This is a genomic window from Spongiactinospora sp. 9N601, assembly GCF_044326295.1.
Lineage (GTDB): Bacteria > Actinomycetota > Actinomycetes > Streptosporangiales > Streptosporangiaceae > Spongiactinospora > Spongiactinospora gelatinilytica.
Map to the genome: position 1 here is coordinate 397435 of NZ_JBIRBB010000004.1, position 57671 is coordinate 455105.

Here is a 57671-nt window from a genome sequence, read left to right on the forward strand (position 1 = left end):
TCCCGCCGGGGGTCGTCGAGACCCGGTCGCCGGTGCGGAAGTACCGGACGGCGTCGCGCTCGACGAACCGCTCGGCGGTCGCCGCGGGCAGGCCGCGATAGCCCAGGGCCAGCGACGGGCCGCCGATCAGCAGCTCGCCGTCCTCCCCGATGTGCTGCCTGACGTGCGGCAACGGGTGCCCGATCGGCACCTTGCCCCGGCTGGGGGCGGTGAGGTCGGCGGCGTGGGTGATCAGTGTGGTCTCGGTACATCCATAGGTGTTGATCAGACGAATGGAGTCGGTGCGGAGTGTCCGCCAGTCCGACAGCCGGGCCGCGCTCACCGCCTCGCCGCCGATGACGACGAGCCGGACCAAGGGGGGCAGCGCGGCCCGCTCGTCCACCAGGTGGCGGACGAGTTCGTGCCAGAACGCGGAGGGGAGGTCGAGCACGGTGACCCGCGCGGCCTCGATCGCGCGCAGCATCCGGCGGAAGGACCCGGAGTGCGCGTCGTCGCAGAAGACCAGCGCCGCGCCCGTGGTGAGCGCGGGCAGGATCTCCTCCAGGCAGGTGTCCCAGTTCAGTGCGGCGAACTGGAGTACGCGGTCGTCCGGGGTGATGCCGAACAGCTCGCGCAGCGCGCCGGTCACCACGCCGATGGCCCGGCGCGGGGTGACCACCGGCTTGGGCGCCCCGGTGGAGCCGGAGGTGAACAGGATGTACGCGGGATCGTCGCCGGCGACGGCCGCGATTTCGCCGGGCTCGTCGGTGGCGTTGGGGAGGGCCACCTGACGCACGCCGTACGGAAGGGCCGGTCCGGTGCCGAGGGCGGCGGTGCAGCCGCTCGCGGTGATCAGTTCGTGCTGCCTGGCCGGAGGGTGCGAGGGGTCGATGGGCACGTAAGTGCCGCCCGCCGCCAGCACTCCGAGCAGCGCGGCCACGGTGGCCGGCGTGCGCGTGGCCGGCACCGCGACCGCCCCCGGGCGGGGCCCGAGCCGCCGGGCCGTCGCGCGGACCCACGCGTCCAGCTCGGCGTAGGTCAGGACGCCGTCACCGTGTTCCAACGCCGGCCGGTCCGGATGGCGGGCCACCGCCTCGGCGAAGGCCCTCATCACATCGTGCTGCGGATATGACAATGCTGCCTCTTTCCGGAAGGGACGCGGACTGTGGGAAAGGCGATCCGGCGCCGGCCGGAGGCGATTTCTCCCGCCGTGACCCTTCGTATGAACCGTCGAGAAGGTTTGAACTGTCGGATGCGGCCTCAGCGTGCCGGGATACGCTGCACTTCGGCCTGATCCGGTCAGGATTTCGGCTGGACTGCGACTTGTGCCCCTCCTATGACTGCCGGTAATCGCATTCGCAAGGAAGAAGGGAGCGACATGTCGGCACAAGCACAAGCACCAGGCCAGGGGCCGCGGCTGACGATCGGATTACTCGGTTCGGTGCGGGCCTGGGAGAAAGGCCAGGAGATCTCACTCGGCCCGCCCCGGCAACGGGCCGCCTTCGCGCTGCTCGCGCTGGACGCGGGCCGGGTCGTCGCGATGGAGCGGCTGATCGACGGACTGTGGGGGGAGCGGGCCCCGGCGGGCGCGCGCAGCCTCGTCCAGGGGTACGTCTCGCGGCTGCGGGTGGCCCTCGCCCGAGCCGGCGTCACGATCGCGTACTCCCCGCAGGGCTACCTGCTCAGCCTCCCCGCCGAGCAGGTCGATATCCACGAATTCCGAATTTCGGTCACGCGAGCACGGGCCGCCGAGACCGACGAGGCGCGGGCCGCCGGGCTGCGGCACGCGCTGGAGCTGTGGCGGGGCGAGCCGCTGACCGGGGTCTCCGGCGGGGAACTGCTGGACCGGCTGCGCGACTCCCTCGACGAGGAACGGCTGGCGGTCACCGAGGAGTGCCTGAACGCCGAGGTGCGCGCCGGGCACGACGCCACGCTGGTGCCCGAGCTGATCGCGCTGGTCGCCGAGCATCCGTTCCGGGAGCGGCTGGTCGGGCTGCTGATGCTGGCGCTCTGCCGTACCGGGCGGCGGGTGGACGCGCTGGAACGGTACGAGCGCACCCGCCGCAGGCTGGTGGACGAGCTGGGCCTGGACCCCGGACCAGAACTCCGGCAGTTGCGGCAGCGCATCCTGCGCGGGAACGTTCCCGCCGGCCGCTCCCCGACCCTGTACGCGGTGCCCGAGACCGGCCCCGAACCCACGGCGGTGCCCGCGCAGCTCCCGCCCGGCCCCGGCCAGTTCACCGGGCGGGCGCGCGAACTACGCCTGCTCGACTCGATCGCCGCAGGCGGGGAGGCGGCGTCGGTCGCGGTGGTGACCGGCGGCGGCGGGGTCGGCAAGACCGCGCTGGCCGTCCATTGGGGGCACCGGGTCCGCGCCCGCTTCCCGGACGGTCAGCTCTACGTTGACCTGCACGGATACTCGCCGGAACGGCCGCTGCACCCGCTGCGGGCCCTCGGCCGGCTGCTGCGCGCGCTCGGCGTACCGGCCGACCGGGTGCCCGACACCGTCGAGGAGGCCAGCGCGGCCTACCGCAGCCTGCTCGCCGACCGGCGGGTCCTGGTGATCCTGGACAACGCCGCCTCCGAGGAGCAGGTCCGCCCGCTGCTGCCCGGCGGCGGGCGCTGCGCCACAGTGATCACCAGCCGGGAGCGCCTGGCCGGGGTGGTCGCCCGCGACGGCGCGGTGCCCGTGCCGCTCGGCCTGCTGGCCCCCGACGAGGCGGGCGCGCTGTTCGGCAAGATCCTCGGCCACGAACGGCTGTCCGCCGACCGGGACGCCGCCACCGAACTCGCCAGGGCCTGCGGCTACCTGCCGCTGGCGCTGCGCATCGCGGCGGCGGGCATCCTGTCCCGGCCGGGCGCGGACCTGGGCGATCAGGTACGCCGGCTGACCGGTCCACGATTAGCCTCGCTCGCCCTGAACGGAGACCCGCGCGCCGCGGTGCGCGCCGCGTTCGACCTGTCCTATCAGCGGCTGGACCCGCCGTCCCGGCGGCTGTTCCGGCTGCTCGGCCTCGTCCCGCGTCCCGCCTTCGCCGCGGGCGAGGCCGCCGCCCTGACCGGTACCGCCCCCGCCGAGACCGAACGCCTGCTCTGCGGACTCGCCGCCGCCCACCTCATCGAGGAGTGCGCGCCCGGCCGCTACACCTTCCACGACCTGATGCGCGAGTACGCCCGCGAACGCGCCCGCGCCGAGGAGTCCGAGACCGCGCGCGCCCGCGCCCTGAACGCCCTGAGTGCCCTGGCCCGTTGAATGCCGGGGCGGTCTGTCATGGATGCGTATGATCGCCGTTGGGCGGGAGCGAGGAGGCGGACGTGGCCGAGCCGTTACGGCCGGGCGATCCGGATCAGGTCGGCGCGCATCGGCTGCTCGGGCGGCTCGGCGGCGGCGGTCAGGGGATCGTCTACCTGGGTGAGGGGCCCGCCGGGCGGGTGGCGGTGAAGGTCCTGCGCGGCGAGGGCGCCGACGGCCGGGCCCGCGAGCGGCTGGCCAGGGAGATCGCGGCGGCGCGCAGCGTCGCGCCGTTCTGCGTGGCGCGGATCGTGGACGCCGACCCCCAGGCCGACCCGCCGTACCTGGTCAGCGAGTACGTCGAAGGGCCGTCGCTGGCCCAGGCGGGCGTACGCGCCGGGGCCGATCTCCAGCGCCTCGCGGTGGCCACCGCCACGGCCCTGGCGGCCGTCCACCGGGCCGGGGTGGTCCACAGGGACTTCAAGCCGGGCAACGTACTGCTCGGCCCGGACGGGCCGCGCGTGATCGACTTCGGGATCGCCCGCGCGCTCACCGACCCGACGACCCAGACCAGCCAGATCCTCGGGACGCCCGGCTTCATGGCCCCGGAGCAGTTCGCGGGGCACAAGGCGGAGCCACCGGCCGACGTGTTCGCCTGGGGCTGTGTGATGTTGTACGCGGCCACCGGGCAGCCGCCGTTCGGCAGTGACACGATCCCGGCGGTGATGCACCGGATCCTCACCGCCGAGCCGGACGTCTCGGTACTTGAGGAGCCGCTGCGCTCCATCGTCCGCGCGGCCCTGGCCAAGGACCCGGCCGCCCGCCCCACCATGGTCGACATCTGCCTCCGCCTGATGGGCACCCCCGCCCCGGAGCCGCCTGCCGGGGCAGGTGCGGAGCGGGGGCGGATCGTGCAGCGGCTGGCGGTCGGCGGCGCGATGGTGGCCGTCGCGATCATGGTGACCGTCGCGCTCATCGTGCTTCCGCGCGGCGCGACCGCCGTACGCCCCACGACCACGACCACGCCGACTCCGACGCCCACGGTGGCCCCCACCCCGACCCCGACCCCCACCCCGACGCCCGCGCCGCGTGCCTTTCCCGCCGCCTTCAAGGGCAAGTGGCAGGGCCGCGTCCGCTATTACCCGGGCGCGAGCGACGAACTACGCCTCGACATCTCCGCCAAGCAGATCACCGAGCACTACGTCGAGTACCGCTGCGTCGCCACATCCCGCCTGGTCAAGGTGGTGGGCGACGTCGCCAGCCTGAAGCGGGTGGCGATGCGCGGCAACTGCCCGCGCAACGGCTCCATCACCCTGACCCTGGGCCAAGGCGACACCCTGGAGTTCAGCTACAGCGGCCACGGTGAGAACAAGATCACCCGAGACGTGAACTTCGTCATCGTCGGCACACTGAGCAGACCCGGCTGACCACGCCCAGGGGTCAGGTGCCGTCCACGCGGGCGGCGGCGGCGAGCGGGACCTCCCGGCTGGGGGAGTTCTCCAGTTTGGCCGTCAGATATTGGGCGCTGGTGTGGTAGGCGGCGCGGGGAAGGCCGCCGCGCCAGGCCACGTAAAGACCGTCGCCGGAGACCCTGGCCTCACCGGCGTTCAGGAAGTTCGAGGCGAATTCGTAGACCTCATCTTCCTTCGCCATTTCGGTGTTGAGCTTCTTCCAGGCGTCGATCTCGCCGGGGTGGTCGTGGCTGTACATCACGGTGGCGTTGGGCGCGATGGTGCTCAGCCATTCGGCGCAACTGTCGCTCTGCCGCCCGATGCGCGTGCTGCACGGCGCGAGTTCGACGTACACCCGGCTGATTCCCAGAATGCCCGAGCCCAGCAGCTCGAACGCCTGCTGGATGGCGCTGCGCTCGGCGTGCACCTTGCCCTCGGCCGCCTGCTCGCTCTGGCTCCAGCCCGCCGCGGCGGCCACCACGATTGCGCCGCCTTCGCGCTTGACCACCTCGACCACCGCGAAGCACGAGGCGTTGCCCCAGGTGGATTTGACGGCGGTACTCCTGGCACGTTCCATCTTCACCTGAGCCGCCCGGCCCTGCGCGCACCTGGCGGCCAGGTCGGCGATTCCGTGCCGGTTGACGAAGGCGAGCCAGGCGTCGAAGACCTCTTTGGCCGCCGGGTCACCCGGTGGCGGCGGAGGCATCGGATGAATTCCGCCGCCGAACCGGGACGCTAATCTGACCGTGCAGATTCCCATACGTGTTCGTGCCCCCACCTCAGAGCCGATTTCCCTTGCGAATCCGCACGATATTTCGCGATACCACGGCACGCAATGGGCGGATCACATACTGTCCACATCCGGACAGTGCTCCAATCACCGGTGGATCAGCGGCAGGCCGAGCGTGCGGAAGGCGTCCGTGCCCTGGTGGGAGACGATCCGGCTGATGCCCGCCGGGGTGAGGGTGAGGGTTTCGACGGAGTAGGCGCGGTACCGGCCGTCGGGGCCGGGTGCGTAGGTCGCGAACGCGGGCCGGCCGCCGTAGGTGGTGGGGACCATCCGGCAGGTACCGAACGCCGGGCACTCGTTCGCCAGGAACCGGCTGATGGCCTCCCGCCCGGTGAGCCTGGACGAGGTCAGTTCGCAGACCGCGTCCTCGGTGAGCAGGCGGGTCAGGGCGGGGGCGTCGGCGTTCTCGAAGGCGTTGACGTAGCGGTCGAGCAGGTCGCGGCGGCAGGCGTCGTCCGGCTCGGCGATCTCGTCGGGCTCAGGGGCCGCCTCCGACATGCGCGCTCTGGCGCGGAGGAGCGTGCTGTGGACGGCCGCGCTGGTGCTGCCGAGCGCCACGGCCACCTCGGCGGCGGGCCAGTTCAGCACGTCGCGCAGGATCAGTACGGCCCGCTGCTTCGGGGTCAGGTGCCGCCAGGTGGCCGTGACCGCCAGCCGTACCCCGGCCCGTGTCTCGCTCACCACGGCCGGGTCGGCGGGCACCGCCCCGAACACCACCCCGGTCGCCCACCCTGGCTCCGCCGTCTCGGCGGGGAGCGGGCGGCGACCCCGGCTCTCGATCGCGTTCAGGCAGGCGTTGGTGGCGATCCGATACAACCAACTCCGCACCGATGACCGTCCTTCGAAGCCGTCGTACGCTCGCCACGCACGCAGGTAGGTCTCCTGAACGAGGTCTTCCGCCTCCTGTGCCGAACCCAGAATGCGCCGGCAATGCACCAGCAACTCCTGCCGGTACTCGTCGATCAACCCCGCAAAGTCGGTACGGTCCTGTGGTGTCGTCATGGCTCGCGTCCTCCCCCTTGTGAAACTCGTCCTGGGTTAGGACCGGCCAGGCAGGGCGGATTCGTCGTACGTCGCGCGGCGATTTTCACCGGCTTCGGTGGTCTCCAGCAGTATGACTCGCACGCCCCCACTGCCCGCCGCCCGCCCGGCACGCCACCGATGGCCCGCGCTTGCCCTCCTGTGTGCAGCGTTCTTCATGGTCGCCCTGGACGGGCAGATCGTCATCCTTGCCCTCCCCTCCATCCAGACCGACCTCGGGCTCGACGCCTCGGCGCTGCAATGGGTGCTCAGCGCGTACCTGCTCGGCTTCGGCGGCCTGTTGCTGCTCGCCGGCCGGGTGGCCGACCTGCTCGGGCACCGCAGGCTGTTCCTCGCCGGGGTGGTGTTGTTCCTGCTCTCCTCGCTCGCCTGCGGCCTCGCCGGGAACGGCGGTGCGCTGATCGCCGCCCGCGTCGTGCAGGGCGTCTCGGCGGCCGTACTGTCGCCCACCGCGCTCGCCCTGGTGACGACCACGTTCGCGGAAGGCCCGGAACGCAACCGGGCGCTGGCGATCTGGACCGGCACCGGCGCGTTCGGCGCGACCGCCGCGTTGCTGGTCGGCGGGGTGCTCACCGACGTGCTCGGCTGGCAGTGGATCTTCTTCATCAACGTCCCGGTCGCGGTGGCCATGCTGGCCCTGCCCCCCGTACTGCTGCGCGAGAGCCGCGCCACCGGCCCCGGCGGGTTCGACGTCGGCGGCGCGGTGACCAGCACGACGGCGTTCGTACTGATCATCTTCGCCGTGGTCGAGGTGCCCACCTCCGGCTGGACCGGCCCGCGCACGATCATCGCTCTCGCCGCCGCCGTACTGCTGCTCGCCCTGTTCGTCCTCATCGAACGCCGCGCGAAGGCCCCCTTGGTGCCGCCCCGCCTGTTCGCCAACGGCCCCCTGGTCGGCGGCAACCTGCTGATGGTCCTGGTCGGCATGCTGCTGCTCGGGTTCAACGTGATCGTCTCGCTGTACGCCCAGCAGGTGCTCCACTTCACCCCGGTGATCTTCGGACTCGGCACCCTCGCCTACGCCCTGATGGACCTCCTGTCCGCCAACCTCACCGGCTCGTTCATCGCCAGGATCGGCCACCGGGCGGTGGCCGTGGGCGGCATGGCGCTGTTCGCGGTCGGCTCGCTGCTGATGACCGGGGTCTCGGCCGACGGCAGCTACTTCGGCGACCTCTTCTGGGGCCTGCTCGTCTTCGGCACCGCCGTCGGTACGACCTTCGTGGCGGCCACCGTCGCCGCCCTGACCGGAGTACGGGAGGAGGACGCGGGCCTGGCCTCGGGCATCAGCAACATGGCGTTCTGGATCGGCGGTGCCCTCGGCACCGCCGTGGTCTCCTCCGTCGCCGTCGCCTTCACCCACGGTCCCGGCCCGGCCGCGCTCACGACCGGCTTCCAGGCCGCCTTCTGGGCCTGCTTCGCCTGCGCGGCCCTCGGCGTCCTGGTCGCCCTGGCCCTACCGGGCCGGGGTCGTGGCTGAAAGGCTTCAGGCTTCAGGCCGCGCCCATGCGGGCCAGGATGCCGAGCTGTACGGTCAGCGCGGCCACCAGTTCGTACGGCCCCGGCCGGGCGAACTCGGGCAACACCCCGGCCGCCTTCTGCTCTCTGGTGGGCGGGGTGTGCTTGCTCGCCCACCACCATCCGTTCTGGACGTGGATGTGCCAGCCGGGGTAGGTGTTCTCGATCGCCGCCAGGTGGGTGCGCTCCCACGGGCTCAGTTGGTCCATTGCACCGCCTTTCGTGAAGGGCGCGGGCGGGCGGGTCCGGGGTGGGGCCTGCCGCCCGCCCGCGCGGGCACGGGGGCTACCAACTCCCCGTGCGGCACGGCAGAGCCCCGGGACGATCCGGCGGGGCCGCCGCGCGGTCTGTGCTGCCTGTGCGGCGCGGGCGGGAGGAGCGGCTTCCCCCCGCCCGCGCCGGGCGGGCCACCGACGGCCCGCCGTACGGTACGGCGACGCCCGCACCCTCACCACGCCGCCGTACCCGCTCATAGAACGATCTCCCAGGCGTCCCCCGCCACCGAGACCGTCACGCCGTTGCCCCGGTGCGCGGTGACCAGGGTCGTGCCGTACCGGTAGTCATAGATCGCCCCGCGCGTCGCGGGGGCGAGGCACGCGTACCGGACCCGTCCCCGCCCTGCCGGGTAGGTGTCCAGCTTGGCCAGCATGTACTTCTCGGCGGCGGCCTCGTCCTTGGTGACGCCGCCCGCGCCACGGTCGCCGGCGTCGACCTCCCAGACCACGAACAAGCGGTCATCGCCCAGAACCATCATGGCGGCACCCTTCGCGCACACGTACTAGACGTCTTATACGTATAGGACGTAGCGCATGACAGGCCCGTGCGGGACGTGCCATACGTTGCCGTCCGTGACCGTCGATCGTTTCGACCCGACGCCGATCTACCTGCAGATCGCGGGCGTGCTGCGCGAGCGAATCCAGAGCGGGCAGTACGCCCCGGGCCAGGTACTGCCCAGCGAGCAGCAACTCCAGCAGGAGTTCGAGGTCGCACGCGCCACGGCCCGGCGTGCGGTCGAGGTCCTTCGCGATGAGGGCCTGGTGGTCACGATGCCGCAGCGGGGGAGCTACGTCACACCGAAGTAGGCTCATGGTCACACTCTACGATCACGCAATGCGACGTGATCGAATCACAGCGTGACGAACTCTGCGTTCGCCGCTGGTCAACAGGGGATCGCGTGCCGCCCCGCGAGGCGCCGCACCTCCGCCGCCCACGACGGCCTGGCCCGGCGCACCAGCGACTGCACCGTCTCCCTGAGCATGGTCCGGTGGTCCAGCTCCTCGGGGCTCTCTCGCTCGATCCGCGTCAGGTGCAGCAGGCAGCCCGCGTCATCGCCGGTGTCCTCGCAGGCCCGCACGATGTGAGACAGGTGTGTGGTGCGCCGTTCCAGGCTCGGGGTCGTGCTGATGTCCACGTCCTCGGAGTATCGCAACACCTTTTCGGAATTGCCAGCGTCATACTCCAGTCCGCACACATGAATCGCCACATTGGTCGGCGAGAAGAACAAGGGGTCGTACACATTGCTGGCGTCCACGCGTTCGGCCAGGCGGCGGGCATCGGTGCGGAGCAGTTCCCGGCCGCGTCCGCGGTCACCGGCGAGGGCCACGCTGGTCGCCGCCATCAGGGTCAGCGAGCCGAGCGCGCGGATGTGCCGCTGGCCGCCGTCGCCGACGTGCGGCTCGAACTTCTTGATGCCGCCCAGCGCCGTCTCGTAGGCAAGCTGGGGCATGCCATCGGAGAGCAGTGCCTGGCCGAGATTGACATGGGCCAACGCGATCATCACTGGATCGGCCGACTCTTCGGCGTATCGCATCGACCGCTCCGCCGCCAGATGGACGAGGTCGAGCCGACCCAGCAGCCGGAACACGCTACGAGTGAGGGAGTAGGTGTCGGCCGCCACCCGGAAGGCCGCCCGCCGGCCATCACGTACGAGGCGTTCGGCGTCGGTGATCAGCCCGGGGAGTGCGCGAAGCGTTTCGGTGTAGCGGTGTGGCGAAGCGTTCCAGGCGGCGCGGGCGGCCGTGACCCGCTCGGCGAGCTGTTCCACTGTCGGTGGCTCGACGTCCTGGATCAAGGTCCGGTAGGTGAACAGTGCCCGTTCGACGTCCGCGATCTGCGGGCGTCCCGGTTCGTGTGTCTCTCGCGGAGCCTCGCCGACGAGTATGGAGGTCCGCACGCCGAGGACCTTGGCGATCTCGCGGAGCATCGGCAGGCTGGGGGTCCGCTTGCCGTTCTCGATGAGTTCGACGTGGCGCACTGTGCATCCGGCGCGAGTGGCCAGTGCGATGGTGCTCATGTTCCGCCGCTCCCGCTCGCGACGGATGGCGTCGCCCGTGTTCGCGTCATGCATTGCCCCTGACCCCCTCCTGGCGTCTTGACAGCATCAGGTTACGGTCCGTTGGCCGTGAAATACCAGGGGATCGAGAAAATGCCGAAAAGGCTTATATGGAAGGCCCTCGATCATGCCTTTAACGGCTGATGTCCAGAATGCTAGCCCTTCAGGCTGTAAAACCCGATCGGCGAATTCGGCCTGAAGCCGATGCGCGTGTAAACGGGTGCTCCGGCGGCGGTGGCGTGCAGGGTGGCGCGGGTCAGGCCGGTGGCCTGGCCTCCCTCGTACAGGGCCTTGCGGGTGACGGCCTCGGCGTAGCCCCTGCGCTGCCACTCGGGGTCGGTGGCGACGGCCACGACGAACAACCGGCCGTCCGCTTCCACCGTACCGGCGCAGGTCACCGGCACTCCGTCGCGCAAACCCAGGTAGGCCCGGATCTCACTCGTCCACAACTTGGAACCGGTGAACCCCGCCCGCCCCGCCTCCTCCGGGAACCCGTGGGCGCGCGCGTTGAGATCACCATAGGCTTCGACGTGCTCGCCGGTGCTCACGCGTACGAACGTGAGGTCGGGGTGGGCGGGCTCGGGGATGGGGAACAGGTCCCCGGCCATGCCGACGCCGGACGACGACAGCTCCAGGCCCGCCTGCCCGGCGATGATCGGCAGGGCGGTACGCGCGTCGCCGTCCAGAAGGTCCTCGAAGACCAGCAGGGACCCCGGGCGCTCCTTGGCACGCATGATCTCGGCGGCCTGGTTCAGCCGCCGCCGGGTCAGCTCGGGGTCCGCGCCGATATCTGTCAACGCGACGGTGTTCCAGAAAGGAAATGGGGAGTCGGCCCAGCGTACGGAGATGCCGGGAAGGTCGCGCACATCCGCGTCCGGATTACGGTCGAGCACAATGGGCAGCCAGCCGGAAGCGAGCTGCTCAACCGATTCGATCGAGTCCGCGAGAGCCGTCACTGGAAACCCCTAAGTATCGCGAGTTGACACCGGACCGTCATTGATCAGGTTACAACTTGAGAAGGCATTTGATCGGGTTCAGGCCGGTATCCAGTTGCCGTGGAAGCCCGCCGGGACACGGACCGGGACATGTACCTCGGCCAGCGGCGGCGCGGCCGGGTCGGCGGCGTTCAGGATGGCGAGGTAGCTGCGGTCGGTGGCCCGGTCGTGGACGAAGGTCATCAGGTAGCCGTCGTTCTCCGCGGTCGCCGTGTCCGCCGCCACGAACACCGCCTCACCGCAGGTGTGCCCGGCCGGAAAGCGGTGTACCGCCCGCACCCCGCCGTCGGCCAGGTCGTAGGCGTAGATCTCCGACCGCTCCGGCTCGGCCTCCAGCGCGAAACTGGCCGTGTAGCCGTATCGGTGCGGCAGCCCGATCGCGCCGTCGGCGACGCGCGGGAACTCGCTGGGCGCGTCGTCGATGGGGGCCTCCGCGACCGTGCCGGTGCGCGGGTCCAGGGTCCAGCGGTACAAGGTGGGCAGGCCGCCGCCGACATCCTCGGGACCGCCGCGCCACAGCGACGGCACCCGGGTGCCGGTGACCGTGATCGTGCCGGTGGCGGGGTCCTCGAAGGCGTTCATGGTGTGCCAGACGTAGCACGGCGCGATGTCGTACCAGCGTACGGGCGCGTCGTCGCCGGCCGTGCGCGGCAGCACTCCGAACCTGGCCTGGTGGGCGTCGTCCCACCGCCACGGCGGCCCACCGGCGGCGGCCTGGGCCGCGTCGAAGACGACCGGCAGGTCCAGGAAGATCACGTGATCGCGGGTGACGGCGAAGTCGTGCATCATCGTGGCCCGTGGCACGTCGATCACCCGCGTCTGCACCACCTTCCCGGCGGGGTCGGCGCGGTAGTACGTCAGGTACGGCGGGCGCAGCCGGTACCCGAAGAACAGCAGCTCACCGGTGATCGGGCAGGTCTTGGGGTGCGCGGTCATCGGCGTGCGCAGCGCCCCGTCAAAGGTGTACGCCCCGATGGTGGCCAGGTCGGGCGTCACCTCGTACGGGAAGCCGCCCTCCTCCAGCGCGAACAACCTGCCGGCGTGGGCGATGAGGTGCGTGTTGGCGGTGGTCACCCGGTAGTCGATCCGGCCCGTCTCGGGGTCGAACGCGAGCGCGAAGCGTGATACGCCGGGGTTCTCGTACAGCGGCGTGCGTACGTACCGGTTGCGGTACCACCGCGCCCGCCCGCCGTCCAGCGCGACCGTGTGGATCATGCCGTCCCCGGCGAAGGAGTGCGGCGACCAGCCGGTACGCGGGTTCGGCCCGTTCCGGAAGAACTGCCCCGACAACTCGGCGGGGATCTCACCCACCACCTTGGCGGGCTCCAGCGTCACCTCCTCCGCGACCGGCGCATTGTTGCCCGCGAGATGCAGCGGGACGTTCTCGGCCATGACGAAACTCCTGTCGACGTGTTTTGGGGAACGCCGACAACCATGCTGTGGAAAATCCCCGAACAACAGTCTTGTTTCCGCCGCCCGCATCAGCCGCCCGACATACGCCCAGCTCAGAGCCGTGCAAAAATTCTGCGGCAACCCTGCCATTTAACGTCTGACCTGTATCTATGCCGCATAAGCGAAGCGTTGGTCGCTCGCCGTCGCGGGCACGCCGCAAATCAAGATCTTTCCCGTTGTCGGCCTGGGGAGACTAGTGTGAGGTAGTGGATCGACGCATCTTCGGCCTGGAAAACGAGTACGGCGTCACATGCACCTTCCGGGGTCAGCGCAGGCTGTCACCCGACGAGGTCGCGCGCTACCTGTTCCGGCGGGTCGTGTCGTGGGGCCGGTCCAGCAACGTGTTCCTGCGCAACGGCGCCCGCCTGTACCTGGACGTGGGCAGCCATCCCGAGTACGCCACCCCCGAGTGTGACAACGTCGTGGACCTGGTCACCCACGACAAGGCCGGCGAGCGCATCCTGGAAGGGCTGCTCGTCGACGCCGAGAAGCGGCTGCGCGAAGAAGGCATCGCGGGCGACATCTACCTGTTCAAGAACAACACCGACTCGGCCGGCAACTCCTACGGCTGTCACGAGAACTACTGCGTGAGCCGGCAGGGGGAGTTCGGGCGGCTGGCCGACATACTGATCCCGTTCCTGGTGACCCGTCAGATCATCTGCGGCGCGGGCAAGGTGCTACAGACCCCGCGCGGAGCGGTCTACTGCGTCTCGCAGCGGGCCGAGCACATCTGGGAGGGCGTGTCGTCGGCGACGACCCGCTCCCGGCCCATCATCAACACCCGCGACGAGCCGCACGGCGACGCCGAGCGGTTCCGCCGCCTGCACGTCATCGTCGGCGACTCCAACATGAGCGAGACCACGATGCTGCTCAAGGTCGGTGCCACCGATCTGGTGCTGCGCATGGTGGAGGCCGGGATCGTGATGCGCGACCTGTCGCTGGAAAATCCGATCCGGGCGATCCGCGAGGTCTCGCATGACATGACCGGACGACGGCGGGTCCGGCTGGCCAACGGGCGCGAGGCGTCCTCGCTGGACATCCAGCGGGAGTACCTGGGCAAGGCCAAGGACTTCGTTGACCAGCGCGGCGGCGACGAGATCACCCACCGAGTGCTGGAACTATGGGAGCGCACCCTGCGCGCCGTCGACACCGGCGACCTGGACCTGGTGTCACGGGAGATCGACTGGGTGACCAAGTACCAGCTCATCGAGCGCTACCGCAACAAGTACGACCTCCCGCTGTCCTCCCCCCGGGTCGCCCAACTCGACCTCGCCTACCACGACGTCCACCGCAGGCGCGGCCTGTTCTACCTGCTCCAACGCCGCGGCTCGGTAGAACGCGTCACCTCCGACATCCGCACTTTCGAGGCCAAGTCCGTACCACCCCAGACCACCCGCGCCCGGCTACGCGGCGAGTTCATCCGCAAGGCCCAGGAAAAGCGCCGCGACTTCACCGTCGACTGGGTCCACCTCAAACTCAACGACCAGGCCCAGCGCACGGTGCTGTGCAAGGACCCCTTCCGCAGCGTCGACGAACGGGTGGACAAACTCATCGCCGGCATGTAACCAACCGAAGCCACGGCCTCCGCCTCCGAGGCCGGTCGGCGCAGCGACATGGGGCCACGTACCCATGCCCGGCATCGGTCGGCTCCCGGGGGGCCTTGCGCCGCTGGCGATCGCCGCGAAGCCCCGGCGATCAGAATCAAGGCCCCGCTCGCGATCACCCCAGGTCATCCCACCCCCAGGGCGGCGCGGCACTCCCATCGGGTTCCCTCCCGAACTTGAACCGTTCGCGACGATCAACGGCCTCCAAGAACTCCTCAAAGAGTCCTGCGCCAGGAAGCCGCCCGACCAGCGTGGTGACCTGCTCGTTGGCCCCGGCCTTCCGCAACTCGCCCAGCAACCCGGCCACCGCGTACCGGCCATCCAGGGCGACGTGCGTGGCGGCGCGTTCGGCGAGTGCGGCGAGTTGGTCGTCGGCCCCGGCCTTCCGCAATTCGCCCAGCAGTCTGGCCACCGCGTACGAGTCATCTAGAGCGACATGGGCGGTGGCGTGCTCGGCGAGTGCGGTGACCTGCTCGTCGGCTCCGGCCTCCCGGAATCTATTCAGCAGCTCGGCCATCGAGCCCGGGTCATTTAGGGCTGTGTGTGCGGCGGTGCGCTCGGCCAGTGCGGCGAGTTGGTCGTCGGCTCCGGCCTTCCGCAACCAATACAACAGCTCGATCACTACTCTCAGGTCGTCCAAGGCGACGTGCGTGGCGGCGCGTTTGGCCAGTGTGACGAGCTGGTCGTGGGCCTCCTCCTTTCGCAACTTGTCCAGCAGGTCGGTCACTACATTCAGGTTGTCCAGGGCGACGTGCGTGGCGGCGCGTTCGGCCAGGGCGGCGAGTTGGTCGTGGGCCTCGACCTCTCGCAACTTGTCCAACAGGTCGATCACGTCCTCCGGGTCGTCGAGGGTGATGTGTGTGGCGGGGTCACGGGCGAGCAGTGCGGTGACCTGGTCGTCGGCCCCGGCCTTCCGCAACTCGTCCAGCAACTCGGCCACCGCCCACGGGTCGTCGAGGGTGACGTGTGTGGCGGGGTCACGGGCGAGCAGTGCGGTGACCTGGTCGTCGGCCCCCACCTTCCGCAACCTGTCCAGCAACTCGGCCACCGCCCACGGGTCGTCGAGGGCGACGTGCGTGGTGGCGCGTTTCGCGAGTGCGGTGAGTTGGTCGTCGGCCCCGGCCTCTAGCAACTCGTCCAGCAGCTTGGCCACCGCCCATGGGTTGTCGAGGGTGACGTGTGTGGCGGGGTCACGGGCGAGCAGTGCGGTGACCTGGTCGTCGGCCCCCACCTTCCGCAACCTGTCCAGCAGCTCGGCCACCAAGCCCGGGTCATGTAGAGCTGTGTGTGCGGCGGCGCGTTTGGCCAGGGCGGCGAGCTTGTCGTCGGCTCTGGCTTCCCGCAACCAATACAGCAGCCCGGTCAGATCTAGGGCTGTGTGTGCGGCGGCGCGTTCGGCCAGGGCGGCGAGCTGCTCGTCGGCTCCGACCTCCCGCAGTTCGGCCAGCAGCCTGGTCACCCCGTCCGGCAGGCCGCCGAGGGTGACGTGTGTGGCGGGGTCACGGGCGAGCAGTGCGGCGAGTTGGTCGTCGGCGCCGATCTTCCGCAGTTCGGCCAGCAGTTCGGCCACCGCCCATGGGTTGTCGAGGGTGACGTGTGTGGCGGGGTCACGGGCGAGCAGTGCGGCGAGTTGGTCGTCGGCGCCGATCTTCCGCAGTTCGGCCAGCAGCCTGGTCACCGCGTATAGGTTATCTAGAGCGATATGGGCGGCGGCGTGCTCCGCCAGTGCGGTGACCTGGTCGTCGGCTCCGACCCTCCGCAATTCGCCCAGCAGTTTGGTCACCGCGTATGGGTCATCTAGAGCGACATGGGCGATGGCGCGTTCGGCCAGTGTAGCGAACTGCTCGTCGGCTCCGACCTCCCGCAGTTCGGCCAGCAGCCTGGTCACCGCGTATGGGTCATCTAGAGCGACATGGGCGATGGCGCGTTCGGCCAGTGCGGCGAGCTGGTCGTGGGCCCTGACCTCTCGCAACTTGTTCAACAGCTCGGTCACCGCCCACGTGCGGTTGTCGAGGGTGACGTGTGTGGCGGGGTCACGGGCAAGCAGTGCGGCAACCTGGTCGTCGGCGCCGACCTCCCGCAATTCGGCCAGCAGCCTGGTCACCGCGTACGGATCGGCCAGGGCGGCGTATGTGACGGCCCAGCGCGCAGGGCGGTGATCGCCGGGGTGCAGGGTGTGTAGGTGGTGGACAAGCACAGTGGCGGCGGTGGGGTCGCCGTTGGTAGTGGCGATCTTGAGCAGTTGGGCAGCGGTGCGGTACAGGCCACGGGTCCTGGCGGAATAGCCGAGTAGTGCCAGGCCATCAGGGTGGGCGTGAGCTATGGCCGCGTCCCAGAACTCGATTGGCGGGATCTGACCAGCGCGGTGGCGGCGGCCGTACTGGTCGAGATAGTCGGCCAGCCGGTACATCGGCCCGCTGGCCGCCCTCACCCGCTGATCGTGATGGATGCGTGGTCTGACAGGGGTCAGGATGCCGGGGATGCCGTTGCACGGGGTGGTGGCGTAGTCCAGCGCCTGTCGCAGCCAGTCCTCGTCCTCGCCGATGTGGCCCCACTCGGTGTCGGTGAGATAGCCCGGGGCGGCCTGGGCCAGCAGCGCCTGCGGCAGGTAGGGCCCGGCCCCCAGGCGGCGGGCGTCCATCGCGGCATGGATCAGTGCCTTGGTGGCGGGTGGGGCTTGTTCGTAGCGGTCGAGAAGGACCGGCACGCCGGCCAGGTACTGGGTGATCCGGCCGTCTTCGGCACGCTCGGCGGCCTCGGTCAGGCGGGGATCGGCGGCGGTCTGATCGGCCAACACGCTCAGGTCGGCGGCGATGAACGCGTCCGGCACCCTGATGTTGTGGCCGTCCAGCAGTTCCCGCGCCTGGGCATGGGAGTCCCGTCCACCGGCCGGGCGGGTCGTCAGGATGTCCCATTCGCCGGGCCACAAGGTGGCCAGTACCAGCACCGGACGCCTGCGTTCATCGCGCATCAGCTCCCGTAGTCCCGCGGCGACCTGCTCGCCGAGCTTGTCCGGTGCGAGGTAGAACTGGGCCTCGTTCAGCCACACCACCGTGTACGGCGCGATGTCGGCCAGCTCGGCGAGCGCGGCATCGGGGCGGGTCGGGTCGATCGGATGCCACAGCCGCCATGGTCGGTCCTGGCCTCGAAGTACCTCCAGGGCTTCCCAGCAGGCGCGGGTCTTACCGGTTGATGATCCGCCGACCAGTACCGCGATGCCGCTGACCCCCTCGGCTGCACGCCCGACGACCTCACTCAGGGCCTCGTCATGCGCCCGCCGGACGTACACCGGAAGCGGGGACGCGTCAGGTAACGGGGAGTCGATGGCGTGGTGTACTTCCAGGCCGAAGTGGAACGGGTCGCGCACCTCGGCCAGCGGCCAGCCCGGCACTGGCCGTATCGCTTCGGGTGTGAGGGCCGGGTCTTCCGGTCGCGCATCGGGCAGCGGCGGGGTACGGCGTAGCGTCATGATCGCCACCCACAACCCGGCCAGCGCGATCACCCCGCTCAGCACGCCGGACAACTGGTTCAGGTTGCTCAGCGTCGAATCATCGGGCTCGGGGGGATGGTTCACGAACCACACCAGCCCGCCCAGCCCCAACCCCGCGACCACGAGCCCGGCCAGCACGCGCAGCATCCGCCGACGTGCGCTCGGGCGGCGCGGTGAGGCCCGCTCGGTTTCCTGGCCAGGGATGGGCGGTGACGGCACCCTTCCAGCCTGCTACGCCACCGGCCGCTATGCCGCTTGTTCATCTCGGGCTGCAATGCACCCGTGATATCCGGCGCAGCCTCCGTCCCGGGCGCGTCGGTCAGGGCTTCGAGTGAAGCGCCCGGTGTTCTTCCCGTCCCGCTGCCTGTGGCGAGGACCGCCCAGCCCGCCGCCGCCGTGGCGATCACGAGTACGGCCAGGGCGATCAAGATCTGGCCGTCGTGTGGAGCAGGGCTGGCCGCGTAGTGCCCGCCAGGTGACCAGGGCGATCAGCCCCGCGAACAAAAGCGGGCGGTGCAGGCGGCGGCGGGCCACCGAAGGGGGTGTTTCCAGGACTGCGGATATCGGCGCGTCTTTCAGACCGGAAGCCGGGTGCAGGACAGTCCCAAGGTAGGAATCCGTTCGATTCCACCACCCCAGCCTGCCGTCCCCCGAACCACAGACCGGCCAGCTCTACCGCATTCCGCAGGGCCGGCCGTACCTAGAAGGAAACGCCCATCAAGGGGTGATCTGGGGGATGACGCAGTTGTTCTTCGGGGGGCCGCCCTCGGGCCAGGCGATGCCCTTGAGGGCCAGTTTTTCCGAGGCCGGGTCGAGATGGACGACCGCGAGGGCCTTGTTGTACGGGTTGCCCGCGCTGGTCAGGCAGATCCAGCCGCTCGCCCCCTGAATGCGGAAGCTCGAATTCAGCGTGGACATGACCTCTTTGACATGCTCCACTGCCGGGACTTCCGACTTGCTGAGCGCCACGGCCTTGGTGAGCGCGTTCCTGGCGGTCAGGATCACATCATGGGTGATGATGGTCCGGCCGTCATCAAGGGCCACCGGGCCGATTCCTGCGGCGGCGATGTCCGCCCGCAGTTTCTTCAGGGCCTCCCGGGGCTCGGTGAGGTGGCGGGGCGGCGGCTCTTTGGTTCCGGGGTTTCGCCGCGACCATTCGGCCACTTCACGCTCCCAGGAATCGGGGTGGGCCGGGGAGGCGTACTCGATGTGGACCGCAGGCTTACCGCTTCCCGGATCGCCGCGCAGTAACCGGCGTTCCCGGTCGCTCAGGCGGCTGTCGAGCGTCGTGGCGTCCGACCCCGTGACCACGGTGTAGGACTTCTTTCTGGCGCAGTAGGTGTCGGCGAGCTGGGTGACGAACAGCTTCAGGTGAAGCGCCCGCCCGGCGAAATAGACGTACCGCGCGTTGGATTCGCACAGATTCAGCGCCAGGTGCTCGAATCGGTTCGGGACCGTGCCGACCGCCTCGATTCCGTCAGACTTGAACGTCATGTCCTGCACGCCGGTGCCCGGCCTGTTGTCGCGCGCCGAGGTGAACGCCTCGCGCAGCGACTCGTTGTAGTCGTCACCCGGACGTACGTCCGCGACCAGCGCGGTCTCCGCGCCCGCCAGTTCGGGATCGAAGGTGAGCAGCGCGTCGGCCTGTTCTCTGGCGGCCGACACCACACGCGCCAGGCCGGGGAACGGATGGCCGGTCGTATCCTGCGTCTCCGGATTGGCGAGGTCGTCGGAGGTGACCAGGCCGGCGACGACCGGAAGACCGGCCACATTGGTGATGTGCTTCATCGCGGCCTTCGTAGGGCCCAGGCTGAGGTTGAACCCGGCCACGACCCGCAGATTCGGCTGCCCGAGGACGTCGTCCACGATTCTTTCCCAGTGCGCATAGCCATGGCCGGGATTGGCGAGGGCGAGGCGGATGGCGGGTTTCGCGCCGTCCTCGCGGTTGGCCTGGAGTTGCGCGATATGGGCTCCCTGTACTTCGCTGAGGATCTGCCGCTGCACGGCGGGGTTGGTGGATTCCAGCGGGATCATCAGGGCGACCGTCGCATGGCTCATGGACGAGATCCGGGTGTTCTCCTTCTCGATGGCCGCGAAGATCTTCTGCATGCCGTCGAATTCGGGCATGAAAACGCCGCTGCCGTCGGAGACCCCGATGCATTCGCCGCCCTCTTTGTGCAGGCCCTCCCCGCAGCTCAGCAGGATTCTCCTGGCGAAGACCACCCCGCCGGTGGCGAGCGCGAGGACGATCAGGACCGTCACGATCACGGTGACCGGCCCCGGCCCGTGCAGGCGTGGCGGCGAATCAGCGGAGGGGGCAGGGGCGGGGGCGGGGCGTACCGGGAGCAGGCGGCTGCGCAGCGGCTCTTCCCCGCCGTGTTTGCGCTGCTCTCCGGCCTGCTCGCGGTCCGCGAAGAGTTTCGGGATCTCGGTGGCCAGCCGCGCGGAGTCCACCGGCCGGTTGGCGCCCTTGCCCGCCGGGGCCGCGTCCGGGGCGGAGGTGCAGATGACGACGGGATGGACGCGGAGGCCGCGCGCCCTGCCGTCGAAGGCGGCGAGCAGGGCGTCCCTGATCGCCCGCCGCGCCGGGACGAGATCGACGTCCTGGAGCAGGATGATCGGGCGGCGCACCCGGTTGAGGTGGCGGAAGATCCCGTAATGCGCGTCGATGTCCGCCAGCAGGGCATCGACCAACATCATGTTCTTCTCATCCACCTCCGCTGCCGCTTGCCGCGCCCGGGCCCGCAACCGCCGCAACTCGCCGATCAGCGCCTGCGTGGTACGCGGCGACTGCGGAAACCCCTTCTTCCGGAACCAGCGCAGCGGCCACGACGCCGGAAGCCGGCAGATGCTGATCACGGCGATGACCAGGCCGACCAGGCCGCCCTGCTGCATTCGCACGTTCGGATCGTCGATCAACTGCCCGATCCGCCTGCGCAGCTCGGGCAGCCTGGTCCGCCGCGCGTCCCTGACCGCCTTGTTGACCTCCGTCACCAGCCCCGGGTCCCGCCGGGCCTGATGCCCGCCGCCGTCCTTCCACGCGACGAGCATCGTGTACGCGGCGGCGAACCGGGGGAACACGATCGGAAGCCGGTACGGCGGACGCCCCCCGACCCCGCACCCGTGCGCGATGTTCAGCAGCTCCTCCGCGACCTCCGCATCCAGATCGGGCGGATCACGCATTTCCTCCGTGGCCGCCTCGGGCTCATTGATCGGCACGATGCCGTGGTAGGTCTTATAAAACGTCGCGAGCCACCTCCGGGTACGTTCGCCATCGGCTTCCACCTGGAGCACCAGCGGGCCGCCCTTACGGGTATATCGGATCTTCCCCCTGCGCAGCCTGTTCCTGATCACCAACTCGGCGAGTACCGCGTCCAGATGTCGATCCACAGCCCGCTCCCGTCCCAGAGCGCCGACGCACGTAGAATCCCCCGTTGATAATGGGGACTTTAACCGTGGAACACTGGAGCGGTCTCCCCGTTCAGCAAATGTGGGATCGGCCCCTCCGCCGACTGGGACACCTTCTCGTCCACCTCGCCGCCCCCGGCACGGGTTCGCACCCGCCTTCTGGCTCGGGACCGGAGACGCTCGCCCTCACGCGCGGCGAGCGGTCGGAGGCGTTCGAGGCGGGCCGCATGCACCCTGAGATCCCTGGCGACGAACTCGCTGATGTCCTGGCATGATTCACCGCGACGCGGTCCTCCTCACCTGGATGCAGATCTTCCGGCCACGGCCGCACCGCAAGGAGCCGCTCCGGCGACGCAGGAAGGACACTCAGGGGCCGGTGGAACCCGCCCATCCGGCGCACCGCCGGGCCACCAGGCTGACCACAACCACGGAATCGACTCTGGGCCGAGCCGCAGCAAGCCACCTGGAACATATGAAAGGCGGAGGTCAACTGTCGCTACCGCCGCAGAACTCCTCAACCCCGTATTTCCTTCGAAAGTAGAATGGTCCGCCCTGAACCCATGTTTAGGAGAATCCGAAAAAGATCGAATGACTATGTGTGTACTGCTCGTTTGCAAACCGTGCCGGAAAGCCGCTTGCACTTCCGGTGCCTTGACAGGTGAAAATCGGATCCTTATAGTCAAACGGCGACAACATGATCGCCCCTTTTCAAGCTATAGGCCTACACTTTGTGACCAACGGTATCAATAGTGAGCCGTTACCATGGAGCTGTGTCCGGCCCGGTCCAAGCGGCCGGCTGCGAAGTCAAGGATCTACAAGGCGCTCTTGGCTACCAACCACCGGGGAATTATGAAATTCCGTGTATTGGGGGAGCTGGCCATCGAAACCGCCGGGGACTCTGTTACGTTGAGAAACGGTAAGACCGCTCTCTTCATGTCGGCCCTACTCTTGCGTGCCGGCCGGCCGGTCAACCTGGACTTTCTGATCGATTACTTGTGGGATAGGCCGCCTGAATCAGCCCGCCAGAACCTGCGAAGCTACGCCTATCATATTCGACAGCTAATGGCCCGATTGCAGGGCCGAGGCGGCTGCACCATCGAAACGGTGCCGGGGAGCTACTTGTTAGACCTGAATGCAAGCCAACTAGACCTCCTTAAATTCGAGGAGCTGATCGGCCTGGCAGACCGCCTTCTGGCCGATCGTGACCTGCACGGGGCACAACAGGAGCTCGACCGGGCATTGAGTCTGTGGCACGGGCGTCCACTTGAGGGAATCGATGCAGGCCGGCTCGTGGACGCGGACATCGCCTGGCTGAACGAACGCTACCTCAGCGCCGTGCAACGTCGTATGGACATCCTGGTTTCATTGGGTCGGTACAGCGAAGCCATCAGCGAGCTTCGGCTGATGACCGCCCGGTATCCCCTGAACGAGGAGCTCTGGGCCAAGCTGATGCTCGCTTTGCACCTGGCCGGTCGGCGAGCTGAGGCACTCGGGGCATACAGCCTGGCACGCAACTCCTTGATCGATATCGCTGGAATCGAGCCCGGCAGGGCACTGCGAGATGTCCAGCAACGGATCCTAACGGCAGATGACGCCGGATCCTCCATATCGAACGGCCCTATATCTTAATTTATATGGAGCCTTATATGGCCTCCCATTATCTTCTTCCGGAGAGGGCGATGTGCTCAGGCGGGAGTGGTCATAATTGTCTTACTACATCGAGATCTCCTGTGCGCTGACCGTGGGTCTCGTGTTCCTTGCCGCAGCGCTGGGGAAGTCGAGCCGTAAGTCATCCTATCGAGCATTCGTTGAGTCGGTGAAGCTCATCCGCTTCGTGCCTGCCGGTACGGTAAAGCTCACCGCCACGACGACGATCGTACTGGAGTTCGCGGTCGGGCTGTTGCCCATCCTTACCTTTGCCCGATCGGATGGTTCAGCTGTGATCCGGGCCGCGCTGTTCGGCCTTACGCTTCTTCTCGCTGGCGCCTTTATGGTCGTTATTCTGGTCAGCATCCGGACCAAAGTGTCCGTTCCGTGCAGGTGTTTTGGTGGAGATGCCGACAATCTGGGAATCCGGCATGTGGTCCGGAACGCGCTGTTGTTCTTGACCGCCGCCGCAGGCGCCACCTTCGCCATGGTGGTGCCATCTTATGACGTCGAACTCCCAGGTGTGATCCTCGCAGGTGGCGCGGGCACAATTTCCGCCGTCCTGCTGATCAACTACGACGCTATTGTCGATCTCTTCGCCCTGCAAAGCCGATAGAGTTCTAGAACACATTTGAATGGGGAGAGCGCGATGGTCTCGACCTATGCCGTGCTGATCATCCTGGGCATGATCTGCCTGATCAATCTCACTTTCACCCTCGGGCTCTTACGAAGACTACGCGAGCACACCCGGATCCTCAACGAACGCCTTGTGGCCGCCCCGCCCATCAGGGAAACCATGGTGCCGAACGGTACCGAGCCCCAGAGCTTCACCGCTGACACGCTTGATGGCAGGGTGGTCAGCCGCGAATCCATGAAGCTGCCCGCACTGGTGGCCTTCATGGCCCCCTCCTGTAAACCCTGTGCAGAAGCGCTGCCGGGGTTTTTGGTGCGAGCGCAGGAGTTTCCGGGTGGCCGGGATCACGTTATCGCCGTGGTCGCCAGCAGTAAGAGCGACGACAACGAGGTGGCGCGGCTCAACGAAGTCGCCCAAGTCGTCCTGACACGCCCGGACGGGCCCGTCATCGAGGCGTTCTCCGTAAACGGATTTCCGGCTTTCGGAATCATCGGCCCGGACGGAACCATCACGATGTCATCCGGCCGCCTGGACGACCTTCTGTTGACAGTGCAGAAGTGACCACCAGATGCCTTCTGCGAACCACCGGACCACACTGTCCGCGATAAAAATAGTAGTCCGGCGAGCTCCTTGGTCTACGACGATCCAGGTGCTTTCCACCCTTGTGGTAGGCGTCGCGCCGGTGGCCTCGGCCTGGCTGCTCAAGCTTATCATCGACGAAATAGGGTCGGATGGCGCATATCTGCCAGAGCTGCTCCCGTTGCTGCTGTCTCTGGTAGCAGCAGCGGTGATAAGCGCGGTCGTGCCACAGGTGATCCTGTATTCCGGCAAGGAAATGAATAGAAAGGTCCGGCTGGAGGTAAACGATCAACTGTTCGGTAGTGTGTCAAAGTTTGTCGGGCTCGGGCGCCTGGAGGACCCGGCCTTCCACAACAAGCTGTCGATTGCCCAAAGGAGTGGTCGAGAGAGCCCAGGGCAGATCGTTTTGGGGCTCCTCGGAGCCTTTCAGGGAGCGATTACACTCTCTGGTTTCTCCATTACGCTGATCACGCTGAGCCCGGTACTGGCGGGCATCATCGCTGCGGCGGCGCTACCTACCCTCGTGGCCGAGTTCAAGCTGAGCCGCCGGCGAGCGAACCTCGCCTGGTCGATCGGACCCGCGGAGCGGCGCGAACTGTTCTATGCGAACGTGCTCCGTGACCTTCAGGCGGCGAAGGAGATCCGGATCTTCGATCTCGGTGGCTTCTTCAAAGGGAGAATGCTGACCGAGCTGCGGCAGATCAACAAGGTCAACGCGTCATTGGACCTGAAGGTGCTACGCACTCAGGGAGGGCTGGCCCTGGCCACGGCATTGGCCAATGGGGCCGGGATCGCCTGGGCCGCGACGGCCGCGATCGACGGGCGTATAACGATCGGCGACATCGCCATGTTGTCGGCGGCGATGGTCGGAGCTCAGGGGTCCATCCGAAGCATGGTGCAGAGCACGGCCCGTATCCACGAGGCGCTGTTGGTGCTCGACCATTACTTCGAGATCATCAGAATGCCGTCAGACCTACCCGTGCGCGATTCGCCGACAAGCGTCCCTGTGCTGATGCATGGGATAGAGTTTCGTGACGTCTGGTTTCGCTACGGCAGTGATCAGCCGTGGATCTTGAGAGGCGTTGATCTTTTCATTCCGCGCGGCGAATCGGTCGCGCTGGTAGGGCATAACGGCGCTGGCAAGTCGACCCTGATCAAACTGCTGTGCAGATTCTACGATCCGGTGCGCGGCCAGATTCTGTGGGATGGCGTTGATATCCGGGAGTTCGATCCGGAGGTCTTCCGGGCGAAGATCGGCGCCGTCTTCCAGGATTATATGTGCTATGACCTGAGCGCTGCCGAGAACATCGCGCTGGGAGACCTCGCCGCTCTGGGGCGCGAAGATCGCCTGACGGCCGCCGCTCGCCTTGCCGGTGTTCACGAGCACCTGGAGCAGCTGTCGAACGGATATCACACCCTGCTGAGCCGCATCTATCTTGCCGACGACCAGGAACAGAGCACCGGGGTCTATCTCTCGGGTGGACAGTGGCAGCGGCTCGCGCTGGCAAGGAGTTTTGTGCGCGACAAGGCAGAGCTTCTCATTCTCGATGAGCCCAGCTCGGGATTGGACGCCGAAGCCGAGGATGAGATCCATCGAGCGCTACGAGAATATCGTGGCACGCAGACCAGCCTGCTGATTTCACACCGGCTGGGGGCGCTGCGTGGCGCACACTGCACGGCGGTCCTGGCCGATGGAAGGGTGGCCGAAGTGGGCACGCACGACGAGCTGGTGGAGCGAGAGGGGATGTACGCGCGCCTATTCGCCATACAGTCCCGCGGATACCAGAAGGATGTGGAACCCACTGTCGGTGATCATGAACCGTCGGGCACGTCCAATGCGATAGACATGGTGTGACCCACATGGCGCGGGACAAAGGGAGGGCCCGTCCTTGCTCGGACGAGGAGCGCATCGATGTCGATCTCCTCGCATCGGTGGCTTCTGGTCACATGGATGCGTTGCGGCTTCTGCAACGACGCCATGCTGCCTGGCTTCGAGCGCGCCTGGCTCGCCGGTGTTCTGACTCCGACCTTGTCGATGATGCGTTGCAGGACACGTTCGTGGCGCTGTGGCAACGTGCGGGGGAGTATGACGCCGAAAAGGGGCACGCGGCGGCCTGGTTGTGGTCGATCGCCATCCGCCGCCTCATTTCTCGCTTACGCGCCGTTGACGGCCGCTGGATCAGTGCCGGATGGGAGCCGGACGCGAACGACGCGCTTACGCTTTCGGCGGAGGACGCCCTCTTGGTGGGGGTGGAACATGGCGATGTCGGCGGAGCGCTTCGCCGGCTGGCTCCCGAACTTCGCGCGGTCATCCAAGCCACCGTTGTGGACGGGCTGACGGTGCTGGAGGCGGCGCACATCCTCGGCATCCCGCCCGGCACGGTAAAATCGCGTGCGAGAAGGGCGCGACTCCTGCTCAGGGAGTACCTCTCATGACAACGCAGTGGCATATCCCGCAAGGATTGCTGGACGACTATCTTGCAGATCAGCTGGACCAGTCGCTGGCTGCATCGGTGGACGCCCATCTCGCGGAGTGTTCGCATTGCAGGAGCCTCGTACCGGCGAATGAGGCATGGCTCGACGATATCTGGGAGCAGGTCGCCGAGGTCATCGTCAGTCCAGACCGGACGCTTTTCGAGCGCGTGGTCATCAGATGTGGACTGCCCGACCACCAGGCGCGTCTGGTCGCAGCCACTCCAGGACTCGCCTGGATATGGCTGCTGGGAGTCCTGCTGAGCCTGGGGTTCGCATTCGGGGCGGCGGCGGTCTGGTCGTCCGAAATCCTCCCGTTCCTGGTGCTGGCGCCGTTGTTCCCGTTGTCGGGGATCGCCCTGGCGTACGGCTACAGCGTCGATCCGGCCCACGAGATCACCGCCGCGACGCCATCGGCCGGACTGCGACTCCTGTTACTACGGGCTCCGGTGACCTTGATTCCAGCCATTGTGCTGACCAGCGTCCTGGCACCGTTTCTCGGGCAGCCGCCTGGTATCAGCGCGGCATGGCTTCTCCCTGCGTTGATGTTGACCTTGGCGGTTCTCGCCCTGGGGACCAGGTCTTCCCTTCAGGTGGCAGCGGCTGTCGTCGGCGGGGTCTGGCTGGCCACGGTGGCACTTGTCGTCATCAGCTCGGGTGAATGGCTGCCGCTGTTCCAGCCAGTCGCCCAGTCGCTGTACGCGGTCGCGGCCTTCGCCTTCGCCATGTTCGTTTATGTCAAGCGGGACATCTACAGCTATAGGGAATCGACGTGAGCGTGACGGTCAGTGTTCAGAATTTGAGTAAGCGTTTCGGTGGAAAAACCGTGCTCGACGGGCTTGGTCTTGAACTGAGGAGAGGGGTCACCGGACTGCTCGGACCCAACGGAGCCGGCAAGACCACCTTGCTGCGCTGCCTGGTCACGACCCTGGCGCCTGATGAGGGAAGCATCCGGGCCCTCGGTTTCGACCCCGCGGAGCCTGGGCAGCGTACCGAACTGCGCTGTCGGCTTGGTTATCTGCCGCAGGACCCGGGCTTCTACCCGCATTTCACCGCTTATGAACTCGTGGATTACATCGCGATATTGAAGGAGATCACAGATCGGGGACGGCGACGCAAAGAGGTATGGCGTGTTCTTGCTGATGTCGGACTGACCGATCGCGCCAAAACGAAGACTAGAAAGCTCTCCGGTGGGATGCGCCAGCGTCTCGCCCTGGCGCAGGCCCTGCTCGGGGAACCTCAACTCCTGGTACTCGACGAGCCCACGGTGGGACTCGATCCTGAGCAGCGCATGCAGTTTCGCGCTCTGATCTCCAGACTGGGGGAGAGCCGTACCGTCCTGATCTCCACGCACCAAACCGAGGACGTGGCCGCGATGTGTGAAAGAGTCGTCGTCATCAACAATGGCCGGGCTCTCTTCACAGGTTCACCGCTTGAGCTGGCCGCCCATGCCGCGGGCCAGGTGTGGCTGGGAGAATCAGCCCCTCCAGCGGAGCGGTTGTTCTGGCGAACGGCGAATGGAAAATACCGCTTCTTGGGGGCGCATGTCCCGGGTGCGGAGCCTGCTGAACCGAGCGTCGAGGACGGCTATCTCCTGCTGCTCGGTCAGGTCGAGCAGGTGTCGGCATGAATGGCAGCTTGACGTTATTCGAGGTGAAGCGCCTACTGCGCAACCCGTTCCTTCTGGGGAGCGGCGCCGTGGCTCTGGGCTGGCTCACCGTGCAGACGTGGGCGATCGTGCCTGACTGGTCATTGGTGACCATCGGGGCGGCCACCGGCGGCCTGATCGTCGGCGCCACGGCGCTGGTGGTAGCGCATGTGATCTCCACCAGGGAGCGTCGAGGGGGGATGCCGGAGCTACTGGCGACACTCCCCGCCCAAGGCGCTGCACGGGCGCGTGCGGCGATGTGGAGTGTGGGCCTTGTGACCACCTTCTACGCCGGGGTCGTGATGGTGCTTCACCTGGTGAGCCTGTTGCCCGGGATTCCAGCCGGAAGACTGGACGTGTTCGAAGTACTGAGCGGTCTTGCCGCGGTCCTGCTGGCATCGGTCGGCGGCGTGGCGCTGGGACGCTGGCTTCCATCTCCCGTGGCGGGTCCTGTCGCGGTTTTTGTCGTACTCTTGACCACGCAGCTCGTCGACACTCGACGGTATGGATCATCGCTGGCCTGGCTGCTCCCCGTTCCGGGCGCTCATGTTCAGCCGGTGGGCCTCTTGCCTCGTTCCTCAGCGGAGCATGCGGTATATCTTCTCGCCCTGGCCGCTCTGGTCGCCTCTATCGCGATGCTACGCGATGGCGCTCACTGGCGCAGAATGGGCGGTGTGCTCGCGGGAGTCGGGGTCGCGATACCGATAGCGGTCGTATCGATACCGCCAGACTATTCCCCGCGTACGTACGAGAAGTACGCCGCCTCGGCGGCACGTAGCTGCCGGACCTTGGCCTCCGTCAAATACTGTGCGCTCAGTTCGTATGAGCCATGGATTCCATTATGGGCGGATGCCATCACTCCTATCGTGAACGCAATGCCGCCCGACGCCAGAGGTGATCTGCCAGAAATTCGGCAGCAGCTTGCGCCACCGTCCGTCGGAGGAATTGACACGTTCCGGTCCCCTCCCGAATGGCCGCGAGTGACCGGCCCGGAGCTCCGATGGGGTCGAAATGGAGCTGAGTCGGCGTTCAGAGGACGCCTTGCCGGCCTGGCCGTGGCGGCTGCCTTCAGGTTTCCGGCACCGCTGGTCCCGTTCTCCGAAAGTGAGAGACTGAATAGCGTACTTCTCAAGGCGTCACTTACGGGATCCGACGGTAGGGTGTGCGACGCCCGGGGACAGGGCCGGACCATCGTGGCCTTATGGCTCGTCATGCAGGTCTCCGAACCGGGGACGGCGACACTCGGGGGCGCCTACTACGGCCGCCAGGAGCTCGACTACGCCCGGCGGTTGGACCAGGCGCCGCGCGCCCGTGAACGCGTGCACCGGCATTGGAACACTCTGCTCCTGCCGGAAACGACGGTTGAGCAGGCCGCTTCCCTGCTCGGGCTCCCCGAGGCGTCGGATCCCCCCATGCGTTCAGCGCGGCCATGCGGTTGAGCCGGGTGTTCCTCTCGCTGGCGATACCCACTATTCGAGCGATCAACTGGGTGCCGCTGGCCGGCGCCATCGTTGCCCTGAGCCTGGTGGGCGCGTCGGTGTATGGATTCATTGATGGCCTGCGTCCCAGTGACGCACTGACGCTGCAAAGGGGTAGCGCGTTGGTGCTCGGTGCGACGGCGCCCTTTTGCCTCGTCGACCGGATGGCGCCCAGCGTCTCTGCTCTCCCCGTTCCCCGCTGGGTCCGGCAGTGGCTGCGGTTGACACTGTCGGTCTTGATCGTGGCCGTAGTATGGGGAACGCTTCTTTTGTGGGGACGCATCCGCCTTGGAAGTAGCGCCGTCCTTCCGGCATCAGGGCTTGGCGTCGAAGCTCTGGCCATTGTGCTCGTCGGCTTCCTGGGCACCGCGCTCGCCCTCCGAACGAACAGTGCCTTCCAAGCGGGTATCGCGGGTATCGCTTCGGAGCTTTTCCTTATCGGAGCAACAGCGTTTCTTCGCGGCGGCTGGCATCCATGGCCTGTTCCGGGCAGTGAGTATTGGAATCAAGTTCACATCGGCTGGCTTGCCATGGCCTGCGCGCTGCTGTTCGCATTAGTGTTCCTCAATCGGGATATACGGTGAAGTGGTCTCATGCGCAGGTATCGAGCACTCGCTGTCGGCGTCGTTCTTCTTGCTATGGGCGGCGGGCTTCTGCGCCGGCTGAGAAAGCACTATCTCCTGGTGACTGTGCAGGGCTCCAGCATGGCGCCCGGGCTCAGTCACGGTGATCGGCTGCTCGTGCGCCGGCGACCGTTTCATCAGGTCCGGCGCGGCCAGATCGTGCTCATACGGAACTCGCGGGAACCACACGGTCGGCTGCGGCCCGGTGAGACGGTGAACCTGGATCAGGTCGTCCCCTTGCTGATCAAGCGAGTGCTGGCGGTATCAGGCGATCCCATGCCCGGTGAGGAAGTGCAGGCGCTGAGCTTGGAGCCGGGACCGACCGTGCCCTTCGGGAAACTGATAGTGCTCGGCGACAATCCTGAAGATAGCTATGATTCCCGGCAGCATGGCTATTTCTCTGGCGGGGACGTCGTTGGAGTAGCTGTATTCCCTGCTGTATCACTCCCTATATGCCGCCGAACTATCTTGGGTGATAACCGGGCCAAGAAAGGAGAAAGATGAGCATCATCAGCACTATCGGCGACAAGATGGTGGGCCTTGCCCTTCCCAGCGTTGACGCTAGCGCGACAACGTCGGCCGCCTGTACCTATGTGGGCACCGAGTGCCGGAACTGTGGGCAGTTATGGTTCGACGAGTACGTCGACTACTACATGTGCAACGGAAAGCTTGAAGGGTACGGTCGCGGTTGCCACACGTGTGGTGACTAGGAACTCGGCTTGACCTTATCCGGTGGGCCGGTCGAATCCGGTGGGTTCGATCGGCCCACGCGTTCGTCAGACGGGGATGGCGTGGCGTTCGGCGAGTCGGCGGACCTCTGTTGCCCAGGATGGCTTGGCGCGGCGTAGCAGGGACTGCACGGACTCTCGGAGCAGGATGCGGTGGTCGAGGTCTTCGGGGCTTTCGTGTTCGATGCGCATAAGGTGGAGCAGGCAGCCTGCGTCGTCGCCGGTGTCCTCGCAGGCCCGGACGATCTCGCTCAGGTGGGTGGCGCGGCGCTCCAGGCTCGGTGTCGCGCGAATGTCCACATCTTCGGAGTAGCGCAGCACGTTACGTGGGTTACGTACGTCGGACTCCAGGGAGCATACGTGGATCGCCACGTTGGTGGCTGAGAAGAAGATGGGGTCGTACACCTCGCTGCCGTCCACTCGCTGGGCCAGTCGGCGGGCGTCGGTGCGGAGCATCTCCCTGCCGCGTTCGACCTCTCCGGTACGGGCGAGGCCGACGGCCGCGAGCTGGAACATCCCGCCCAAGGCGCGGATGTGCCGTTGGTCGCCGTCGCCGACATGCGGCGCGAAGTCTTCGATGCCACGCAATACGGTCTCACAGGCGAGCTGTGGCATGTCATACCAGAGCAGCGCCGCCGCGAGGCCCCGACGAGTCAACCCGATCATCAGTGGGTCGCCCGACTCCTCCGCGTATCGCACTCCTCGGTCCGCCGCCAGATAGGCGAGGTCCACCCGGCTCAATTGGTAGAACAGGCCACGGGTCAGATCGTAGGCGTCGGCCGCGACCCGGAACGCCGCTCGGTCTCCGTCGCGCACCAGGCGCTCGGTGTCGACGATCAGGTCGGGCAACACACGTAGTGTGTCGGTGTAGCGGTGCGGTGAGCTGTACAGACTGGCGCGGGTGGCGGCGACCCTCTGCGCGAGCTGTTCCACGGTGGGCGGCTCGACGTCCTGGATCATTGTCCGGTACGCGAACAGTGCCCGCTCCACATCGCCGATCTGTGGCTGCCCCGGTTGGTGGGTCTCCCTCGGTGGCTCGCCGACGAGAATGGCGGTCCGGACGCCGAGCACTTTGGCGATCTCTCGGAGCATCGGCAGGCTCGGCGTGCGTTGACCGTTTTCGACCAGCTCGATATGGCGCACCGTGCAGCCGACCCGAGTGGCCAGTGCGGTGGTGCTCATTCTCCGGCGTTCCCGCTCGCGGCGGATGGCGCCGCCCGTGTTGGCGTCGTTCATTCGGCCTGGCCCCATTCCCTGGCGTCTTGACAGCATCAGGTTACGGCGTGGCTCCTTTGCCTGCCAGGGGATCGCAAAAATGCGGAAGGTCGCTTATCCGCATGGGCGGATGCGGTATTGATCCAGATTAATCCGGTCAAGAAGTAATGCCGGTTAAGTTATCCGATCTCATCGTTTTGCGGGGAGAATATCCCGGCGCGGGCCGCCGCGATGGCCGCCTTGGCGGCGCGGTCGGCGGTCGTCTCGTCGAGGGGGTCGCCGCTGGCCAGCAGGCGGTAGTACAGCGGCGCGGAAACCGCGCGGATCACCTCTCGCGGGTCGGTGTCCTCGGGGACCTCGCCCCGGGCGGTGGCCTCCCGCACACAGGGCGCCCATTCGGTGATGCGCGCGTCGTAGAAGCGGCGCAGGGCCGCGGCCGTGCGCTCGTCGTAGGTCGCGGCGGCGATCACGGCCTTGAACAGCGGGCCCTGGCGCGGGTCGGTCAGCGTCGTGTAGACGAGCCGGGCGTGGGCGCCGAGGTCGCCGAGCAGCGATCCGGTGTGGGTGCGGGGCAGCGAGCTTTCGATCATCTCGGTGAGCAGGTCCGTCACCAGCGCGGTCACGGTGCCCCAGCGCCGGTAGACGGTGGTCTTGCCCACGCCCGCGCGTTGCGCGATGTCGGCGAGGTCCATGTGCGCGAAGCCGTGTTCGGCGAGTACGTCACCAGCGGCTCTGAGCACGGCCGCACGCACGCGCGCGGTACGCCCGCCGGGTCGCAGGGTCCCCGGTTCGGCCTCGTCGGTGGTCATAACGGGTCTCCAGTTCCGTTAGTCATGCACTGATGCTATGGTTCTAACGGTACTGGAGAACCGTTAAGGAGTGGGTTGGTATGGAGTACCGGCGACTCGGCGCGTCCGGCCTCAAGGTGCCCGCGCTGAGCTTCGGCGCGGGCACGTTCGGCGGCAGTGGGCCGATGTTCGGCGCCTGGGGGACGGTGGACGCCACGGAGGCCCGCCGCATGGTCGATATCTGCCTGGACGCGGGCGTCACCATGTTCGACACCGCCGACGTCTACTCCGACGGCGCTTCGGAGGACGTACTGGGCCAGGCCATCAAGGGCCGCCGGGACAAGGTGCTCATCTCCACGAAGGCCGGCCTGCCGATGGGCGACGGGCCGCACGAGGCCGGTACGTCACGCTCCCGCCTGCTCACATCGGTGGACGACGCGCTGCGCCGCCTCGGCACCGACCACATCGATCTGTTCCAGTTGCACGCCTATGACGCGGGCACCCCGATCGAGGAGGTCTTGTCCACGCTCGCCGGGCTCGTCCAGGCGGGCAAGATCCGCTACACCGGCGTGTCCAACTTCTCCGGCTGGCACCTGATGAAGTCCCTCGCCACGGCGGACCGGTACGGCTATCCCCGTTATGCCGCCCACCAGGTCTATTACTCGCTGGTCGGCCGCGACTACGAGTGGGAGCTGATGCCGCTCGGGCGCGAAGAAGGGGTCGGGGCCCTGGTCTGGAGCCCGCTCGGCTGGGGACGGCTGACCGGCAAGATCCGCCGCGGCCGGCCCCTTCCCGCCCAGAGCCGCCTGCACCAGACCGCCGACTCCGGCCCGCCCGTCTCCGACGATCACCTCTACGACGTCGTGGACGCCCTCGACGAGATCGCCGCCGAGACCGGCAAGAGCGTCCCCCAGATCGCCCTCAACTGGCTGCTCCAGCGCCCGACCGTCGCCTCCGTGATCATCGGAGCCCGCGACGAACACCAGCTCGGCCAGAACCTCGGCGCGGTCGGCTGGTCCCTTACCGCCGACCAGACGGCCCGCCTGGACAAGGCCAGCGAGATCACCCCGCCCTACCCTTACTACCCGTATCACCGCCCAGGGGGCTTCGCCCAGCTCAACCCCCCGATTCCGATGAGCGGCGGAGCAGGTAGGTGTCCATGATCCAGCCGTTTTCGGCGCGGGCCGACGCGCGGGCTTGGCGGATTTGTTCGGTTACCTCGGGGACGGGGCCGGATATCAGGATTTCTTGGGGAGTGCCCAGGTATGCGCCCCAGTAGAGGTGAAAGTCGGAAAGCCCGGCGAAGGAGCAGTGGGCGTCCAGCATGACCACCATGTCGTCGGCCGTCGGGCCGGATTCGGACAGGCGGCGGCCGGTGGTGAGGTGGAGGGGGCGGGCGACCTGGGTGAGCGGGATGCGGTGGCGGGCGGTGAGGGCGGCGATGCTGCTGATGCCCGGGATGACCTCGTAGTCGAACCCCACCCGACCCCGTTTGAGGATTTCTTCGATGATGGCGAGGGTGCTGTCGTACACGCCAGGATCGCCCCACACCAGGATCGCGCCGGTCTCGTCCTCGCCCAGGTGGTCGGCGATCAGGGACTCAAGGGCCTGGGAGCGGCGGGAGCGCCAGTCTTCGACGGCCTCGGTGTAGGCGGGGGTGGTGCGGTCGCGTTCGGGGTCGCGGGTCTCGGCGATCCGGTACGGCTCGCGGCCGTGCTCGGCGATCATGTCCAGCCGCAGCCGGATCAGGTCGTGTTTGACCTCGCCCTTGTCCACGATGAAGAACACGTCCGTCGCGGCGATGGCCTTGACCGCCTGGAGGGTGAGATGGTCGGGGTCGCCCGCCCCGATGCCGATCACGAGTAGCCGCTTCACCCGACAGAGTCTGCCAGAAGGCCATTTACCACCACATATACGATGAGCGCCGTGGACCTGGTCACGATGGGCGATGAGTTCGCCGAGTTCTGGCAGGAGCGGCACCTTTGCACGCTCTCCACCGTCCGTCCGGACGGCGGGCCGCCGCATGTGGTGCCGGTGGGGGTGACCCTCGATCTGCCCACCGGGATCGCCCGCGTGATCACCTCGGGGGCCTCGCGCAAGGCGCGGCTGATCGGGTCCGAAGGCGCGTCGGTCGCGCTGTGCCAGGTGGACGGCCGGCGCTGGTCCACCCTGGAGGGCCGGGCCGTGGTGCGGACCGAGCCGGACGAGATCGCCGACGCCGTACGCCGCTACGCCGAGCGCTACCGCCAGCCTCGGGAGAACCCGGCGCGGGTCGTGATCGAGATCCAGGTGACCCGCGTACTGGGCAACGTGTGATCACTGTCGTCGGCATCGGTGCGGACGGCTGGGACGGGCTGCCCGCCGCCTCCCGCCGCGCGGTGGAGGCCGCCGACGTGCTGATGGGCGGCCCCCGGCATCTGGAACTCGTTCCCGCCAAGGCCGAGCGGGTGGCGTGGCCGTCGCCGCTGCTGCCCGCGTTGCCCGGTCTTCTCCACCAATACGCAGGTCGCGCGATATGTGTGCTGGCCAGTGGTGATCCGATGTTCTACGGCATCGGCACGACGCTGGCGAGGCTGCTCGGCGCGGAGAACGTGAAAGTACTGCCGCAGGTGTCGTCGCTGTCGCTGGCCTGCGCCCGGCTCGGCTGGCCGGTCGAACGGGTGCGGGTGGTGAGCCTGGTCGGCCGCCCGCCCGAGGCCTTGCACGCCGCCGCCGGGCCCGGCCGCCGCCTCGTCGTGCTCGGCGCGGACGCCGGTTCCCCGTCCATGGTCGCCGGCCTGCTGACCCAGGCGGGGTACGGGCCGAGCGAGATGACCGTACTGTCCGATCTGGGAGCGGCCACCGAGGACGTACGGCAGGCCACCGCCGACGCCTGGACCGGGCAGGCCGCCTCCCCGCTGAACGTGATCGCCGTCGAGTGCGCCGCCGCGCCGGGCATCGAGCCGCTGCCCGCGTCCCCCGGCCTGCCCGACACCGCCTTCGAGCATGACGGGCAGCTCACCAAGCGGGAGGTCCGCGCGGTCACCTTGTCCAGGCTCGCCCCGCAGCACGGCGAACTCCTGTGGGACGTCGGCGCGGGCGCGGGCAGCATCGCCATCGAGTGGCTGCGGGTCCACCCGTCGTGCGCCGCCGTGGCGGTGGAGAGCCGGGCCGACCGGGCCGCAGCCGTGCGGCGCAACGCCGACCGGCTCGGCGTTCCGTCCCTGCGGATCGTGACCGGCCGCGCCCCGGACGCCCTGACCGGCCTGCCCACGCCCGACGCGGTGTTCGTCGGCGGCGGCGCGACCGCGCCCGGCCTGCTGGAACGCTGCTGGTCGGCGCTGCGCCCCGGCGGGCGGCTGGTCGCGAACGCGGTCACGCTGGAGACGGAGGCCGTCGTGGCGGCGTGGTACGGCAGGCTCGGCGGCGACCTGGTGCGGCTGGCCGTGCAGCGGGCCGCGCCGGTGGGCGGGTTCACCGGCTGGCGCGCTGCCATGCCGGTCACCATCTGGTCGGTGACCAAGGGGGACGCGGAATGACCGTCTACTTCATCGGGGCCGGTCCGGGCGCGGCCGACCTGATCACGCTGCGCGGGCTGCGCCGCCTGGAAGGCTGCCCGGTGTGCCTGTACGCGGGCTCGCTGGTCCCGGTCGAACTGTTGGACGCCTGCCCGCCCGGAGCCAAGCTGGTGGACACCGCCAACCTGACGCTCGACGAGATCGTGGCCGAGTTCGTCGCCGCCCACCGCGACGGCCTGGACGTGGCCCGGCTGCACTCCGGCGACCCGTCGGTGTTCAGCGCGGTGGCCGAGCAGATGCGCAGGCTGGAGGCGTACGGCGTGCCGTACGAGGTGGTGCCGGGCGTACCGGCGTTCGCGGCGGCGGCAGCGGCCTTGGGCAGGGAGCTGACCGTGCCCGGCGTCGGGCAGACGGTCATCCTGACCCGTACCGCCGCCCGCGCGACCCCGATGCCCGACGGCGAGGACCTGCCCACGCTCGCCGCCAGCCGGTCCACGATGGTGCTGCACCTGGCCGTGCAGCGGATCGACGCCGTGGTCGCCGACCTGCTGCCCGGCTACGGCCCCGACTGCCCGGTGGCGGTGGTGGCCCGCGCGAGCAGGGACGACGAGGAGATCGTGCGCGGCACGCTGGCCGACATCGCGGCCAAGGTCCGGGACGCCGGGATCAGGCGGACCGCGGTGATCATCGTCGGCCGGGTGCTGGGGGCGGCGGAGTTCCCCGACAGCCACCTCTACAGCGCGGCCAGGGACCGGGCGTGCGGCGGGTCCTGATCCTGGGCGGTACGGCGGAGGCCCGCGCGCTCGCCGCCGAACTCCACCCCCGGCTTTGCGTGGTGACCTCGCTGGCCGGGCGGGTGACCAACCCGAGGTTGCCGGTGGGGGAGGTACGCGAGGGCGGGTTCGGCGGGCCGGACGGGCTGGCCGCCTGGCTGGCGGCCGAGCGGATCGACCTGCTGGTGGACGCCACCCACCCGTTCGCGGCACGGATGACCGCCTCGGCGGTCGCGGCCTCGGCCGCCACCGGGGTCCCGCTGCTGATCCTGCGCCGCCCCGGCTGGACCGAAGGGCCTGGTGACACCTGGTCGCGGGCCGGGTCCCTGGAGGAGGCCGCCGCGCTGGTCCGTGAGAGGGCGCGGGTGTTCCTCACCACGGGACGGCGCAGCCTGCCGGTGTTCGCCGCGCTGCCCGGCCGGTGGTTCCTGGCCAGATCCGTCGATCCGCCCGAGCCGCCGGTGCCCGCTAACGTCCGCGTACTGCTGGACCGCGGGCCGTACACCGTGGCGGGCGAGACCGCGCTGATCCGCGAACACCGGCTGGACGTGCTGGTCACCAAGGACAGCGGCGGCCCGATGACCACCGCCAAACTGGTCGCGGCCCGGGAGACCGGGCTGCCGGTGATCATGGTGAACCGGCCGCCGGTGCCGCAAGGCGTGCTGCTGGCCGAGTCGGTGGCGGAGGCCGTGGCCTGGGTTCAGGGGTAGCGGCGGGGGGTGTAGACCACGCCGTCCCCGGTGACCCGGGTCGTGGAGGAGCCGATGATCAGCAGGCAGCGCATGTCCACCACGGCCGGGTCCAGGTCGCCGAGCGTGGTGACGGTGACGCTCTCCTGCGGGCCGCCGACGTCCCGGCCGATCACCACGGGCGTTTCCGGCGCGCGGTGTTCCAGCAGCAGGTCACGGGCGGCGGCGACCTGCCAGGTACGGCTGCGCGAGGCCGGGTTGTAGATCGCCAGCACCAGATCGGCCGCGGCGGCGGCGGTGATCCGGCGGGCCACCACCTCCCACGGCTTGAGCAGGTCCGACAGCGACAGTACGCAGAAGTCGTGCCCGAGCGGCGCGCCCGCCCGGCTGGCCACGGCCTGGGCGGCGGTCAGGCCGGGCACCACCCTGACCGGTACGCCGGGGAAGTCCCCCGCCGCCTCCAGCACCGCGCTGGCCATGGCGAACACGCCGGGATCGCCCGACGAGACCACCGCCACCCGGGCACCGTCGCGGGCCAGTTCCAGGGCGTGCCGGGCGCGTTCGGCCTCCACGCGGTTGTCGGTACGGTGGCGGCGCTGGCGCGGGTTCGGGGCCACCCGGTCCACATAAGGCCCATATCCCACGATGTCGGTGGCCGCCGCCAGAGCCTCCTGCGCCTCGGGCGTGAGCCAGTCCCGCCCGGCCGGGCCGAGCCCGACCACGGCCACCTCGCCGGGGCCTTCGTTTTGCGGGGTTTCGGGCACGAGCGTGCGCGCTGCGGCGGGACTCGGCAGCAGCGCCAGCGCGAAGTACGGCACGCCGTCCGGATCGACGTCCTTGAGCGGCGCGACCCGCTGGCCGCCCATGGTGGCCCGCTCGACGTACCAGGCGTCGTCCAGCCGGCCGGTCGCCGCCAGGGCGTCCCTGACCTTGGTGAACGTCCTGCCCAGCTTGAGCACGGCGGCCGGGTCGGGGCCGCCGAGCCGTTCGGCCAGGGTCTCGGCGGGCAGCGTGCCGGGCAGCACGGTCAGCACCTCGTCGCGCTCCACCAACGGACGCCCGAGCACGGCGGACGCCGCGCTGACCGACGTGACGCCGGGCACGACCTCGGTCGGGTAGCGGTGGGCGAGCCGTTTGTGCAGGTGCATGTAGGAGCCGTAGAACATCGGGTCGCCCTCGGCCAGCACCACCACCGTACGGCCCGCGTCCAGGTGGGCGGCCAGGCGATGCGCGCAGTCGGCGTAGAAGTCGTCCAGCGCGCCCTGGTACCCGCCGGGGTGGTCGGTGGTCTCCGTGGTCAGCGGGTAGAGCAGCAGCTCCTCGACCTGCCCTTCGCGCAGGTACGGCAGCGCGATCGAGCGGGCGATGCTGCGGCCGTGCCGGGCCGCGTGGTACGCGATCACGTCGGCCTCGCCGATCAGCCTGGCCGCTCTGATGGTGATCAGCTCGGGGTCCCCGGGACCGAGCCCGACCCCGTACAGACGTCCGGTCAACCCGCTCACTCCTTCTCGCAGGCGATGGCGTTGATCGCCGCCGCGGTCATCGCGCTGCCGCCGCGGCGGCCGTGTACCACCAGGTGGTCCAGGTCGCTCTCGGCGAGCGCGCGCTTGGACTCGGCCGCGCCGATGAAGCCGACCGGGATGCCGAGCACGGCGGCGGGCCTGCCCGCGCCCTCGGTGACGAGTTCGAGCAGCCGGAACAGGGCGGTCGGCGCGTTGCCGATGGCCACCACCGAACCGGGCAGGCGGTCCCGCCACAGTTCGAGGGCGGCGGCGCTGCGGGTGGTGCCCAGCTTGTCGGCGAGCGCGGGCACGGCGGGGTCGGCGAGGGTGCAGACCACGTCGTTGGCGGCGGGGAGCCTGCTCCTGGTCACGCCGGAGGCGACCATCCGCGCGTCGCACAGCACGGGCGCGCCCTGCTGTAGTGCCTTGCGGGCCTTCGTCACCACGTGGGGGGACCAGGCCAGGTCGGTGACCAGGTCGGTCATCCCGCAGGCGTGGATCATCCGTACCGCCACCTGGGCGATCTCGGGCGGGACGCCGGTGAGGTCGGTCTCGGCGCGGATGGTCGCGAACGAACGCCGGTAGATCTCGGCTCCGTCGCGCAGGTAGTCGGTCACGGGGTCCTCTCGTGGTAGCCGGCCGGGGTGGCGGTCATCTGGACGACCCGGCCGCGGGGGAGTCCGCACCGGCGTTCACAGCCGGACCAGTGGACGGGGGCAGGGGCGGGGGCGGCCAGCGTACCGACCCAGCGGCGGGCGTCCTCCCGCACGTCGGCCAGCGCCTTCGCGCACCCGGGCCTGCCGGTGCAGGCGCTCACGCCGTTCCACGGTGAGGCGGGGTCGGTGACCAGGCCGGCCCGGTTGAGTTCTTGTTCGACCTGGCCGGCCTCGGCGGGGTCCAGGTCGAGCAGCACAATGGTCCGCCAGGGCGTGAGGCGTACCGTACCGGTGATCACCCGCGCCTGGGCGGCCGTCAGCCGTCCCAGCGGTACGACCGCCGACAGCGCCACCCGTCCGTCACGTTGGATGATCCGTCCGGCCCGGAGTTCCCGGCCCTCCGGTGCGGCCGGCGAGTCCCCCGCCGTGCCGCCGAGGTGGCGGGCGATGCGGGCCGGGCCGTCGGGGAGTTCGGCGATGCGCCAGGAGTCGGTGCGTTCGGCCAGGAACGCGCGGGCGGCGGCGATCATGAGGCCGGGCGCTTCCTCCATGGTGGCGGTGAGCCCCGCGTCCATGCCCGCCAGCAGCAACCGCCCGTTCCAGGCGATGTCCGCGCCGAGGTTCAGGACGTCTCCGGTGCCGTCGTCCACCGCGAACAGGAAGCGGCCCGGCAGGGACGCCAGTTCCGGCACCGCGCACAGCTCCCGATCAAGGGCCGCCACCACGGGCTGGGTGTCCAGCCCGGTCCGACGGCCGCCGAGCGGGGAGGCCACGATGTTGCGCACCCGTTCGTGGGCCGCCGACGGCAGCAGGCCGGCGGCGGCGATCTTTTCGGCGAAGGCGGCGGGGGAGCGCAGCCCGCGTACCTGGACGTTGGCCCGGGAGGTCAGCTCGATCACCCCCGCGCCCAGCTCCGCCGCGCCGTCCGCCAGCTCGCTGAGCTGGGCGGACGTGATGGCACCGCCGGGCAGGCGCACCCGGGCGAGCGGCCCGTCGGCCGCCTCGTGCACCTGGAGCGCCCCCGGACACGCATCCGGCCGCATGCGGCCAGAAAAGTCGGCTTTGGACACGATCTGGATGGTAACGCCACTTCTGTCGTAGGCTTCCGGTAGGCGATGGCAATGGGAGGAAGCCGGTGTGAAACCGGCGCGGTCCCGCCACTGTGACCGGGGAGCGACCCCCAACCGCAAGGCCACTGCCCGGCGACGGGTGGGAAGGCCGGGGTGAGCGCTGATCCGGGAGCCAGGAGACTCCTGCCGTCGCGACACCCGCTACCGGGGCGAGGACCCCGAGGGAGGACCGTGCTGTGCCTGGCGACAGCCGTACCGTTCTGCTGCTCTCGACCTCTGACACCGACCTGCTCAGCGCCCGCGCCGGTGGCGCGGCCTACCGGCTGGGCAACCCGGCCAGGCTGACCCCGGACGACCTGCCCGCGCTGCTGGAGGGCACCGACCTCGTCGTGGTCCGCCTGCTCGGCGGGCGGCGGGCCTGGGAGGAAGGGCTGGATGCCCTGCTCGCCGGGCCGCGCCCGGTCGTCGTACTCGGCGGCGAGCAGGCCCCCGACGCCGAACTCATGGAACTCTCCACCGTCAGCGGCGGCGTCTGCGCCGAGGCGCACGCCTACCTGGCCCACGGCGGCCCGGCCAACCTGGCCGAACTGCACGCCTTCCTGTCTGACACCGTGCTGCTGACCGGCCACGGATTCGCCCCGCCCGCCCCCGCTCCCACCTGGGGCCTTTTGGAGCGCGTTGCCCGGTCCAAGAGCGGCCCCGTGATCGGCGTCCTGTACTACCGCGCCCACCACATGGCCGGGAACACCGGATTCGTCGAGGCCCTGGCCACCGCCATCGAGGACGCCGGCGGCCAGGCCATGCCGATCTTCTGCTCCTCGCTGCGCACCGCCGAGCCCGAACTGATCGACACCTTGCGCGCCGCCGACGCGCTCGTGGTCACCGTCCTGGCGGCGGGCGGCTCCCGCCCGGCCACGGCGGGCGCGGGCGGCGACGACGAGGCATGGGACGTCGGTGCGCTGGCCGCCCTGGACGTACCGATCCTGCAAGGGCTCTGCCTGACCTCCACCCGCCGGGCCTGGGAGGACAACGACGACGGCCTGTCCCCGCTGGACGCGGCCTCGCAGGTGGCGATCCCGGAGTTCGACGGCCGGATCATCACCGTGCCCTTCTCGTTCAAGGAGATCGACCGGGACGGCCTGACCGTCTACGTCGCCGACCCCGAGCGGGCCGCGCGGGTGGCGGGCATCGCCGTACGGCACGGCCTGCTCCGGCACACCCCGCCCGCCGGGCGGCGGATCGTGGTGATGCTGTCCGCCTACCCCACCAAGCACTCCCGGATCGGCAACGCGGTCGGCCTGGACACCCCCAGGAGCACCGTGCGGCTGCTCGCCAGGATGGCCGAAGCGGGCTACGACCTGGGCGAAGGCTTCCCCGGCGTGGCCGAGCAGGACGGCGACGCGCTGATCCACGCGCTGATCGCGGCCGGTGGCCAGGACCCCGACTGGCTCACCGAGGAACACCTGGCGGGCAACCCGGTCCGCATCCCCGCCGCCGTCTACGAGACCTGGTACCGCACCCTGCCCGGCGACCTGCGGGAGGCCATCGAGCGGCACTGGGGACCGCCGCCCGGCGAGCTGTTCGTCCACGAAGGGGACATCGTGCTCGCCGCGCTGCGCGCCGGGAACGTGGTGGTGATGGTCCAGCCGCCGCGCGGGTTCGGGGAGAACCCGATCGCCATCTACCACGACCCCGACCTGCCGCCCAGCCACCACTACCTGGCCGCGTACCGGTGGCTGTCGGCGGAGTTCGGCGCGCACGCGATGGTGCATGTGGGCAAGCACGGCAACCTGGAGTGGCTGCCGGGCAAGGCCGCCGGCATGTCGGCCGCCTGCGGCACCGACGCCGCGATCGGCGATCTGCCGCTGGTCTACCCGTTCCTGGTGAACGACCCGGGGGAGGGCACCCAGGCCAAGCGGCGGGCGCACGCCGTACTGGTGGACCACCTGGTGCCGCCGATGGCCCGCGCCGACACCTACGGCGACATCGCCCGGCTGGAGCAACTGCTGGACGAGCACGCCACGATCGCCGCGATGGACCCCGCCAAACTGCCCGCCATCCGCGCGCAGATCTGGACGCTGATCCAGGCCGCCCGGCTCGACCACGACCTCGGGCTGGACGACCGGCCGCACGACAGCGAGTTCGACGACTTCATCCTGCACGTGGACGGCTGGCTGTGCGAGGTCAAGGACGCGCAGATCCGTGACGGCCTGCACGTGCTCGGCGAGGCCCCGGCCGGGGAGCAGCGGATCGATCTGGTGCTGGCCATGCTGCGGGCCCGGCAGATGTGGTCCGGCCGGGAGAGCCTGCCCGGCCTGCGCGAGGCGCTGGGCCTGGCCGAGGACGGTACGGCCGGGCTGGCCGCCGTGGACGACGCCGAGGCGACCGCGCGCGCCCTGGTCAGCGGCATGGACGAACGCGGCTGGCGGCCGGAGGCGGCGGCCGAGGTCGCCGCCGGACTTCCCGCCGAGGTGATGCGCGTGCTGGCCTTCGCCGCGACCGAGGTCGTACCCCGCCTGGCCCGCACCACCGACGAGATCGGCAACCTGCTGCACGCGCTCGACGGTGGTTACGTCCCGGCCGGGCCGAGCGGTTCGCCGCTGCGCGGCCTGGTCAACGTGCTGCCGACCGGCCGCAACTTCTACTCCGTCGATCCCCGCGCGGTGCCCAGCCGGCTGGCCTGGGAGACCGGGCAGGCCATGGCGGACTCGCTGCTCGCCCGCTACCGCGCCGACACCGGCGAGTGGCCGCGTTCGGTGGGCCTTTCGGTGTGGGGGACCAGCGCGATGCGCACGGCGGGCGACGATGTGGCGGAGGTGCTGGCGCTGCTCGGCGTACGCCCGGAATGGGATGAGGCGTCCCGCCGGGTGACCGGGCTCGCGCCGATCCCGCTCGCCGAGCTGGGCCGTCCTCGTATCGATGTGACGGTACGGATCAGCGGGTTCTTCCGGGACGCGTTTCCGCATGTGGTGGCCATGCTGGACGACGCGGTACGGCTGGTCGCTTCTCTGGAAGAAACGGATGGGGAGAATTTCGTGCGGGCGCATGTCCGGGCGAGTGGCGGGGACGAGCGCCAGGCGACCATGCGGATCTTCGGGTCCGCCCCGGGGGCGTACGGGGCCGGGCTGCTGCCGCTGATCGACAGCCGCAACTGGCGGGACGACGCCGACCTCGCGGAGGTGTACGCGGTGTGGGGCGGTTACGCGTACGGGCGTGACCTGGAGGGCGTCGCGGCCCGGCCGCAGATGGAGGACGCCTACCGCAGGATCGCAGTGGCCGCCAAGAACGTGGACACGCGTGAGCACGACATCGCCGACTCCGACGACTACTTCCAGTACCACGGCGGGATGGTCGCCACGGTACGGGCGCTGACCGGTAAGTCGCCGGCCGCGTACGTCGGTGACAGCACCCGCCCCGATGCGGTTCGCACCCGCACTCTTTCCGAGGAGACCTCCCGGATCTTCCGGGCACGGGTCGTCAATCCCCGCTGGGTGGCCGCGATGCGCAGGCACGGCTACAAGGGCGCGTTCGAGCTGGCCGCGACCGTGGACTACCTGTTCGGCTACGACGCCACCACGGGTGTCGTGGCCGACTGGATGTACGACAAGCTGACCGAGACCTACGTGCTGGACCCGGAGAACCAGGAGTTCATGAGCAGGTCCAACCCGTGGGCGCTGCACGGCATCGCCGAGCGCCTGCTGGAGGCCGCCGACCGGGGCATGTGGCAGCATCCCGACCCGGAGATCCTGCGCGGGCTCCAGGAGGTCTACCTCAAGGCCGAAGGGGACCTGGAGGACGACACCAGCCGGTGAGCGAAGGCGGGCGCGCCCGCCCAGTGAACGTGCAGGTAGGAGGCGGTCACGCGGGGGTCGCCATAGCCGTCCGCGCCGCCGTCCCAGCGGTACAGGGGGTCGGCGGCGAGGCGTACGGCGGTGCGGTGGAACTCGTGGCCGCGTACCCGCTCGCCGGCTCTGGTCAGTGGCGAGTCGTGCAGCGCGACGGCGTCGCGGTAGCCGAGTGTCAGCGTGTCGGTCATGCGGGCCTGGCCGGGGATGCGGGCGCACATGGTTCGGCCGTCCAGGTCTTCGCACAGGTAGAGCAGGCCGGCGCACTCGGCGGCGATGGGGCCGGGGAAGGCGGCGACCTGGGCGCGCAGCGGCTCGTTGGCGGCCAGCTCGGCCGCGTACAGCTCGGGGAAGCCGCCGCCGATGACCAGGGCGGCGGTGCCGTCGGGCAGTTTCTCGTCGTGTAGCGGGTCGAAGGGGGCGACGTCCGCGCCGGCGGCGCTCAGGAGCTCGGCGTGTTCGGTGTAGCCGAAGGTGAACGCGGCTCCGCCTGCCACGGCGATTATGGGCTTTTGCTGGGATTCGTGGTGCGGTGGCTCCCAGGGGGTGGCCGTCAGCGGGGGTGCCGAGTGGGCCAGTGCGAGCAGCGCGGCCAGGTCGCAGGAGCGGTCGATGAGCGCGGCCAGTTCGTCCACGGCCGCCAGCGCGTCGGCGCGGCGTTCGGCGGCGGGCACCAGCCCGAGGTGCCTTGAGGGCGTGGCCACGTCGTCGGCGCGGCGGATCGCGCCGAGTACCGGCACCCCGGCCGCGGCCATCGCCTCCCGGCACACCTCCTCGTGCCGGTCGGACCCGATCCGGTTCAGCACCACCCCGCCGAGCCGGATTCGCGGGTCGAAGGTGGCGAAGCCGTGTACCAGGGCCGCGACCGATGCGCTCTGCCGGGCCGCGTCCACGACCAGCACCACCGGGGCGGCCAGCAGGCGCGCGACGTGCGCGGTGGAGGCGAAATCGGTCGAACCCCGGCCGTCGAACAGGCCCATCACGCCTTCGACGACCGCTATGTCGCAGTCCGCGGCTCCGTGCAGGAAGAGGGGAGTGATCAGGTCCTCGCCGACCAGCCACGGGTCCAGGTTGCGGCCGGGACGGCCGGCGGCCAGCGTGTGGTAGCCCGGGTCGATGTAGTCGGGGCCGACCTTGTGCGGGGAGACGGTGAGGCCGCGCTTTCGCAGCGCGGCCATCAGGCCGGTGGCCACCGTGGTCTTGCCGCTGCCCGAGGCCGGGGCGGCGATGACCAGGCGGGGTGTGGTCAGGGCTACCACTCGATGCCTTTCTGGCCCTTCTGTCCGGAGTCCATGGGGTGGCGGATCTTGCCCATTTCGGTGACGAGGTCGGCGGCCTCGATGAGTTCGGCGGGGGCGTCCCGGCCGGTGATCACGACGTGCTGGTCACCCGGGCGTTGGGTGAGGGTGTCCAGGACGTCGGTGAGGTCCAGCCAGCCCCATTTGAGGGGGTAGGTGAACTCGTCGAGTACGTAGAAGCGGTAGGTCTCGCTGGTCAGGTCGCGTTTTATCTGCGCCCAGCCCTCGCGGGCCTGGGCGGCGTGGTCGTCCTCGGTGCCGGCGCGCTGGATCCACGACCAGCCCTCGCCCATCTTGTGCCAGGTCACCGGGCCGCCCTCGGGGCTGTCGCCGAGTACGCGAAGGGCGCGTTCCTCGCCGATCCGCCACTTGGCGGACTTCACGAACTGGAACACCCCGATCGGCCAGCCCTGGTTCCAGGCGCGCAGCGCCATGCCGAAGGCGGCGGTGGACTTGCCCTTACCCGGGCCGGTGTGAACGATCAGCAGCGGGCGGGTGCGGCGCTGCCTGGTGGTGAGTCCGTCGTCGGGGATGACGGCGGGCTTGCCCTGCGGCATGCTTCTCAGCTCGCCTTTCTGTGGTGGCCTAGTTCGGCCAGGGCTTCTATGGGGAGGAGGCGGGCGTTCAGGCGGGCCGCCAGCCGTACGGCGAGGCCCAGCCGTACCGGGCCGCTCTCGCAGTCCACGACCACGGCGGCGGTGCCCTTCAGAAGGTCGGCGGCGCGGTCCACGTCGTTGCCGTTCGTGGTGGCGCGGCCGTCGGTGACCAGCACCAGCAGCGGACGCCTGGCCGGGTCGCGCAGCTTCTCCACGCGCAGGACCTCGGCGGCGCGGGCCAGCCCGGCCGCGAGCGGCGTGCGTCCGCCGGTGGGCAGTGAGCGCAGCCGGGCCGCGCCCGCCTCCACCGAGGAGGTCGGGGGCAGCGCGACCGTGGCTTCGGTGCCCCTGAAGGTGACCAGGCCGATCTTGTCGCGCCGCTGGTAGGCGTCGAGGAGGAGGCTGAGTACGGCGGTCTTGACGGCGGTCATCCGGCGGCGGGCGGCCATCGAGCCGCTGGCGTCCACGACGAACAGGACCAGGTTGCCCTCCCGGCCCTCGCGTACGACCTCGCGCAGGTCGTCGGCGCGTAGGACCAGGCCGGGGCCGGCGCGTCCGCGGTCGTGCTGGTGGGGGGCGGCGGCCAGTACGGTGGCCGCGATGTGCAGGTCGTGGACCTGGGTGCCGCGCGGGCGGCGGGAACCGGTGCCGCGGCCGTGCGCGGACCTTGATCGTGAACGGCGTCCGGCCGCGCCGGCGCCGACGCCGGGGGCGGCCAGCAACGGCACCCGGTACGGCGCGGCCACCTCGGCCACCTGCTCCTGCGCCCTCGCCTCCGGAGAGTCCGCCCCCGCGTCCGGCTCCCCAGAGTCCACCTCCCCGGCCTCCGCTTCGCCGGAACCCGGCCTTGCGGGCTCTGGGTAATGGGAACCTGTCGCCCCGGAATCCCCGCGCCCATTCTTCTGTTCCTGGGAATCCCGGCGTCCGTCCTCCTGCTCTTGGGAATCCCCGCGCCCGTTCTCCTGGCCCGGTCCTGCATCCTGCGGCCGGTCCGGGTCCTGGCCACCTTCGGGGCCGCCGCCCGGCGGGTCGTCCTCTGGGCCCTCGTCGCCCTCGTCCCTGGACGTACGGTCCAGCAGTTCGTCCAGCAGGGCCTCGTCCAATCCCGGCGCGTCGAACGGGTCACGCCGCCGCCGGTGCGGCAGCGACAGCCGGGCCGCCGCGCGTACGTCCTCGACGGTCACCGCGTCCCGCCCCCGCCATGCCGCGTGCGCGACCGCCGCGTTCGCCGTCACCAGGTCGGCCCGCAGGCCGTCCACCTCGAAGCCCGCGCACACCTCGGCGATCTGCCGCAGCCGGGCGTCCGGCAGCCGTACTCCGGTAAGCCTGTCCCGGGCCGCGGCGATCCGCTCCGCCAGCGCCGACTCCTCCGCCGCCCAGCGGGCCGCGAACGCGTGCGGGTCGGCGTCGAAGGCGAGCCTGCGGCGTACCACCTCGGCCCGTTCGCCGGGGTCGCGCGAGGCCCTGACCTCGACGGTCAGCCCGAACCGGTCCAGGAGCTGCGGGCGCAGCTCGCCCTCCTCCGGGTTCATGGTGCCGACCAGCAGGAACCGGGCCGCGTGCCGTACCGACACCGACTCGCGTTCGACGTAGCAGGTGCCGAGCGCCGCCGCGTCCAGCAGCAGGTCAACGAGGTGATCGTGGAGCAGGTTCACCTCGTCCACGTACAGGACGCCCCGGTGCGCCGCCGCCAGCAGGCCCGGCTCGAACGCCTTGACCCCCTCGGTCAGCGCCCGCTCGACGTCCAGCGAACCGGCCAGGCGGTCCTCCGACGCGCCGACCGGCAGTTCCACCAGGGCGGCCGGGCGGCGGACGCCCTCCGCTGCGGGATCGTGCGGGCCGTCCGGGCAGTCGGGGTCGGGCGCGGCCGGGTCGCAGGCGAACCGGCAGCCGGGCACCACCACGACGGCCGGGAGCTGGGCGGCGAGGGCGCGTACGATCGTGGACTTGGCGGTGCCCTTCTCGCCGCGCACGAGCACGCCGCCGACGCGGGGGGAGACCGCGTTGAGCACCAGCGCCAGCTTCAGGTCGTCGAGCCCGACCACGGCGCTGAACGGATAGGCGACCATCAGGTCGGGGAGCTTGTGGGCGTGGTCACTGCGCGCATGTTCGGCCTCCTTGGGATGACGCGTCCCGCTGACGAGGTCACGGCCACCAAGCGACCTGGCTCCCGGGATCGTTCGACGTCCCGGATACAGTGGCGCGTCCGCACCGGCATCTCACCGGATTTCCCTTGGACGACCGTGAAATCTACCGGAACGTATCCTTTCCTCCCGTTCGCGTCAATACACGACACACCCCCGACGCCCCCCACCCCCGCCTCCGGCCGGGCCGCGCTGTCGCGCGCTCACTGGCCTTCGCTTCGCTCAGTCGTGTTCTCTATGTCGGGCTTCGCCCGACGTAGCCCCCTCCGGGGCGATGCCCCCGCCTTCGGCGGGGCCGCGCTGTCGCGCGCTCAATCGCCTTCGCTTCGCTCAGCCGTGTTCTCTATGTCGGGCTTCGCCCGACGTACGGCAAGCCGTCTCTCGCCGCCCCGCCGTGCTCGGTAACGCCCTGTGCCCGGCCCTTCGCGTGCGCCCTGCCTACTCGCCGTACCAGGCACCGGCTAAACGGCCTTCTTCCAAACCCCCCCACCGTTGGCCGCTTCCCGCCGTAACAATCGCCCCTCCCGGGCCGATTCCCCGCCTTCGGCGGGGCCGCGCTGTCGCGCGCTCAATGGCCTTCGCTTCGCTCAGTCGTGTTCTTGATGTCGGGCTTCGCCCGACGCTTGCGCCACCGGCATGTTCGTATCCCGCTCTCTACTGGGAATCCTCACTTCCAACGGCCCCGTGACCTTCGCTGCACCCACACTGTGTACGGCGTACGGTCAGCGCCCAAAGCGAAGGATGGTGACGGGCACGCCGGTCAGACATGCACAGCCTGTGGACAACGCTGCGCACCCCGCATCTCTCCTAATAGCGGCGGGATGTCCACCTTGAGATGAAGGACAGCGGCAGACATCACGCTTGAGCAGCTTGTGGCACCTATTCAGTACACCCCGCAAGATCCTCCATTGCCCGGACATCACTGAAGGTGCAGGCCATACTTGTACGCGGTGCCCTCAGGGGAGGACAGCCGCTTGTTGGGCAGAGATCTAGAGTTCCAGCATGACGGACTTTGTTCAGGTGTCGACGACCACAGCCGGCCGGGACGCCGCCTTGGCCCTCCTCCGTTCAGCGGTCGAGTCGAAGCTTGCCGCCTCGGGTCAGGTATTCGGCCCGGCGATTTCGGTGTTCTGGCATCAAGGCGAGCTCGGTGAGGCCGAGGAATGGCAAGTCGTGCTCAAGTCGACCCGGGAAAGCTATCCGGCGCTCGAAGCTCACCTCGTGGAGCGCCATCCATGGGACAACCCGGAAGTCACGTTCACATCGATCGACGGCGGATCGACCACCTACCTGGAGTGGCTACGTCGAACGACCGTATAGCCGGGCTTTTCCGCAATTTAGACGTTCGCCGTAGCGATCCAGTCGGCGTTTGGGGGGGGTATCACCGCAGCTCAAGCAGCATGACGTCGTGACGATCCGCGCCCGCCGATGGCCGCGTCGCGCCTACCCGGCGGTATCCCCATGATCGGTAAGCCGCCGTCGCTGCGACCGCCGCTGGGTGAACGTTGAGGATCACGCGCTCAGCGCCTGTTCCATCGAGCAGCGCGCCGTGAAGCAGACGTGCGACCCCGCGCCTGCGCCACTGTGGGCGTACGGCGAGTTCCATCAACCCGAAGGTGCGGTGCCCGTCTTCGCGTCGCATGCCCTCTGACGCCGGAGGCGTGACGTCGTCCCACCACCGGGTATTGGTATCGAGCAGATATCCGTAGGCGATTCCGACCGGTTCGCCTCCATCGGTGCGGGCCAGCGCCCCGCTGAAGGTCGATTTGCGGATCTGTGCGCGGAAACGGCGGAAGCCGGCCTCGATATCGCTCGCCGTCTCGTTGTACGGCGGCTCGGCGAATGCCTCGGCGTATACCGAGCGGAAGTCATTTTCGGCTTGTCCGGCTGCCATGCCGTTCAAGCGATCGACCGAGAGACCTTCATCCCGCCCCACGCGGCCCCCTCTGTATGGCGTGGCGAACGCGTTCCCGGCACTCGGCCGCCATCAGGCTGTCGAAACGGGCAGCGGCCTTGTCGAATTCCCGCATTTTGGTCACCAGGCGGGGAGAGGCGATCTGGGCACATGCATCGAGGGCGGTGTCCATCTCCTTACATGCTTCTTCCAGCTCTCCCGCGTCAAGCAGTACACGGGCGAGTTTCACCCGATACTTGGCGCTGTTGCGCGGTAGATCACCGCCGATACCGCGTACGGCGGCGCGCAGGAACGGCACCGCTCGCATCGGCCGGCCTGCCCGGAGGTACATGTCGGCCGTAGCGAGATCGATCTCGAACGGGCCGATGAACCGTGCCCAACGGGGCACGTCTGGATCATTGTCGACGCGGGCGTGGTGAGCCATCGCACGATTCAGCGCGCGACGCGCTTTGGCCAGGTCGCCCGTGTGCGTAGCGGTATTGGCGTCGCGAAGCGCGACCACTACGTGAACGGCCGGGACTGCCCCGGCCCGCTGGGCGAGGCGGTAGGCGTGTTCAACGGCGCACTGCGCCTCCCAAGCGCGGCCATCCTTGACGGCGAGCAGGACAAGCGTCTCCAGGGCGGAGATCTGCAACAGGGGGTCATCGATGAGCTGCGCCCCCGAAAACGCCTCCATGCACCTGGCCCGGCCCGCGGCGACCTGGCAGCCGTCGTAGTAGTACCAGGCTTGGTCACCGTGCAGTTCGGCGAGCATCGCCTGAAGGTGACGGCCGATGGGTGCGGTGTAGCGGGCGCTCTCAAGGGCCTGTGTGATTTCGACCTCGATCCGAGTCGCCTGGGTCATGGCGGGCACGCTGCCGGTGGAATGGTCCGTCCCGTACAGGCCGTCGAGCCGCATGCGCAGGTGGTCGATGTCGGTGACGCCGATGCGTGGCCCTGGCCTTGTGGGGAGAAGCCCAGCGGCGGCGAGAACGCCCGTGCCGGCGACGAATGTCCTCCGCTTCACCTCTTCAGCATCGCTGATCGGCAGGTCGATCGTCACGCGGTGGGCGGGAACCTCGAACCCCATTTCTGCTAAAGGTAGCCCGAAAAGAACTTCCAGGACTATCTGCTGGCTCGGGTGGGGTAGCGGCGGTGGCGTCTCCCGTTCCCACCGTCGTAACTGCCGCACGCTCACGGAGGCGTCAACGCCGAGATGTAGGGCTTCCTTAATGAAGGCGGCCACTAAGGATTCCTGTGTATATCCGGCGTTGTGTCGCAATAGTGCAAGTTGCCTATGACCTTGTTCGCCATCCGTATCCCTATCGAGGAACCTCCGGTGCGCCTTCACCGTACGCTCCCCTGTTTCGGGAGGTGTAAAAACGTCCGGATAAACGTCCGGTCTGGCGCGGCCCGGCCAAGCGCCTTCATGGGCAACCTGTAGTCGAAGTGCCGATCAATGACGGGACCCGCCGCGACGCCGGCGACGCTCGATGGGCTCCTTGGCCATAGAGGAGGTCTGTGACCCGTGAGTGATGAAAGACCGACTATTGCCCCTAAAGAGGCCATGCTCGGGTCTACCGCCCAAGACGAGGACCTTTTCGTTGTATGGGAGGTAGATGCCGGTCAATGCGGTGCCGGTGGGGTGACCAAGGACGAGGTCGCCGGGGAAAAGGCGATGCTGGAGGCGCTCGGGTCCTATTCGGCTGGGCGGGGGCGGGTTCGGTACGCGCGGTTGGTGCCTGCGCCTCATGGGGGCGTTTATGACTATCGGTACGGCAGCACGCTGGTCACCGCGTACCGCAGGGACGGCGAGACCGTCGCCATGGTGGGGGACGCGTGGGAGGACACCCGATGAGCGGGTGCGGCGGCGTGGTGAGGGAGTGCGACGCGCCGCCGTGCCGTACGGCGGGCCGGCGCGGGCCCGCCGGGCGTGGGCGGGGGAAAGGTGTCCTCCCCGCCCGCGCCGCCATCCGGATCGCGCGGCGGCCTCAACCCGATCGTCCGAGGCCGTGCCGTGCCGCGCGGGTGGGCGGCGTGCCCCACAACGCCGCCCGCCCGCGCACTTCATGGCGAGGTGTCCAATGGACCCGTTGAGCCACAGGGAACGTGCCCACTTCGCCGCGCTGGAGAGCACTTTTCCGGGGTGGCGGGTCCGAGTGGAGAAGGGCTGGTGGTGGGCGACGAAGTATGCGCCACCTACTGCTGAGCAGCGGGCGGCGGGGGTGCCGCACGAGTTCGCCCGGCAGGGGCCGTACGAACTGGCGGCGGCGCTGACGGTGCAACTCGGCATTCTGTCGCGGTTGGGCGATGCCTGATCTCTTTGAGAGGCGGATCGGTGCGGGAGGTGATGTCGAGTGTGCGTACGGAGGTGGCGGTTGACCGTTTGGGGCGGGCGAACAAGGTCCCGGCGATTGGGCGCGTGGTAGCGCGCCCACGCCGAAGGCCAGGGGTGATCTACTCGGCTTGGTGCTCGCGGATGGCGGCGAAGAGCTGTTCCGCCGCCTTCTCCCGCCAGGCGAGCCGGTTGGGATCTCCGGGATGCGGCATGGTCGGCACCGTCACGAACCTGATCGAGCCGGGGTCGGTCCCCGCGAGAGTCCCTGCGATGGCCGCGAGCGTCCGAGTGTCGAGTCCGCTGTCCGTCGTGACCGACTGCTTGAGCGTGTCCAGCAGGCCGAGCAGTTCGGCCGGGGTCGTCGCGCGCACCTTCTTCAGCATCGCCCGCATCACCTGCTGCTGTCGGCCGATCCGTGCGAGGTCGCTGCCGTCGCCGAATCGTCGCAGCCGGGCGTAACCGAGCGCGGCCTTCCCGTCGAGCAGTTGCCTCCCCTTGGAAAGGGTCAGCTTCGCCTGACGGTCGTCGATGGGGGCGGGGATGGTGACCTCGATGCCGCCGAGCGCGTCAATGATCTCCGCGAAACCGGTGAACTCCACCTGCACGGCGTGGTCGATCCGGATGCGTGTCAGAGATTCGACCGTACGCCACGCGCAGCTCAGCCCGCCGTTGTGGAACGCCGAATTGATCATGTTGGGGAGCGAGGGGTCTGCCCCCTTGGGGATTGCGCAGGCGGGAAGCCGGACCATGGAGTCGCGCGGGATGCTGACAACCGTGGGTCGTTTCCCGTCGGCGGGGAGGTGCAGCAGGAGCATCGTGTCGCTGCGCGCTCCCGGTAGGCGGTAGCGGGGCGTGCCCATCTCGCTGTCGGTGCCGACCAGCAGTACGGAGAGGGCTTCGGTCAGCTTCGCCGGGCGCGGGTCGGGCGGGGCGGCCACCGGCCGACCCGCCCGGTCGCCGATCAGCAGAGTGGGGGTGAGGGCGACGGCGGCGGTGATCAGGGCGGCCACACCGACCAGCATCCACTTCCGAACACCCCACCTGGGCCGGGTGGCGGCGTTCTCGGCCAGGCGCGCGCGCTGCCGTACCAGGGTGGCGGGGGGCTCGTGCTCCAGCTCGCGGCCGAGGTAGCGCAGCATCGTCAGGTCGTCCGTCAGGTCGTCCATGGTCACGTCTCCTCCTCGCGCATCGGATTGAGATCGCCGAGCTTCGCGCGCAGTTTGCGCCGCGCCCGGTTGAGCCGGGACCGTACGGTGCCGATCGGGATGTCGAGTGCCCGGGCCACCTCCTCGTAGGACAGGTCGCTCCAGGCGTACAGCAGCAGCACGTCGCGGTCGCGGGCGGACAACGCGGCAAGTGCGCCGGCGAGCGCCGGGCGGGTCGCTCGTGCAGTCACGCCTTCGGCGACCTGCCTGGCCGGGGACTCCACGCTGGCCTCGACCGGTGCCCGGAGCATCGCGCGGTAGCGTGCCGCCTCGGTGCGATGGTGCCGGGAGACGAGCTTGGTGACGATGCCGAACAGCCACGGGCGGGCGTCGGGGTAGGACAGGTCGTAGTGCTTCCGCCGGGCGAAGGCGATCAGGAACGTCTCACCGACCAGGTCCTCGGCGGGTTCGGGACCCAGGCGGCGGGAGACGTGGCGGTAGAGCATCCCCGAGTAGCGGTCGAACAGCCCGGCGAACGCCTCCGGGTCGGTGAGGGACGCCCGGATGAGTTCGTCGTCGCTCAGCCGGGTGGCGGGAGGGGCTTTCATTGTAGGCACCATCGCATGCGGCGGGCCTTCCTGTGGGGTTCGTGGTCATGGGTATCTCGCCACTACCGGTTCCGCGGGTTCACGGTCCCGGCCCGGTCGGCGAACTCACCGAGGTCGGCCCTTGGGCCACCCCTAGCGGGACAGGCCCCGCAAGATGCTGTGTCCCGGGAGGTGGATTCGCGCGCATCAGGGTGTTCATCTGACGACCGTCTGGTGAGCGTCGGCGAGAGCATGTCTGGTCGGTGCTTGGTACGGCGAGGGGCGCCATGCACGGGAAGCGCCGGGTACGGGGCCGCCGATGGGCACGGTGGGGCGGTGAGAGGTGGCTTGCCGTACGTCGGGCGGAGCCCGGCACCAAGGAACGCGGCTGAGCGGAGCGAAGACCATTGACCGCGCGACAGCGCGGCTCTGCCGAAGGCGGAAGCGAAGGCGATTGGCGGCGCGGCTCTGCCGGGGGCGGAAGCCGCCGCCTCGGCCTCGCCGGGATCATTTGTCTTCGGGGCCGGTCAGGTCGCGGGCGGCGGTGAGGAGTTCGGGCCAGTCCAGAGGGTCGGCCTCGTCGTCGATGCGGTCCAGGAGTTCGTTGAGCGCGCCGGAGCCGAGTACGCCCTCAAGGACGACCAGCGCCGCGACGATCCTGCGCCCGCGCGGCGTGTCGCTCGCCCGCAAGGTGTCCACGGCACGGACGTACGGCAGGTCGTCCGGCGCCTCCCGCCGGGTGTAGGAGACCCCTGCGATATCGATACGTCGGATATGTCCGGCGGGCACGCCGACCCCCTCTCCCGGGGGTCACCTCCAGCATCGCACGTCCACCGCACGGAACGGCGGCGGAGCCCGGAAGGCACGCGTATTTCCCGATTCCGTTGGCTAGCATCCAGTTCATGACGGAACCTGCGCCTGTCACATTTCCCAACGGCCGGAAACTTATCTGCGACACGTGCGACAACGACGTCTTCGAAAGCCACCGCTGGAAACTCCAGACCACCGGCATGAGTTTGTTCAATCTCGACTGGGCCAATCGGGACGCGGCCTGTTTCGTCTGCACGGCCTGCCGCCGCATTCATTGGTTCCACGTTTAACCGGAAAGGAGCCGCCGGGTGAGGACCATGAGGTCGTCCAGGCGGACGACCTCATGGTCGCGGGAGCCGGGCAGCGGCACGTACAGCGGGGCGGTCCAGCGCTCCGGGATCGCCGCCAGGCCGTACACCGCGCCCGCCAGCCCCCCGGTCACCGCCGCCACCGTGTCGGTGTCGCCGCCGAGGTCGATGGCGGCGCGCAGAGCCCCCTCATAGCCGGAGGTCGTCCGTAACGCCCACACCGCCGACCCCAGGCACGGCCACACCGCGCCGTTGAACTCCGTGGCCTGGCTCGGATGCCAGTCCTCGGCCAGCACGGTCACATAACGGTCGCGCTGCCCGGGATCGACCGCGTCGAGCGCGTCCGGGATCGCGGCGAGCGGGTCGCCGCCGTCCAGCGCGACCCGCACCAGCTCATGGAAGATCGCGGTGCCCTCCCAGGCGGCCGGGTCGCCGTGGGTGAGGGCGGCGATCCGGCGGGCGGCGTCCATGGTGGCCGCCCTGCCCTGGGCGGCGAAGTGGACGGCGGAGGGCGTCGCGCGCATCAGCGAGCCGTTCCCGGCCGCGCGGAGGCTGGTCTTGAAGTGGTGCGCCGCGGCCTTGTCCCACGAGCGGAAGCTGCTCAGGACCGACAGGGTCTGCAGGCCGATGTCCTTCGGATCGGCCTTGGCCCACCGTTTGAACCGCTTGTAGATGTCGGGCAGGTCCAGCCCGCCGCGCTCCACCAGCGAGTACGCGACGTGCAGGGCCATCTGGGTGTCGTCGGTGCCCTCGCCGGGCTCCCAGCCGCCGCCCCCGCACATCTCGTCGCCCGCGCCCGGCTTCGGGAACCGTGCCGAGAACGCGCCCGCCGGGCCGAACTCGAACGGCGCGCCCAGCGCGTCGCCCACCGCAGACCCGACGACCGCGCCCGCGGCCCGCGCACTGTGATCCATTACGCCAAGGTACTCTTCCGTCGTACTTCGGGGGGCTATTGGTGTTCGCACGCCCATGTGTTCGCCAATGATTTCCGTACCCCCCGAGTCGTGATTTCCGCCGATCGCCGCGGCGGCGAGAGTGTGCGCAGGACCATTGGCTCTCCTCGCGACCGACCTCTTTGGGAATCACATGCACAACCGGCTTGGGAATCACCTGCTCAACCGGCGAAACTTGCTGGCGCTCGGCGGACTCACCGGCGCGGCGGCGCTGCTGCCCCCCGGCCGGGACGGTCGGTACGGCCGGCACGGCCCGCGTCCCCGCCGGCTGGCGCACGTCCCCGCCTTCTCGGTGGAGATGCCGCTGCCGCCGGTGGCGAGGCCCGTCCAGGTACGGCCGGACGCCGACGTCTACCAGGTGCGGATCAAGCCCGCCCGGGTCGAGATCGTCCCGGGCCTGCTGACCCCGGTGCTGACCTTCGGCGGTGGCTTCGTCGGCCCCACCTTCCGGGCCAGGACCGGCCG

Annotated in this window: 51 protein-coding genes and 2 riboswitches (2 of these 53 only partly in view); of the genes, 26 read left to right on the top strand and 25 right to left on the bottom strand. The window is 69.2% G+C overall.

The genetic code is table 11. From position 1 onward, the window contains the following. Positions 1 to 1090 carry the 5' portion of an amino acid adenylation domain-containing protein gene (locus ACH34R_RS11660; RefSeq protein ID WP_397561374.1) on the bottom strand. Its footprint begins 374 nt before the window's first position, so 1090 of the gene's 1464 nt are visible here — the first part of the coding sequence; it begins with the start codon at positions 1088 to 1090; the stop codon falls past the left edge of the window. 267 nt (positions 1091 to 1357) lie between these two features. Between ACH34R_RS11660 and ACH34R_RS11665 the strand changes: the two genes are divergently transcribed. Together ACH34R_RS11665 and ACH34R_RS11670 are read left to right on the top strand one after the other, a co-directional pair. Next, positions 1358 to 3232: a BTAD domain-containing putative transcriptional regulator gene (locus ACH34R_RS11665; protein ID WP_397561375.1), complete on the top strand. Its 1875-nt coding sequence runs from the start codon at positions 1358 to 1360 to the stop codon at positions 3230 to 3232. A gap of 62 nt (positions 3233 to 3294) precedes the next feature. Continuing rightward, positions 3295 to 4638 (top strand): serine/threonine-protein kinase, encoded by a 1344-nt coding sequence (locus ACH34R_RS11670; protein WP_397561376.1) that lies wholly within the window; start codon positions 3295 to 3297, stop codon positions 4636 to 4638. Between the two features lie 13 nt (positions 4639 to 4651). On the opposite strand, the gene ACH34R_RS11675 is transcribed toward ACH34R_RS11670, so the two are convergent. Both ACH34R_RS11675 and ACH34R_RS11680 read right to left on the bottom strand, forming a co-directional pair. Beyond that, a complete protein-coding gene (locus tag ACH34R_RS11675) occupies positions 4652 to 5368 on the bottom strand; it encodes a hypothetical protein (RefSeq protein WP_397561377.1) in 717 nt (238 codons plus the stop codon). A gap of 171 nt (positions 5369 to 5539) precedes the next feature. Beyond that, the gene (locus ACH34R_RS11680) at positions 5540 to 6454 is read right to left on the bottom strand and encodes an RNA polymerase subunit sigma-70 (protein WP_397561378.1); all 915 of its coding nucleotides are present in this window, start codon (positions 6452 to 6454) and stop codon (positions 5540 to 5542) included. 112 nt (positions 6455 to 6566) lie between these two features. Between ACH34R_RS11680 and ACH34R_RS11685 the strand changes: the two genes are divergently transcribed. Beyond that, a complete protein-coding gene (locus tag ACH34R_RS11685; protein WP_397561379.1) occupies positions 6567 to 7970 on the top strand; it encodes an MFS transporter in 1404 nt (467 codons plus the stop codon). 13 nt (positions 7971 to 7983) lie between these two features. Here ACH34R_RS11685 and ACH34R_RS11690 read toward each other — a convergent pair whose 3' ends face one another. Then, a complete protein-coding gene (locus ACH34R_RS11690) occupies positions 7984 to 8217 on the bottom strand; it encodes a hypothetical protein (RefSeq protein ID WP_397561380.1) in 234 nt (77 codons plus the stop codon). Positions 8218 to 8477: 260 nt separating this feature from the next. Beyond that, positions 8478 to 8762, bottom strand: coding sequence for a hypothetical protein (locus tag ACH34R_RS11695; RefSeq protein WP_397561381.1), 285 nt, complete (start codon positions 8760 to 8762; stop codon positions 8478 to 8480). Between the two features lie 94 nt (positions 8763 to 8856). Here ACH34R_RS11695 and ACH34R_RS11700 point away from each other — a divergent pair, with 94 nt between their 5' ends. Then, on the top strand, positions 8857 to 9090 hold the full coding sequence (locus ACH34R_RS11700; RefSeq protein ID WP_199537516.1) for a GntR family transcriptional regulator: 234 nt from the start codon (positions 8857 to 8859) through the stop codon (positions 9088 to 9090). Positions 9091 to 9167: 77 nt separating this feature from the next. Here the strand turns inward: ACH34R_RS11700 and ACH34R_RS11705 are convergent, their stop codons facing one another. The 3 genes from ACH34R_RS11705 to ACH34R_RS11715 all read right to left on the bottom strand — a co-directional run bounded on the left by ACH34R_RS11705 (position 9168) and on the right by ACH34R_RS11715 (position 12727). Then, the gene (locus tag ACH34R_RS11705; protein WP_397561382.1) at positions 9168 to 10355 is read right to left on the bottom strand and encodes a helix-turn-helix domain-containing protein; all 1188 of its coding nucleotides are present in this window, start codon (positions 10353 to 10355) and stop codon (positions 9168 to 9170) included. Between the two features lie 140 nt (positions 10356 to 10495). After that, a complete protein-coding gene (locus ACH34R_RS11710; RefSeq protein ID WP_397561383.1) occupies positions 10496 to 11296 on the bottom strand; it encodes a GNAT family N-acetyltransferase in 801 nt (266 codons plus the stop codon). 78 nt (positions 11297 to 11374) lie between these two features. Then, positions 11375 to 12727 carry a carotenoid oxygenase family protein gene (locus ACH34R_RS11715; protein ID WP_397561384.1) on the bottom strand — a complete coding sequence of 451 codons (1353 nt, stop codon included), beginning with the start codon at positions 12725 to 12727 and terminating at the stop codon, positions 11375 to 11377. Between the two features lie 266 nt (positions 12728 to 12993). On the opposite strand from ACH34R_RS11715, the gene pafA reads away from it, so the two are divergent. Continuing rightward, entirely contained in the window at positions 12994 to 14352 is a 1359-nt protein-coding gene (gene pafA, locus ACH34R_RS11720) for a Pup--protein ligase (protein ID WP_111170417.1), read from the top strand. Between the two features lie 154 nt (positions 14353 to 14506). On the opposite strand, the gene ACH34R_RS11725 is transcribed toward pafA, so the two are convergent. Next, a complete protein-coding gene (locus ACH34R_RS11725; RefSeq protein WP_397561385.1) occupies positions 14507 to 18100 on the bottom strand; it encodes a hypothetical protein in 3594 nt (1197 codons plus the stop codon). Between the two features lie 498 nt (positions 18101 to 18598). Beyond that, positions 18599 to 21271 (bottom strand): hypothetical protein, encoded by a 2673-nt coding sequence (locus ACH34R_RS11730; protein WP_397561386.1) that lies wholly within the window; start codon positions 21269 to 21271, stop codon positions 18599 to 18601. A gap of 843 nt (positions 21272 to 22114) precedes the next feature. Here ACH34R_RS11730 and ACH34R_RS11735 point away from each other — a divergent pair. The 10 genes from ACH34R_RS11735 to ACH34R_RS11780 all read left to right on the top strand — a co-directional run bounded on the left by ACH34R_RS11735 (position 22115) and on the right by ACH34R_RS11780 (position 30874). After that, a complete protein-coding gene (locus ACH34R_RS11735) occupies positions 22115 to 22918 on the top strand; it encodes a BTAD domain-containing putative transcriptional regulator (RefSeq protein WP_397561387.1) in 804 nt (267 codons plus the stop codon). Positions 22919 to 22994: 76 nt separating this feature from the next. After that, positions 22995 to 23552, top strand: a complete 558-nt coding sequence (locus tag ACH34R_RS11740; RefSeq protein ID WP_397561388.1) for a MauE/DoxX family redox-associated membrane protein — start codon at positions 22995 to 22997, stop codon at positions 23550 to 23552. A 33-nt stretch (positions 23553 to 23585) separates the two neighbouring features. Further along, on the top strand, positions 23586 to 24131 hold the full coding sequence (locus ACH34R_RS11745) for a TlpA family protein disulfide reductase (protein WP_397561389.1): 546 nt from the start codon (positions 23586 to 23588) through the stop codon (positions 24129 to 24131). A gap of 88 nt (positions 24132 to 24219) precedes the next feature. Continuing rightward, entirely contained in the window at positions 24220 to 26004 is a 1785-nt protein-coding gene (locus ACH34R_RS11750) for an ABC transporter ATP-binding protein (protein WP_397561390.1), read from the top strand. Positions 26005 to 26009: 5 nt separating this feature from the next. Then, on the top strand, positions 26010 to 26585 hold the full coding sequence (locus tag ACH34R_RS11755; RefSeq protein WP_397561391.1) for an RNA polymerase sigma factor: 576 nt from the start codon (positions 26010 to 26012) through the stop codon (positions 26583 to 26585). Then, a complete protein-coding gene (locus ACH34R_RS11760; RefSeq protein ID WP_397561392.1) occupies positions 26582 to 27397 on the top strand; it encodes a zf-HC2 domain-containing protein in 816 nt (271 codons plus the stop codon). The genes ACH34R_RS11755 and ACH34R_RS11760 overlap by 4 nt, the downstream gene beginning before the upstream one ends. Beyond that, complete coding sequence (locus tag ACH34R_RS11765) at positions 27394 to 28251, top strand: ABC transporter ATP-binding protein (RefSeq protein ID WP_397561393.1); 858 nt, start codon at positions 27394 to 27396, stop codon at positions 28249 to 28251. Before ACH34R_RS11760 ends, ACH34R_RS11765 begins: the two co-directional genes overlap by 4 nt. Next, positions 28248 to 29708 (top strand): hypothetical protein, encoded by a 1461-nt coding sequence (locus ACH34R_RS11770; RefSeq protein ID WP_397561394.1) that lies wholly within the window; start codon positions 28248 to 28250, stop codon positions 29706 to 29708. Before ACH34R_RS11765 ends, ACH34R_RS11770 begins: the two co-directional genes overlap by 4 nt. A 5-nt stretch (positions 29709 to 29713) precedes the next feature. Further along, positions 29714 to 30331 carry a hypothetical protein gene (locus ACH34R_RS11775; RefSeq protein ID WP_397561395.1) on the top strand — a complete coding sequence of 206 codons (618 nt, stop codon included), beginning with the start codon at positions 29714 to 29716 and terminating at the stop codon, positions 30329 to 30331. A gap of 9 nt (positions 30332 to 30340) precedes the next feature. Then, positions 30341 to 30874, top strand: coding sequence for a S26 family signal peptidase (locus ACH34R_RS11780; protein WP_397561396.1), 534 nt, complete (start codon positions 30341 to 30343; stop codon positions 30872 to 30874). A gap of 272 nt (positions 30875 to 31146) precedes the next feature. Here ACH34R_RS11780 and ACH34R_RS11785 read toward each other — a convergent pair whose 3' ends face one another. Continuing rightward, the gene (locus tag ACH34R_RS11785; RefSeq protein WP_397561397.1) at positions 31147 to 32334 is read right to left on the bottom strand and encodes a helix-turn-helix domain-containing protein; all 1188 of its coding nucleotides are present in this window, start codon (positions 32332 to 32334) and stop codon (positions 31147 to 31149) included. A 158-nt stretch (positions 32335 to 32492) separates the two neighbouring features. Beyond that, complete coding sequence (locus ACH34R_RS11790; RefSeq protein ID WP_397561398.1) at positions 32493 to 33122, bottom strand: TetR/AcrR family transcriptional regulator; 630 nt, start codon at positions 33120 to 33122, stop codon at positions 32493 to 32495. 80 nt (positions 33123 to 33202) lie between these two features. Between ACH34R_RS11790 and ACH34R_RS11795 the strand changes: the two genes are divergently transcribed. Beyond that, entirely contained in the window at positions 33203 to 34264 is a 1062-nt protein-coding gene (locus ACH34R_RS11795) for an aldo/keto reductase (RefSeq protein ID WP_397561399.1), read from the top strand. Here ACH34R_RS11795 and cobF read toward each other — a convergent pair. Continuing rightward, positions 34218 to 34976: a precorrin-6A synthase (deacetylating) gene (cobF, locus tag ACH34R_RS11800; protein WP_397561400.1), complete on the bottom strand. Its 759-nt coding sequence runs from the start codon at positions 34974 to 34976 to the stop codon at positions 34218 to 34220. The two genes, ACH34R_RS11795 and cobF, sit on opposite strands and share 47 nt — an antisense overlap. Before the next feature lie 42 nt (positions 34977 to 35018). On the opposite strand from cobF, the gene ACH34R_RS11805 reads away from it, so the two are divergent. From ACH34R_RS11805 to ACH34R_RS11820, 4 genes are read left to right on the top strand one after another with little or no spacing between them, the layout of a single operon-like run. After that, positions 35019 to 35417, top strand: a complete 399-nt coding sequence (locus ACH34R_RS11805) for a pyridoxamine 5'-phosphate oxidase family protein (protein ID WP_397561401.1) — start codon at positions 35019 to 35021, stop codon at positions 35415 to 35417. Then, positions 35414 to 36619, top strand: coding sequence for a precorrin-6y C5,15-methyltransferase (decarboxylating) subunit CbiE (cbiE, locus tag ACH34R_RS11810; protein WP_397561402.1), 1206 nt, complete (start codon positions 35414 to 35416; stop codon positions 36617 to 36619). The genes ACH34R_RS11805 and cbiE overlap by 4 nt, the downstream gene beginning before the upstream one ends. Next, complete coding sequence (gene cobM / locus ACH34R_RS11815; protein ID WP_397561403.1) at positions 36616 to 37371, top strand: precorrin-4 C(11)-methyltransferase; 756 nt, start codon at positions 36616 to 36618, stop codon at positions 37369 to 37371. Before cbiE ends, cobM begins: the two co-directional genes overlap by 4 nt. After that, complete coding sequence (locus tag ACH34R_RS11820; protein ID WP_397561404.1) at positions 37356 to 38081, top strand: cobalt-precorrin-6A reductase; 726 nt, start codon at positions 37356 to 37358, stop codon at positions 38079 to 38081. Before cobM ends, ACH34R_RS11820 begins: the two co-directional genes overlap by 16 nt. On the opposite strand, the gene cobJ is transcribed toward ACH34R_RS11820, so the two are convergent. From cobJ to ACH34R_RS11835, 3 genes are read right to left on the bottom strand one after another with little or no spacing between them, the layout of a single operon-like run. Then, a complete protein-coding gene (cobJ, locus tag ACH34R_RS11825) occupies positions 38072 to 39553 on the bottom strand; it encodes a precorrin-3B C(17)-methyltransferase (protein WP_397561405.1) in 1482 nt (493 codons plus the stop codon). The two genes, ACH34R_RS11820 and cobJ, sit on opposite strands and share 10 nt — an antisense overlap. 5 nt (positions 39554 to 39558) lie before the next feature. Then, the gene (locus ACH34R_RS11830) at positions 39559 to 40179 is read right to left on the bottom strand and encodes a precorrin-8X methylmutase (protein ID WP_397561406.1); all 621 of its coding nucleotides are present in this window, start codon (positions 40177 to 40179) and stop codon (positions 39559 to 39561) included. Then, complete coding sequence (locus tag ACH34R_RS11835; protein WP_397561407.1) at positions 40176 to 41288, bottom strand: precorrin-3B synthase; 1113 nt, start codon at positions 41286 to 41288, stop codon at positions 40176 to 40178. Before ACH34R_RS11835 ends, ACH34R_RS11830 begins: the two co-directional genes overlap by 4 nt. A 12-nt stretch (positions 41289 to 41300) precedes the next feature. Beyond that, a riboswitch (cobalamin riboswitch) is annotated at positions 41301 to 41490 on the top strand. A 34-nt stretch (positions 41491 to 41524) separates the two neighbouring features. On the opposite strand from ACH34R_RS11835, the gene cobN reads away from it, so the two are divergent. Then, the gene (gene cobN / locus ACH34R_RS11840; RefSeq protein WP_397561408.1) at positions 41525 to 45100 is read left to right on the top strand and encodes a cobaltochelatase subunit CobN; all 3576 of its coding nucleotides are present in this window, start codon (positions 41525 to 41527) and stop codon (positions 45098 to 45100) included. Here the strand turns inward: cobN and ACH34R_RS11845 are convergent. The 3 genes from ACH34R_RS11845 to ACH34R_RS11855 are packed head-to-tail and all read right to left on the bottom strand — an operon-like array spanning position 45055 to position 49096. Then, on the bottom strand, positions 45055 to 46392 hold the full coding sequence (locus ACH34R_RS11845; protein ID WP_397561409.1) for a cobyrinate a,c-diamide synthase: 1338 nt from the start codon (positions 46390 to 46392) through the stop codon (positions 45055 to 45057). The two genes, cobN and ACH34R_RS11845, sit on opposite strands and share 46 nt — an antisense overlap. Beyond that, on the bottom strand, positions 46386 to 46988 hold the full coding sequence (cobO, locus tag ACH34R_RS11850) for a cob(I)yrinic acid a,c-diamide adenosyltransferase (protein WP_111171060.1): 603 nt from the start codon (positions 46986 to 46988) through the stop codon (positions 46386 to 46388). Before cobO ends, ACH34R_RS11845 begins: the two co-directional genes overlap by 7 nt. A gap of 5 nt (positions 46989 to 46993) precedes the next feature. After that, the gene (locus tag ACH34R_RS11855; protein ID WP_397561410.1) at positions 46994 to 49096 is read right to left on the bottom strand and encodes a putative cobaltochelatase; all 2103 of its coding nucleotides are present in this window, start codon (positions 49094 to 49096) and stop codon (positions 46994 to 46996) included. A gap of 70 nt (positions 49097 to 49166) precedes the next feature. Continuing rightward, positions 49167 to 49300, bottom strand: a riboswitch (cobalamin riboswitch). Between the two features lie 873 nt (positions 49301 to 50173). Between ACH34R_RS11855 and cutA the strand changes: the two genes are divergently transcribed. Beyond that, a complete protein-coding gene (gene cutA, locus ACH34R_RS11860; protein ID WP_397561411.1) occupies positions 50174 to 50491 on the top strand; it encodes a divalent-cation tolerance protein CutA in 318 nt (105 codons plus the stop codon). 61 nt (positions 50492 to 50552) lie between these two features. Here cutA and ACH34R_RS11865 read toward each other — a convergent pair whose 3' ends face one another. Both ACH34R_RS11865 and ACH34R_RS11870 read right to left on the bottom strand, forming a co-directional pair. Further along, positions 50553 to 51107, bottom strand: a complete 555-nt coding sequence (locus ACH34R_RS11865) for a GNAT family N-acetyltransferase (protein ID WP_397561412.1) — start codon at positions 51105 to 51107, stop codon at positions 50553 to 50555. Continuing rightward, positions 51094 to 52155, bottom strand: a complete 1062-nt coding sequence (locus ACH34R_RS11870) for a hypothetical protein (protein WP_397561413.1) — start codon at positions 52153 to 52155, stop codon at positions 51094 to 51096. Before ACH34R_RS11870 ends, ACH34R_RS11865 begins: the two co-directional genes overlap by 14 nt. A 555-nt stretch (positions 52156 to 52710) precedes the next feature. Here ACH34R_RS11870 and ACH34R_RS11875 point away from each other — a divergent pair. Both ACH34R_RS11875 and ACH34R_RS11880 read left to right on the top strand, forming a co-directional pair. Beyond that, on the top strand, positions 52711 to 52923 hold the full coding sequence (locus ACH34R_RS11875) for a hypothetical protein (protein ID WP_397561414.1): 213 nt from the start codon (positions 52711 to 52713) through the stop codon (positions 52921 to 52923). A 235-nt stretch (positions 52924 to 53158) separates the two neighbouring features. After that, positions 53159 to 53383: a hypothetical protein gene (locus ACH34R_RS11880; protein ID WP_397561415.1), complete on the top strand. Its 225-nt coding sequence runs from the start codon at positions 53159 to 53161 to the stop codon at positions 53381 to 53383. A 139-nt stretch (positions 53384 to 53522) separates the two neighbouring features. Here ACH34R_RS11880 and ACH34R_RS11885 read toward each other — a convergent pair whose 3' ends face one another. The 3 genes from ACH34R_RS11885 to ACH34R_RS11895 form a co-directional block, all read right to left on the bottom strand. Continuing rightward, a complete protein-coding gene (locus tag ACH34R_RS11885; RefSeq protein WP_397561416.1) occupies positions 53523 to 54569 on the bottom strand; it encodes an LCP family protein in 1047 nt (348 codons plus the stop codon). Between the two features lie 2 nt (positions 54570 to 54571). Continuing rightward, a complete protein-coding gene (locus ACH34R_RS11890) occupies positions 54572 to 55156 on the bottom strand; it encodes an RNA polymerase sigma factor (RefSeq protein WP_397561417.1) in 585 nt (194 codons plus the stop codon). Between the two features lie 486 nt (positions 55157 to 55642). Beyond that, the gene (locus tag ACH34R_RS11895; RefSeq protein ID WP_397561418.1) at positions 55643 to 55924 is read right to left on the bottom strand and encodes a hypothetical protein; all 282 of its coding nucleotides are present in this window, start codon (positions 55922 to 55924) and stop codon (positions 55643 to 55645) included. A 113-nt stretch (positions 55925 to 56037) separates the two neighbouring features. On the opposite strand from ACH34R_RS11895, the gene ACH34R_RS11900 reads away from it, so the two are divergent. Continuing rightward, on the top strand, positions 56038 to 56235 hold the full coding sequence (locus ACH34R_RS11900; RefSeq protein WP_397561419.1) for a hypothetical protein: 198 nt from the start codon (positions 56038 to 56040) through the stop codon (positions 56233 to 56235). On the opposite strand, the gene ACH34R_RS11905 is transcribed toward ACH34R_RS11900, so the two are convergent. After that, positions 56232 to 57167, bottom strand: coding sequence for an ADP-ribosylglycohydrolase family protein (locus ACH34R_RS11905; protein ID WP_397561420.1), 936 nt, complete (start codon positions 57165 to 57167; stop codon positions 56232 to 56234). The two genes, ACH34R_RS11900 and ACH34R_RS11905, sit on opposite strands and share 4 nt — an antisense overlap. A gap of 172 nt (positions 57168 to 57339) precedes the next feature. Between ACH34R_RS11905 and ACH34R_RS11910 the strand changes: the two genes are divergently transcribed. Beyond that, a protein-coding gene (locus ACH34R_RS11910; RefSeq protein ID WP_397561421.1) for a multicopper oxidase family protein crosses the window boundary here: on the top strand, positions 57340 to 57671 show its 5' end (the start). Its footprint extends 1114 nt past the window's final position; 332 of the gene's 1446 nt are visible here — the first part of the coding sequence; the start codon lies at positions 57340 to 57342; its stop codon lies beyond the right edge, outside the window.

Coding starts and splice junctions, on each gene's coding strand:
- ACH34R_RS11665 (WP_397561375.1), top strand. CDS start 1,358: ATGTCGGCACAAGCACAAGCACCAGGCCAGGGGCCGCGGCTGACGATC.
- ACH34R_RS11675 (WP_397561377.1), bottom strand. CDS start 5,368: ATGCCTCCGCCGCCACCGGGTGACCCGGCGGCCAAAGAGGTCTTCGAC.
- ACH34R_RS11680 (WP_397561378.1), bottom strand. CDS start 6,454: ATGACGACACCACAGGACCGTACCGACTTTGCGGGGTTGATCGACGAG.
- ACH34R_RS11685 (WP_397561379.1), top strand. CDS start 6,567: ATGACTCGCACGCCCCCACTGCCCGCCGCCCGCCCGGCACGCCACCGA.
- ACH34R_RS11690 (WP_397561380.1), bottom strand. CDS start 8,217: ATGGACCAACTGAGCCCGTGGGAGCGCACCCACCTGGCGGCGATCGAG.
- ACH34R_RS11695 (WP_397561381.1), bottom strand. CDS start 8,762: ATGATGGTTCTGGGCGATGACCGCTTGTTCGTGGTCTGGGAGGTCGAC.
- ACH34R_RS11705 (WP_397561382.1), bottom strand. CDS start 10,355: ATGCATGACGCGAACACGGGCGACGCCATCCGTCGCGAGCGGGAGCGG.
- ACH34R_RS11715 (WP_397561384.1), bottom strand. CDS start 12,727: ATGGCCGAGAACGTCCCGCTGCATCTCGCGGGCAACAATGCGCCGGTC.
- ACH34R_RS11745 (WP_397561389.1), top strand. CDS start 23,586: ATGGTCTCGACCTATGCCGTGCTGATCATCCTGGGCATGATCTGCCTG.
- ACH34R_RS11755 (WP_397561391.1), top strand. CDS start 26,010: ATGGCGCGGGACAAAGGGAGGGCCCGTCCTTGCTCGGACGAGGAGCGC.
- ACH34R_RS11760 (WP_397561392.1), top strand. CDS start 26,582: ATGACAACGCAGTGGCATATCCCGCAAGGATTGCTGGACGACTATCTT.
- ACH34R_RS11770 (WP_397561394.1), top strand. CDS start 28,248: ATGAATGGCAGCTTGACGTTATTCGAGGTGAAGCGCCTACTGCGCAAC.
- ACH34R_RS11780 (WP_397561396.1), top strand. CDS start 30,341: ATGCGCAGGTATCGAGCACTCGCTGTCGGCGTCGTTCTTCTTGCTATG.
- ACH34R_RS11785 (WP_397561397.1), bottom strand. CDS start 32,334: ATGAACGACGCCAACACGGGCGGCGCCATCCGCCGCGAGCGGGAACGC.
- ACH34R_RS11790 (WP_397561398.1), bottom strand. CDS start 33,122: ATGACCACCGACGAGGCCGAACCGGGGACCCTGCGACCCGGCGGGCGT.
- ACH34R_RS11795 (WP_397561399.1), top strand. CDS start 33,203: ATGGAGTACCGGCGACTCGGCGCGTCCGGCCTCAAGGTGCCCGCGCTG.
- ACH34R_RS11805 (WP_397561401.1), top strand. CDS start 35,019: ATGAGCGCCGTGGACCTGGTCACGATGGGCGATGAGTTCGCCGAGTTC.
- cobM (WP_397561403.1), top strand. CDS start 36,616: ATGACCGTCTACTTCATCGGGGCCGGTCCGGGCGCGGCCGACCTGATC.
- cobO (WP_111171060.1), bottom strand. CDS start 46,988: ATGCCGCAGGGCAAGCCCGCCGTCATCCCCGACGACGGACTCACCACC.
- ACH34R_RS11855 (WP_397561410.1), bottom strand. CDS start 49,096: ATGGTCGCCTATCCGTTCAGCGCCGTGGTCGGGCTCGACGACCTGAAG.
- cutA (WP_397561411.1), top strand. CDS start 50,174: ATGACGGACTTTGTTCAGGTGTCGACGACCACAGCCGGCCGGGACGCC.
- ACH34R_RS11870 (WP_397561413.1), bottom strand. CDS start 52,155: ATGGGGTTCGAGGTTCCCGCCCACCGCGTGACGATCGACCTGCCGATC.
- ACH34R_RS11885 (WP_397561416.1), bottom strand. CDS start 54,569: ATGGACGACCTGACGGACGACCTGACGATGCTGCGCTACCTCGGCCGC.
- ACH34R_RS11890 (WP_397561417.1), bottom strand. CDS start 55,156: ATGAAAGCCCCTCCCGCCACCCGGCTGAGCGACGACGAACTCATCCGG.
- ACH34R_RS11900 (WP_397561419.1), top strand. CDS start 56,038: ATGACGGAACCTGCGCCTGTCACATTTCCCAACGGCCGGAAACTTATC.
- ACH34R_RS11905 (WP_397561420.1), bottom strand. CDS start 57,167: ATGGATCACAGTGCGCGGGCCGCGGGCGCGGTCGTCGGGTCTGCGGTG.